Origin of the sequence: Rhodococcus sp. WS1 (genome assembly GCF_003797745.1) — a bacterium.
GTDB lineage: Bacteria > Actinomycetota > Actinomycetes > Mycobacteriales > Mycobacteriaceae > Rhodococcus_F > Rhodococcus_F erythropolis.
This window is the reverse complement of sequence record NZ_RKLZ01000001.1, coordinates 1-57671: the sequence shown is the minus strand read 5'-3', so window position 1 is coordinate 57671 and position 57671 is coordinate 1. Positions and strand designations below refer to the sequence as shown.

Sequence of the window (57671 nt, the reverse complement as noted above, 5' to 3'; positions counted from 1 at the left end):
AGATCGGCTACCTCTTGCCGACGCCTGCCGAGTTCTCGGTCACCACCGCGAACGTCGACACTGAGATCACCTCGACGGCCGGCCCGCAGTTGGTCGTGCCGATCCTCAACGCGCGCTTCGCTCTCAACGCGTCCAACGCCCGCTGGGGTTCGTTGTACGACGCGCTGTACGGCACCAACGCCATCTCGGAGGAGAACGGCGCCGAGAAGGGTTCCGGCTACAACAAGGTCCGCGGCGACAAGGTCATCGCCTGGGCGCGTGAATTCCTCGACGCGGCAGCACCTCTCGCGTCGGGGTCGCATGCAGATTCGACCAAGTACGTGATCGACGGCAGCGAACTGAAGATCACGTTGGCAGACGGTACGGTCACCACCCTCGCCCAGCCGGAGAAGTTCGTCGGCTACCTCGGCGAGAAGGACGCACCGACGAGCATCCTGCTGCTCAACAACGGATTGCACGCCGAGATCCAGATCGACGCGTCCTCCCCGATCGGCAGCACCGACGCCGCCGGTGTCAAGGACGTCGTTCTCGAATCGGCCGTCACCACGATCATGGACTTCGAGGACTCGGTCGCCGCTGTCGACGCCGACGACAAGGTTGTCGGTTACCGGAACTGGTTGGGCCTCAATCGCGGTGATCTGTCCGAGGAGATCAAGAAGGGCGCCAAGTCCTTCACTCGTACGCTCAACGGCGACCGTAAGTACACCGCCGTCGACGGCAGCGAACTCAGCCTGCACGGTCGTTCGCTCCTGTTCGTCCGCAACGTCGGTCACCTCATGACCAATCCCGCGATCCTCGATGCCGACGGCAACGAGGTCCCCGAGGGCATTCTCGACGCTTTGATCACGAGCACCTGTGCAGTGCACGGCCTCTCGATCAGTGACGCCAACGGCCCGCTCGACAACAGCCGCACCGGCTCGATCTACATCGTCAAGCCCAAGCAGCACGGCCCCGAGGAAGTTGCCTTCACCACCGAACTGTTCGGCCGCGTCGAGCAGGTCCTCGGGCTTCCCGAGAACACGCTCAAGGTCGGCATCATGGACGAGGAGCGTCGCACGACAGTCAACCTCGCTGCCTGCATCAAGGAAGCCGTCGACCGCGTCGTGTTCATCAACACCGGCTTCCTCGACCGCACCGGCGACGAGATCCACACCTCCATGGAAGCCGGCGCGATGGTGCGCAAGGCCGAGATGAAGAAGCAGAAGTGGATCGGTGCCTACGAGGACTGGAACGTCGACACCGGACTGGCCTGCGGCCTGCAGGGCAAGGCGCAGATCGGCAAGGGCATGTGGGCCATGACCGAGCTGATGGCAGACATGCTCGAGCAGAAGATCGGCCACCCCAAGGCCGGCGCCAACACCGCGTGGGTTCCTTCGCCGACCGGCGCAACGCTGCACGCGACGCACTACCACCGCGTCGACGTGTTCGCTGTTCAGGACAGCCTGAAGGGCAAGCCGCGTGCGAGCGTCGACGACATCCTGACCATCCCGCTCGCTCCCAGCACCGACTGGACGGACGCGGAGAAGAAGGAAGAGCTCGACAACAACTGCCAGTCCATCCTCGGCTACGTCGTCCGCTGGATCGACGCGGGTGTCGGCTGCTCCAAGGTTCCCGACATCCACGATGTCGCGCTCATGGAGGACCGCGCCACCCTGCGCATCTCGAGCCAGCTGCTCGCCAACTGGCTGCGTCACGGCATCGTCAGCGAGAGCGACGTTGTCAGTGCACTCGAGCGCATGGCCCCGGTTGTCGACCGTCAGAACGAGGGCGACGCCGAGTACCGCAACATGGCACCTGATTTCGATTCCAACATCGCGTTCCAGGCTGCCAAGGAACTCATCCTCGAAGGCGCGAAGCAGCCCAGCGGATACACGGAGCCGATCCTGCATCGCCGCCGCCGCGAGTACAAGGCTGCCAACGCCTGATTTCACCCTCTTCGAACTCGAAGCTGAACCCGAACAGCCTCGGCACCGCTAACCGGTGTCGAGGCTGTTCGCGTAGGCCCCGAAGATTCGTCACTAGACTGGCTGAGGACACAGTCCGTTCAGCAGACATTCTTCGAGTGACCAAGGTAGGGCAAGGTACGTGGGCGAACATCGCGGCGGGTCAGGCGCCAGAGGTATCAGCAAGGGGCCGATTCTCGTCGTCGTGCTGATCGTCTTGATCGTTGCAGGCTTCTTCGGGTGGAAGGCCCTCAGCAACCGGATCGACGATCAGGGCCAGCAGGCAGCAGGTACGTGCGTCGAAGGCAACAAGACACTCGACGTCACCGCGGATCCGTCCATCGCCCCACAGATCGAGGAACTGGCCAAGCGGTACACCCAGACCTCTCCGGTCGTGCGCGATCACTGCATCACCGTCGTGGTGCACGGTGCGCCGTCCGCGTCGGTCTCGACGGCACTCGAAGCCGGTCCGGCGGCATCCTGGGACGACGCAGCATTGGGACCGCGTCCCTCCCTGTGGATCCCGACGAGCTCGTTCGAACTCGCGCCGCTGGCGGGCAAGGCCGTGATCAACGGTGATCCTCGCTCGCTCGCGAGTTCCCCGATCGTTCTGGCAACCGGCCCCGAGACCGCGGCAGCATTGGCCGGCGCAGCATCGAGTTGGAAGTCATTGCCTTCCGATCTGACGGTCGCCCTGCCGGTCGGAAGTACCGAAACCTCGATGGCCGCACAGGCAATCGCTGCCGACGTCGCCGATGCGGGTGCCGGTCCGGTCACGACGGATCAGGCGAAGTCCGCGCAGGTCAACGCTGCGCTCAGTGCGCGGGCATTGCAGTTCCAATCCTTGCCGACTCCCCCGACGTCCACCGCCGAAGCCCTCGGAGCACTGAGCGCCGGAACACCGGATTCGGTGAAAGCCGTTCCGGCCACGGAACAGTCGATAGCGCAGAGCGCGAACGCGGCGATGACGACGTACTCCCCCGCCGGCGCAACGCCAGTCGCGGACTATCCGGCGGTCATCGTCTCGGGCAGCGGGATCGACGAAACTGCCTCGCGCGCAGCGGCGCAGTTTGCCGATTTCATGCGTGAGCCGAATCAGTCACAGTTGTTCGTCGGCGCCGGTTTCCGGGTCGAGGGTCAAGATCTTCCCGATCTCGGTGCGGTGTCTCCGGCCAAGATCTCGTCCACGTTGAAACCGGCTTCGGCCGAAACCGCAGCTGCGCTCGGTGACATCGTCGCCAATCCGGTCTCTCCGCGTAGTGCCACCATCCTGATGGACACGTCGGCGTCGATGGGTACCGACGACGGTGGCACTACCCGCTTGGCGAACGTTGCCGCGGCAGTGAACACGCAATTGGGTCGCAGCCCTGACGCTTCGGACATCGGCCTTCGCGAGTTCAGCACGGGCACCGACGGAAAACCGTCCGAGCGCATCCTGGTTCCGGGCGGTTCACTGTCCGAGCCGAATCGGCGTGCCACCATCACCGATTTCCTCAACGGGCTTCGAGCCGGCGGAAAGACCTCCAAGTACCCGGCGCTTGCCAGTTCGTACAAAGCCGCGGTTGACGGTTTCGACGCGGGACGAGTCAACTCGGTGCTGCTGATCACCTCGAGTACACCTGACGAATCCACCACGACGCGAGCCGAACTGCTCAGCGCGATCGCCGCTGCGGGCAATCCGTCGCGTCCGGTACAGGTCGACGTGATCGTCGTCGGTGCGGGCGACGACGTCTCCACACTCCAAGACGTCTCGGATCGGACCGGCGGAACCTTGGTTCGCGTCGATTCGACGTCCGACCCCGCTCTCGCGGCCGCAGTGACCAAGATGCTGTCCTGATGGGGCGCGTCGCGGTTTTTGCGGTCCTTCTCGCCCTTCTGACCTGGTTCCTGCACCGCCGACTCGTTCGCGCCACCGGCATCCCGAGGCGATGGGCTCGTCTTGCCGACACTGCGCTTGTGGTCTTGGCTGTCTCGACGCTCATCGGGGTCGGCAGCGGCGAAATCTTCCCGACGTCCTGGGCGCGACCGATCGGATTTCTCGGATGGGTCTGGCTGGCTTCGTGGCTGTACCTGATTCCCGGACTGCTCGTGATCGGGCTGTTTGCCGGGATCAGTCGACTACGTGCACGCCGCACGGATACCACGACCGAAGTCGACCCGGCCAAGCGTCGTACGTTGCAGTTGGCTACAGCAGCAGTCACTCTCGCGGCGATCGGCACCGCCGGCTACGGCGTCTACGAGGCGTCGGGCCCCAAGATTTCACGCGTCCGCGTGCCGCTTGCTCGCCTACCTGAGGGCTTCAACGGATACCGGATCGCCTTGATCACCGACCTGCACGTGGGACCGGCCCGCGGGGTCGACTTCACCCGCAAGGTGGTCGAGATCGTGAACTCGCAGAATGTCGATCTGATCGCGATCGGCGGCGATCTCGTGGACGGCACCGTCGCAAAAGTTGCTCCCGATCTTGCTCCGCTCGCCGATCTTCAGGCGCCGGACGGAATCTTCGGAGTCAGCGGAAACCACGAGTTCTACGCGGACGACGGTGGCAAATGGCTCGACGTGTGGGAAACATTGGGGATCACCACACTTCGCAACAGTCGCGCCTCGATCAAGCATGACGGCGACACCATCGACATCGTGGGCATCCACGACTACACGTCGCCGGCCCCGTACGAGCCGAACCTTACTGCCGCGCTCGCAGGTCGCGATCCGAATACTTTCGCCTTGCTTCTCGCGCACGAACCGCGTCAGGCGATCGAGGCGTCCGAGATGGGTATCGATCTGCAGCTGTCCGGGCACACTCACGGCGGTCAGATGTGGCCGCTGAGGTATCTCGTTCCGCTGCAGCAGCCTTCGGTGCAAGGCTTGGACAGGGTCGGAAACACAGTGCTGTACACGACGCGTGGCGCCGGGGCTTGGGGCCCGCCGGTACGCGTCGGCGCAACGCCGGAGATCACCGTTCTCGAACTCGTACGCGAGAGGTGATGATCTCCGGCGGGCACACGCCTTAGTTGCCTGCGAACGCTTCGATCGGCGGGCACGAGCAGACCAGGTTGCGGTCGCCATGTGCACCGTCGATACGACGCACGGACGGCCACACCTTCGGGCGAGCCTTGCCTCGCGGGAAGACGGCGATCTCACGCGAGTACGGGTGATCCCACTGCGCTGCAATGCTTCCGGCAGTGTGGGGAGCACCGCGTAGCGGGTTGTCCTCCACCGTCCACTCGCCGGCGCCGACGCGATCGATTTCGCCGCGAATAGCGATCATCGCCTCGCAGAACTCGTCGATCTCTTCGAGGTTCTCGCTCTCGGTGGGCTCGACCATCAGTGTGCCGACCACGGGGAAGCTCATGGTCGGTGCATGGAAACCGTAGTCGGCCAGACGCTTTGCCACGTCGTCGACGGTGACGCCAGTGTCCTTGGTCAACCCACGGAGGTCGAGGATGCACTCGTGCGCGACCATGCCGTTCTCGCCGGTGTAGAGAACCGGGAAGTACTCGTCGAGTCGACGCGCGATGTAGTTGGCCGACGCGATGGCGGTCAGGCTGGCGCGGCGCAGGCCCTGAGCACCCATCATCCGGATGTAGGTCCAGGTGATGGGCAGAATGGACGCACTGCCGTACGGCGCTGCCGAGATCGTTCCTCTACCACCGAGTTCGGGGGCCATCGGGTGTCCGGGCAAAAACGGCGTCAAGTGTGAGCGCACACCGATCGGGCCGACGCCGGGTCCGCCGCCGCCGTGCGGGATGCAGAAGGTCTTGTGCAGATTCAGGTGGCTGACGTCGCCGCCAAATCGGCCCGGACGGGCAAGGCCGACAAGCGCATTGAGGTTGGCGCCGTCGACGTACACCTGGCCACCGGCGTCGTGTACCGCTGCGCAGATGTCGGAGATCTCATGCTCGTAGACACCGTGTGTTGAAGGGTAGGTGATCATGATCGCGGCGAGACGCTCGGCGTGATCGGCGATCTTCGCGCGCAGATCGTCGACGTCGACGTCACCGTTGGGACGGCAGGCGACTACCTCGACGCGCATCCCGGCCATGACGGCAGACGCCGCGTTGGTGCCGTGAGCACTCGACGGGATGAGGCAGGTGTCGCGGTGGTCGTCGCCCCGGCTGAGGTGGTAGTTGCGGATCGCGAGCAGGCCCGCGTACTCCCCCTGGCTGCCGGCGTTGGGTTGCAGGCTGACGTTGTCATAGCCGGTGACCGCGACCAGCCAGTCTTCGAGATCCTTGATGATCTTCAGCAGACCGGGTGCATCCGACGTGGGCGCGAACGGATGGATCGCGTTGAACGCGGGCCAGGTGATGGATTCCATCTCGGCGGTCGCATTGAGCTTCATGGTGCACGAACCCAGCGGGATCATGCTGCGATCGAGGGCGATGTCCTTGTCGGAGAGCGCGCGCAGGTAGCGAAGCATTGCCGTTTCCGTACGGTAACGGGTGAAGGCTTCGTGCTGCAGGTAGTCGGAGGTGCGCTCCTGAGCAGCCGGAACCGAATTGCCCTCGGCTTCGATGGCGACAACAGCATCCTCGATCCCGAACGCGTCGAGCACGGCAAGGACGTGGTCGGCGGTGGTGGCCTCGTCGCAGGAGATACCGACATGATCGGCATCGACCAGACGCAGGTTGATCCCGGATTCCTTGGCCGCAGCGACAACGCTGGCCGCCTTACCCGGAACCTGAGCCAGCACAGTGTCGAAGAACGAATCGTGGACTACGGCCACGCCGCCCTCGCGCAGGCCGTTTGCCAACGCGTGTGCGCGGGCAGCGACGCGCAACGCAATCGCCTTGAGCCCCTCGGCGCCGTGGTAACTCGCGTACATCGCAGCGAGGATCGCGAGGAGCACCTGCGCGGTACAGATGTTGGACGTCGCCTTCTCACGGCGAATGTGCTGCTCACGTGTCTGCAGCGCGAGGCGGTATGCCTTGTCTCCGTCGGCGTCGATGGAGACGCCGACCAAACGGCCGGGCAGCTGACGCGCGTGCTTGGAGTGCACGGCCAGGTAACCGGCGTGCGGTCCGCCGTACCCCATGGGAACACCGAAGCGCTGGGTGGTGCCGAAGCACGCGTCCGCACCGAGTTCACCCGGCGAGGTGATGAGCGTCATCGCAAGAAGGTCGGCGCCGACGGCAACTAGCGCGCCGCGCTCGTGAGCTTCCGCGATGATCGAGGTGTAGTCCACGACGCGTCCCGAAGCGCCCGGGATCTGGGCGATGACACCGAAGAAATCACCCTCGGGCAGTCCGGCAGTGAGATCTGCGGAGACGATCTCGATGCCGAGCGGCTCGGCGCGTGTCTCGATGACGGCGAGGGTCTGCGGATACAGGTCCGCGTCGACGACAAAGCGTGGGGACTTGCTGCGGTTCGCGCGGCGCAGGAGCGTCATGGCTTCGGCAGCGGCGGTGGCCTCGTCGAGCATCGACGAGTTGGCCAGTTCCATGCCGGAGAGATCGGCGACCATGGTCTGGAAGTTGAGGAGGGCTTCGAGGCGGCCCTGGCTGATCTCCGGCTGATACGGGGTGTACGCGGTGTACCAGGCCGGGTTCTCGATGATGTTGCGCAACAACACCGGCGGCGTCAACGTGTCGAAGTAGCCGACGCCGATCATCGACGTCGCGACAGTGTTCTGGGCTGCGAGTGCAGTCAGTTCGGCAAGTGCCTCGTGCTCTGCGACCGGAAGCGGCAGAGCGTCGAGTCCGGCCGCGATGCCGTTCGGGGCAGCGTCGAGGATGACGGAGGGAACGGCCTTGGTTGCCAGTTCGTCGAGTGAATCGACACCGACGAGTTCGAGGATGCGCGCGAGTTCCGCGGCGTTCGGACCGACATGGCGGTCGGCAAATATACGGCTTGCAGCGTCGATCACGACAACTCCCAGACAGATCGGAGGATCAGGACACACACCGAACTGCGGTGCGTTCCTCCCCCTCTGTCGCATGCTCGATTCCCGAGCGCCTGAGAGATTCGGTAGTGATCCGCCGATAGACGGAAGCCACAGCCTTTCCCCGTCGGCGGGTGGGTTGTCCCACCGCTTTCCAGAGGCGTCGGAGCCCGTACGGTCCTTGGTGCCTGAGAGATTGACGGGGAGGTATTGCTCCTTCGGCGCCCTGATCCCGCTCACGACTGACCTTTGAGACAAAGACTGAAACAAAGACAAGTTCGGTGAATCGGTATCCGAGGCTCTCCCGTACGCCGGCGACGCAGGCCCAGTCTAGTTGACCGAAACGCCTACCTGCACCGTGGCATCCTCCAAAGAGATGTGACGTGCGTTATCCGGTTTTGCGGCTGGCGCGATTCTTGCGTCGCGAAGCCAACTCGTCTTCCGGGTTGGGATCGCTTTCGCCGCCGTCAGCCCGCTCGGCTGGGAAGTCGGCGATCGTTCCGGTGAGTTCACGCATCGCTCCACTGACTGCGATGCCGAATACACCCTGCCCACCCTGGAGGAGGTCGACGACCTCTTCGGGAGACGTGCATTCGTACACGGTGGTGCCGTCGGAGAACAGGGTGATGTTGGCAAGATCGCGGACGCCACGCTTACGGAGGTGATCGACGGCAACGCGGATGTTCTGCAGTGAGATGCCGGTGTCGAGCAGACGCTTCACGATCTTCAGAACGAGGATGTCCTTGAAGGAGTACAGACGTTGGCTACCGGATCCGGCAGCGCCACGGATTGACGGAACAACCAACGACGTCCGTGCCCAGTAGTCGAGTTGGCGGTACGTGATCCCGGCGATCTGGCACGCACTGGGTACTCGATATCCGACGAGGTCGTCGGGGATGGAATCGTCCGGGAACAGGCCTGGCTGCAGCTCTTCGGAAGACATTTCTGCAGTCGGCTCGGCACTATCGGCTATGCCCGTTCCGCGCTCATTCGACTGTTCTTCCACTGCCGTCTCCCTCTCGCTTCGCCATCATGTAACCAACCTGTGCTATCAGCAGTCACGAGAATCCCGTGCCGACCGAACTTTCAGATGTGAATCCAAGGCAGGTAATTCCATGAGTGGACTTACCCAGAGTACGCCTCGATCGACAAGGCGAGAAGATCTCCACCGCACGCAACGGTAAGACCACGAGGGTGCTCGGTCAACGCAACACGCCGACCGAGACTCAACCTCTACTTGAGAGTTGAAGACTAAAGCCTGATTACGGACAAACAGGACTAACCGTCAGTGGCTTTGAAGTCGTCCGGCGAGATGGTGTCAAGGAATTCCTTGAACTTCTCGACCTCGTCTTCGCGCTCGTCAGGAATGACCAGACCGGCCTCGGCGAGAACAGCCTCCGACGCGAAGATCGGAACGCCGATGCGCAGGGCCAATGCAATCGAGTCCGACGGACGTGCCGAGACGGTGGTCTGCTCGTCGAAGACGAGATCCGCGTAGAAAGTGCCCTCTTGCAGGTCCACGATCCGCACTTCCTTGAGGCTCCGACCGAATGATTCGATCAAGATCTTGATCAGGTCGTGAGTCAGCGGCCGCGCCGGCTCGACTCCCTGTTGTTCGAGAACAATCGCGGTAGCTTCGGTTTGCCCGATCCAGATCGGCAGGTACCGATCGCCGTCGGACTCTCGCAGCAACAGGACCGGCTGATTCTGAGGCTGCTCGACACGAACTCCGATCACACGCATTTCGCCCATCGAGCTTGCCTCCAACCTGACGTGATCCAGCCGACCGACTCCGATGCGGTCGTACTGAAATTCTATTCGAGTGTGCCCCGCTGATCGAGGAACTCAGCGATCGAGACTTCCCCGAACCGCCGACTTGACCAGACATGTGTGCAAAGTCAGCGACAGCGCAGCCAGTTCCCGGACCATTTCCTCGGCACGATCACGTGCTCCGGCGTCACGACCCTTGGCAACCGGTCCGGCGATCTGGGTCACGAGTCCCGCTTCACGATCAGCAGCCAACTTGAACGCCCGCAGATGACGAACCTCCAAGCCGTACTCGGACATCGCCTTCGCGGTGCGCGCCAGCGTCACGGCGTCCTCGTCGAAGAAGCCCGCTGCGCCGGGAACGACCAAACCGGTACGGATCAGATCGGTCAGAAACCGATCGTCGATGTCGGCGCGAGCGAGAAGGTCCTGACGACCGACTCGAACTTCGCGATCGACCCGGAAAGCCTCGGGTGAGACATCGCCCGTAGCGATCGACAGGACGCGAGCACGACGAGGCGCAGGAACTTCTGCACTCACCGTCGCTGCGCCGCTGTCGATCGCTTCGAGTTGTTCTTTGATCACTTTGAGCGGCAGGTACTGATCACGTTGAGCGGTCAGCACGAAGCGAAGACGCTCGCAGTCCTCGACAGAGAATCTGCGGTATCCCGACGGTGTCCGTTGTGGGCTGATCAAACCCTCGGACTCGAGGAAACGGATCTTCGAAATCGTCACGTCGGGAAAATCTGGACGCAACCGATCCAGCACGGAACCAATCGACATTCCGGGCTGGCTCTGCTGCCGCACTGCCGTCATTAGCTACCCGCACCTGCTGACGACTCGCCGACCTGCGAACCGCCGGCACGAGGGCCGGTGAGGAACACCAGACGGAACTTGCCGATCTGAACCTCGTCACCGTTCGCGAGAACTGCCGAATCGACAGGCTCACGGTTGACGTAGGTGCCGTTGAGGCTTCCGACGTCGACGACGTGGAAATCCGCATCTTCCTGACGGAACTCGGCGTGACGACGGCTGACGGTCACGTCGTCGAGGAAGATGTCGCTGTCCGGGTGCCGACCTGCCGACGTCGTCGGCTGATCGAGCAAAAAGCGGGATCCTGCATTCGGTCCCCGCTTGACCACCAGAAGGGCGGCTCCGGCGGGAAGGCCTTCCACGCCCGAAACCGGCTGCTCGGCGGCCGGTGCTGCAGAGGAGGTGTTGTCGAGCTCATTGAGGAAGTCCGCACGGAAAACCGAAGTGGTCTCCGCCGGCGACTCCCCATAGCCCGCGTCGTTACCGTTCTCGCTCACTGTTTCTCCTCCTGGGTCAATCATCCAGATCATGAATCACTGGACTACGCAGTGCACTTTCTTCACGAGCATCTTTCACAGTCACGTTCGATACGGCCCTGCGCCCCGACTCGGCACATGCGTACCTAACGACCGTACCCTGCGCAGACCGCCGCGTGCAGCGAGACAGGCCGCGACACAACACGAGTTGGCCGGTCCACGCGCAGGTTTTCTACTCGGACGTGAGTCCCTTGTATGCCTCCGCGTCCAGCGTTGCCGCGAGTGCGGCGTCGAGTGTGGCCTCGTCGACGACCTCGAGCTCGACCAACCAACCCGTGTTGTACGGATCGGTGTTGACGAGGTCAGGCTGTCCGTCCAATTCACCGTTGGCTGCAAGAACTTTCGCAGTGAACGGAGCAAAGATGTCGGAGACGCTCTTGGTCGACTCGACCTCACCGAGCGATTCACCGGCGGTCACGTCTTCGTCGACAGCAGGAAGCTGGACGAACACGACGTCACCGAGCTGCGACTGAGCAAAGTCGGTGATACCGACTCGAACTGAGGTCGGGCCGGTCCGCTTCACCCACTCGTGCTCCGCGGTGTAGCGCAGATCGGTAGGTGTATCGAGCTCACTCACAGTGGCTTCCTTTCACAGGCCGTCCGAAAGTCGGACGCAAAAGATCAATTTCCGGGTTGAGCGTATTGGCGCGGATTCAATTGTCGCAAGACGGAGATCGTGACCTGCTGCGATTGGTCGACTGAGGAAGTTCCGCCGTTGCGTGCGACGTTGTCGAAAACGCCTCCGGGAATGTTCAACGCTGCTGCCAACGTCGGTGGATCCCCGATCGCGGTCACAGTGTACGGCTGCTCGATCCGGGTTCCGTCCAATTCGATCTCGCCGCCGCGCCCACTCACCCACGAGTTCACGCCGATACGAATGGGTTCGCCGTTCGCACCTGCGATCGAGATGGCTTCGGCACCGGCAGCACGTAGTTCCTGGATGAGATCGAGAATCACTTCGGAGCCGACGCCCCCTGCTGGATCCGTCAGGGTCATCGTCACACCCGGTCCGGTAGCAGGAGCGGTCCCCACCTGAATGGAGAGCGAGGTCAGCCGCGCCCGCGCCTCGTCGAGCGCTGCTCCGGTGTTGCCGCCGGCTTCCAAAGTGGCAAGCGATTCCTGAAGATTCGCGACTTCCTGCCTCAGCGCGGCTTCACGCCGATTCAAGTTGTCGAGAACCACCAGGAGGTCGGCAGGGCGCGCGGCGTCGAGTGAATCTCCGGCCACGGTGCTGCGTACCTGTGTGGCAATCGCGACGCCGAGCACACCCAGGAGCACGGCGGCGAGGATCGCGAACACGACGTTCGTGCGATGTTTCGACGGCGAACGCAACTCGTGACGACCTTCACCCGTAGTCGTCACTGGCGGTTCTTCGGGGTCAGTCGTGGCGTGGTCGGACATGGCTCACGCTCCGAACAGTCGTCGTCGCAATGCCGCTGCGTTGCCGAAGATCCGGATACCCAGCACGACGACGATTGCCGTCGAGAGTTGAGTACCCACACCCAACTGATCGCCGAGCCAGACGATCAACGACGCGACGAGCACGTTGAAGACGAAGGAGACCACGAACACCTTTGCGTCGAATATCTCGTCCAGATACGCGCGTAGTCCGCCGAAGACGGCGTCGAGTGCCGCAACGACAGCGATCGGAAGATAGGGCTGGATGACGTCGGGGACCTGCGGGCTGAAAACGACGCCCAAGACGATGCCGACGACCAGTGCTGCGAGTCCGTACAGGGCGGAACCGGCCTTCATCGAACTCCTTCTGTCACTTGGGTTCTGTGGGTTCTGTTGCCACCCGGACCGCACGAGGCGTCGCGGGTGGCAGTGTCAACGAGTCGTCCTCGGCCACTGCGAAACCGACTCCGTACAGTTGCGAGACGCTCGACATTCTCACGTAGGCGTCGCTGACGACGAACTCTCGCTGCAGCGCGCGCGTGTCGCCGATCGCCTCGACGCGGTACGGCGAGAAGACAGGTTGGTTGTCGACGAGCATCGCGCCGCCGGCCTGACGGATGGTCACCGTCGGCCCGATTCGCACGCCGCCGACGGCGATTGCCTCCGCTCCGCCAGCCCACAGGGCGTTGACGACGGTCTGCAGATCGCGATCGAGGACAACTGTCTTACCGCCGACGCTGCGCTGGGACGCATCCGAGAGGTTCGGGCGCCCGGCCGGGTCCGTCAACGTCACCACCAGCCCCTCCCCGTGAACAGCTTCGGCTCCTGCGCCGGATTCGACCGCTCGCAATTGATCGAGGACCGCGCTGCCTCTGGCATCGCCTTCGAGCGCCAAGCCACGGGCGGCGTCGACGTCGCCGCCGAGTGAATCGCGGGACGCGGCCAGCGAATCGATTCGATCCTCCGCGTCACGGACCTTGGCGACCAACTCGCTTCGAACCTCCTCGGTGCCGGTCACCTGCTTGGTGGCCTGAACTGCAGAGACCGTGACGATGAACCCGATCAACAGTGCACCGAGGGCCAGCCACGGCCCCGTCTTCGAGGATCTGTTCGTCGTGTGCTCGTGTTGGCGTTCGAATGCCGTCGCTTCGTAGCCCGGATCGAGATGTTCGGTCATGAGCGACCGAAGCAGCGACGGTACCGGGTTACGACGGACGTCCTCCCCGGTCGACTTCATCGGCGCACGACCTCGTGCGTTCGCGCAACGTCAACGGCTTTGAGCACGTAGATCGCAGCAGTCCACACGTACAGGACGGTTCCCCAGATCAGGAAAGCGAAACCGAAGGCATGGGTGAACGGTCCGATGGCCCAGTCTCCGTGTCCGGCAAGAATCAAGGGCAGAGCGAACATGAGCAGGAAGGTCGCGGCCTTGCCGAGGTAGATGACCTCGGGCGGTGGCAGTCCACGCCGGCGGTAGATCGGCAGCGTCAACGCGAGTAGAAGATCACGGCCGATCAAAATCGCCGCGACCCACCAGGGAATGAAATCGCGGGCAACGAAGGTGACCAGTGTCGTCACGACGTACAGGCGATCGACCAACGGGTCGAGAAGCGCTCCCAGACGCGAGGTCTGCCCGAGCACCCTGGCCAACTTGCCGTCGAGCCAGTCGGTGAACCCGCTGAGCATCAGCAGCGCCAATGCCCAGCCGTCCGAGTGCGTGACGAGCAGCAGGTAGGCGAACAGCGGCAGAGCGAGTAGACGCACGATACTGAGCACGTTGGGAACAGTGAGAATCCGATCCGTGGGGACCAGTTCTTGTTCGCCAGAGTTCACTGCACACACCTCGCGTCTTTCGATTGCCGTGCGGCCAGCTTTCCACAGCACGACGGACTATTCGCCGAGGCGCCGTAGCCCGAACTGTCCCGAGCGTGTCGAGCCGACCTTATCGCCAGGCGAACACCGGCTGCTCGAGGTTGTCGATGCGCGTGTTCCGTCCGTTCAGCACTTCGCGGAACTGATAGATGACGGCTCCGGTCGGCGCATGGATCAGGCTCGTTCGGAAAGGCCATTGGATCACCGGGTTCGGTGATTCCTCGATGGTGACGAATCGCGAGTCCACGTCGAGCTCCTCCGACGTCACGGCATACACCTGGGCCACCTCGTCGGGATTGGGTACCAGTCCCCCGATGTCCTCACCGGACCAGACGACGAACGGTCGGATCACAAATCCCGAACGGGTGACGTAGTCGTCGAGCCGGCCGATGATGTTCGACTCAGGGACGTCGACGCCCAACTCTTCGGACAGCTCCCGAACCGCTGCTTGTTCGGAAGACTCACCCGGGTCGACGCTTCCGCCTGGCAACGCGAACTGACCGGGGTGAGCGCGCATCTTGCTCGGCCGCTTCGTCACCGGGAACACGGGTGTTCCGTCCGCACTCCGCATGACGACGATGACCACCGACGCCGAGCGCCTTCCGTCCAATTCGACCGACCGAGGTTCGAAAGCGGCAAGTGAGGCGACCAGGTGGTCCCGATTCAGTAAATCTCCGTTCACCATGGCTCGACAGTAGCGCCACGAGACTGAGACCCCCAGTCAGTCTGGTCCATTTTGACCGCTTCGCCTGATTATCGGTCTGTATTCCTGTCATGCTGAACAGGCAGAATCCACCGTGCGGTATGGCGAGAAGAGAACCTCGATGGCTGAGCAGTCCCAGACCCCCACCCCGCAGACCGACCAGAGCGCGCCGGGCGCGCCGAACCGGGCCTCTCGCTTTGCCTCCGACGCGCTGAGCGTCCTGCGGCGCGTGCCGTTCACCTCGATCGTCGTGCTCACCATCACCATCGTCGGGATCGCGACCGGCGCCTTGTGGAATCACGTCCGTACCTACTCGTGGTTCGACGACATCGCCTACGGAGTCCCTGCCTTGCAGGAAGGTAAGTGGTGGACCCTCGTCACGGGTTGGTTCTTCGGCTTGACGCCGGGTCAGTATGTTTCGATCATCGTCGTTTTTGCCTTCGCGGTCGGCTGGTGCGAGTGGCGCCTGGGAACCAAGAACGCGGCCATCGTCACGATCAGCGGTCAGTTGGCGGGCGAACTGGGTGCATCGCTCCTCCTCTGGGCGGGCAGCCACACCGATTGGGATTGGGCTCGCAACCTCGCCACCCACCGCGACGTCGGTGTCACCACCGCCATCATCGCCGCACTCGCCGCGACCACCGCAACTCTGCGCTCGCCTTGGCGAATGCGAGTGCGCGCCATCCTGTGCGCGTACATCGCGATCGCCTTTCTCTTCGAAGGTCGCCTCGCCGACGTACAGCACCTCATCGCGGTCGCGATCTTCCTCCCGGTCGGCGAAAAGTTCTTCGGCGACGGAGAGCGCGGCTTCATCCCCCGAACCCGACGCGAGATCCGTCTGCTCGGATTCATCGGCCTGCTCCTGATCGGAGTGGTCGAGATCGCCGTGTGGTTGTTCCCCGGCAGTGGACCCTTCGGGCCGACGGAAGCCGAAACCGGTTCGGGCTGGACCGCATTGGTCGACGTGATCATCGTTGCACTGATCGCGGATCAGTTGCGACGAGGTCGCCGCTGGGCCTGGTGGGTTGCCGTGGTGTTCGGCTCTCTGACGGTCTTGGCCACCGCCCTCGTCCTCGGTTCGGTCATCTTCTTCGACTACGAAAGCGCCGGAGCCGTCACGGTCGGTACCGCGCTGCTCTGGCTTCTCGAACTCATCTTGCTGATCAAGGGCCGTCACGCTTTCCACGTGCCGATGCGGCGCAAGATTCGAGGCGGACCGCTGTCCGGGAACGATCCTCGCGCCGCCGCTCGGGAACTGCTCAAACAGCACGGCGGCGGAACCATGTCGTGGATGACGACGTGGGACGGCAACAGTTACTACTTCGGCGAGTCGGGTGAGAGCGTCGTTGCATTCCAACGGCATGTCGGTGTCGTCGTGGTGCTGGCCGATCCGATAGCGAGCCCCGAGCGACTTGCCGCGGCGGTCGACGAGTTCACGACGATGTCCGAAGCCAACGGCCTCACTCCCTGCTTGTTCTCCGTAGGAAAGGAAACAGCCGATGCCGCCACCCGGCGGGGGTGGCGCACCGTTCAGGTCGCCGAGGACACGATCGTCGACCTGCCGGAATTGCAGTTCACCGGAAAGTCCTGGCAGGACATCCGTTCGGCACTCAACAAGGCCAAGAAGGACGACATCACCTTCCGGATGACAACACTGGCAGACGAACCGTTCTCCGTATTGGCTCAGGTGCGCGCTATATCCGAGGAATGGGTGGGCGACAAGGGACTACCCGAGATGGGGTTCACCCTCGGCAGCGTCGAAGAGGCGCTCGATCGCGACGTCCGGGTCGGTTTGGCCGTCGACCCGACGGGAAGTATTCACGGCGTCACCTCGTGGTTGCCGGTGTACGGCGAAGGCGGCGTTGTCCGGGGTTGGACGCTCGACGTCATGCGTCGACGCCCGGACGGCTTCCGGCCGGTGGTCGAGTTCCTCATCGCATCGTCGGCCCTCGAATTCAAAGAACAAGGTGCCCAATTCGTCTCACTGTCCGGCGCGCCACTGGCCCGCAGCGACGACGGCGCCGACGCCGCATCGATGGACCGCCTGCTCGACATGCTCGGAGCCGCGATGGAACCGCTCTACGGCTTCCGGTCTCTTCACGCGTTCAAGAAGAAGTTCAAGCCGAGATACGAACCCGTTTTCCTGTGTTTCCGCGACGAGGCCGACCTGCCTCGAATCGGAATCGCGCTCACGCGTGCTTACCTTCCGGACGCGACGGCTCCTCAGCTGATCAAGCTCGCCACCAGCAAGAGCTGACGCCGTGCGGTCCTGGTTCGAGCACACGGTCGTCGACACCGGCAGACTCCCGCTGTTCTTCCTTCTGCTCGCCTTTGTCCTGACGTTCCTGTTCATTCGGTTCAGCGTTCGAATGATCCGAGCTGAGGTCTCGTGGTGGCCAGGCAATGTCACGCCCGGTGGAATGCACATCCACCACATGGTTTTCGGTTTGATGATGATGCTCGTGTCCGGCTTTGCCTTCATCGCTCTGGCCGACTATCACACCCCGATCGCCAACTGTGTTCTTGCGTCGGTGTTCGGTATCGGCAGCGCGCTGGTCCTCGACGAGTACGCACTCGTGCTACATCTGCGCGACGTCTACTGGGCCGAGGAGGGGCGCTCGTCCATCGACGCGGTGTTCGTTGCCATCGCGATCTCGTTCCTTTTCCTTCTCGGAGTCCACCCGATCGGGTTCGCGGGAGAGTTCGACCCGTATGAGCAGGACCGTAGCCTGGCGACGTTGATCGGCGTTGTCGTCGCGATCGTGATCCAACTCGGACTCGCCGTGATCACGTTGATGAAGGGCAAACTCTGGACCGGCTTGATCGGACTGTTCTTCACCCCGCTTCTGTTGGTCGGAGCAATTCGGTTGAGTCGCCCGGGTGCGCCGTGGGCGCGTTCGCGTTACCGCGACAAGCCCGCGAAGATGAGCCGGGCAGTCGCCCGTGAGCAGCGGTATCGCGAGCCGATGATCCACGCGAAGATCTACGTTCAGGAAACGGTGTCAGGAAGTTTCGGTTCCACTCCTCCGACCCCACCACCACTCCCCGTCGTCGACACCACGACGCCTACGACGAAAGTCGGACTAACACGGCGGCTTTCGGACAGAATTCGCTGGCGCCGAACTCGCCGACGATTACGAACAGTCCCGGTCTGGCGCCTCCCCGTGATCCTCGTCGTGCTGTCCGTCGTCACCGCGAACATCCTCGTCGGGATCGACGGAGACCTGGTGAGCGACGGCGACGTCGGTACCATTTCCGAGGGCGTGGACGCCGGTGCCACCGCAACGCTGCTCAGCGTCATCGCCGGCGGGATGATCACTCTCACCGGTCTGGTGTTCACCGCCATCACCCTCGCAATGCAGTTCGGCGCATCGCAGATTTCGGTGCGGGTGGTCCCGATGCTTGCGCAACAGCGAGTGATGCGGTGGTCGATCGGCATGTTTCTGGCCACGTTCGTCTTCTCCTTGATCATTGCGCTCGATCTGGCGCTCGATTCGGAGAATTCCTCACCGACCATCTCCACGGCGATCGCACTGCTTCTGGCATTGGCCAGTGCGATCCTGTTCATCGCGTTGGTGGCGAAGGTCGGGTCGATTCTCAATTCCAGTCGGTTGCTGCGTTGGATAGCGGCCCAAGGTCGCAGCGCGACGATTCGTGCCTATCCGCTGTACGAGGACTTACCTTCCGGCGCACCGAAACCCAGTCAGCCGCTCCCACTCCCCCAACCGCGCGAGTCCGAAACCTCCGAGAGCGCCGACGCACTGGTGATTCGCCTGCGCCACCTCTCACCCGACGGCCGGATTCTGCTGGCGATCGATCTCGCACGACTGCAGCGGTTGGCGAGCCGCTGGGACGTCTCGGTCGAGGTCGTCCCCAGCATCGGCGAGTTCGTCGCCCAGAACGCGCCCCTCTTCGAGGTACGCGGACCGTCGCTGAAGGTACGTCCTGACACCTTGATGTCGTGCTTGATCTTCGGTGACACGCACAGCCCGGTCGTCAGCCCCGGTGCAGCGCTTCAGTCGATCGTGGACATCGCGCTCAAGGCGCTGTCACCCGCCATCAACGACCCGGGCCGAGCCGTGCAGGCTCTCGACCACATCGAAGATCTTCTGGTACTTCTCGCCCCGCGGGTCCGCTTCGACACGTCAACCTCGGATCTCACGCTGATCCGAGGGCAGCAACGCACCTGGACCGATTACGTGTCCGTCGCCACCGACGAGATCCGGCACTTCAGTACCAATTCCGCGCAGGTCCAGCGTCGTCTACGCGCGGTATTCGCCACCTTGCTCGAAGCCTGCCCGCCGGACCAGCACCCTCCGCTACTCGAGCGCGTCGACGCACTCGATGCGCAATTGACCCGAGAATGGACCGGCGCACTCGACCTTCGGCTCGCGAGTGTGGCAGATCCGCAGGGATTGGGCTCCGAAGCCGGGGCGACCGGAAGAATTCACCCGCTGATCATCGGGTCTTCGGAACTTCCAGACGAACGTTCATCCGGGCAGGCCGAGTCGCGTTCCCAGCCAACCTAATTGACTCGCCAATCCAGCCGACCACACCTGGAAGCTGTGTCCTCCGTCGACCTCGGCGTACTGGACGTCCATCCCTGCGGCTTTTGCGGCTTCGTAGAGCGTTTGAAGACCTGGGCGGTAGTCGTTGTCCTGTTTGCCGACCACGAACACTCCGGCGCTGTCGGGGAACTTCTTCTCCCGGAGCAGATCCTGCGGATTCACTGCCACGAACGCGGCTTCGTTACCGCCGAACGCTGCATCGACCGTCTGCTTCCGATCACCGAGGGTGGGTTCGATCTGACCGGACAGATCCAGGAACGTCGGATATACCGCGGGGAAGTTCGTTGCCATCTGGAACGCGCAGGTACCGCCGTAGGAAAGTCCCCCGATCGCCCACTTCCTCGGGTCGGGATCCACCTGGAGGTTCCCGCGCACCCAGTCGGGGACATCGCGCGAAAGGTACGTTGCGACGTTCCCGAGTTGGGAATCGACGCAGAGCGGATTCGCCAGTTCCGACCCGGTCCCGTCAGCAACGACGACAACGGGAGCCAAGCCCGAATGCGCAGCGGCGTAGGCATCCATGGTCTGGACGAGACGTCCGCCCTGTAGCCAGTCCTCGGGCGCGCCTGGTTGGCCGGCAAGCAGTACCAACACCGGCAACTCCGGTCGTGGGTTGGTGAAATACGCGGGCGGTAGGTAGATCTCGGCGTCGCGGGCGCTGAATCCGGAGACCGTCCCCGCAATCGTGACCGTGCTGACCTTGCCGGCCGACGGCATGTCCACTGGAGCCTTCCATTGCGAAACCGGTACCGCCCCGTCCTTGCCGTCGTCCAGGTCGGCGAGTGAAACCTTCTCCGCGTCCGAGAGTCCCAGCGCTGTTCCCAACGTCGGATACGACTGGAACTGCAGATTCACGTGAGCCGCGCTCGACACGACCACCAGGAGCACGGAGACCACGGTGAGCACGCGGCCGTCGATCCGCGTCGCCGCAAAGACCCGCGAAACACCCAGCAGCACGCCGAGAATGCCCAACCCGATCCACACGTAGACCGGACGGGCAATCGGATCGGGGAACGGGTGCCACACCTTCTCGATCAGCCAGTACAGCACGAGAGTGATCGCAATTGCCGCGACGATGCAGACCGGAATCGAGATCAGCACGTGACGCCTCGATCTCGAGAAGATCAGCCACAGAAGTGCCAGAATTCCGAGCACCGTCACCACGGGCGGAACCGGGCCCGTGACCAGCGACAGATCCGTGATCGTGTGCACGTCGTCTCCCGTCGCAGCCCTGTTTAGACAATATCCAAGAACAGGACATTTCGGAGCTGATGGCGTCAGATCACTGCGTTCGACGCCTGGGCACGTAGGTCTCGGGCCAGGTGATCCCGACGCTCGAGAACAAGCCTCCGCAGCGACGCGGGCGCCTCCGCATTGGCCTGGATCCAGGAATCGACAGCAGAGGTGTCTTCAGCTGCCGGGAAGAGCCCGTTCACCAACCGTCGCGCGATCTCGATGCTGCGTTCGGACCACCACTCCCCCAGGGACGAGAAGTACTCGACCGCATATCCCTCGATCAACGACGGGTCCGTGCCCGAACGGAATCCGGCGATCGTCGCATCCAGGCGGTCGTTCGAGAGTGAGGCATCGGTGGTCGCCGACGCCCAGGCAGCCGCCTTGGTCTCGGCATCGGGAATCGACGCCGCGGCGCGGACGTACGCCGTTCGACCCGCTGACGTGCTGTCCTTGCTCAGCTCACTGTCAAAGTCGCTTACACTCGCATGCCCGGTCGCGGACAGGGCGATCCACAATGCCCACCGCAGATCAGGATCGAGAGCCAGTCCGACCGGTCCCGGGCACGTGCCGTCGAGTATCGACCGCAGCTCGCCGGCACGAGCATCGTTGACCGCTGCTGCGGCCGACAGAGCCCGTGCCCACGCCAGCTGTCTTCCGGACTCCGGTTCGGCTTCGAACACCGCCTTCCAGGTCGTTTCCAACCAGCCCGCACTGACATTGGGCCGCAAGCTTTTCGGAACGTAGTGAAGAACCGCGTATTGGGCATCGGTCAGGATCGCGCTGAGAATCGCAAGATCTGTCTCTGCGGGAGCGAATCGTTCCACCATGTCGAGGTATCGGAACACCGAGAGCTGCGCATCGCGCACCGAGTTCCACAGCGACGACCAGATCACACCGCGCGCAAGCGGATCGCTCACGCGGTCCAGGGACGCCTCGACCGTGGACAGAGATTCCGCGTCCAATCGCACCTTCGCGTAGGTGAGGTCTTCGTCGTTGAGCAGTGTGAGCGCTCCGGGCGGAAGGTCAACCGACGTGCGGGATTCGGTGATGTCGAGTTCGACGCGTTCGGTGCGAACAAGATCTCCGGACTCGTTGTAGTCGTAGATTCCGACTGCGAGCCGGTGCGGCCTCGGGTCCGTCTGGACCAGGTCTGTTCCGTCGAGCGACAGCGTGGACACTCCGGTGGTCTGCAACCAGATTCGGGCCCATTCGCGCACATCACGTCCAGAAGTCTCCGCGAGCACGTCGAGCAGATCAACAAGCGTGGTGTTCCCGAAGGCGTGGGCCTTGAAGTACCGTCGTGCCGCTTCGAAGAACGCGTCACGGCCGACGAAAGCCACGAGTTGCTTGAGGACACTAGCGCCCTTGGCGTAGGTGATTCCGTCGAAGTTCAGCTTTGCAGCTTCGAGATCGACGATGTCGGCGACGATGGGATGCGTGGTCGGCAGCTGATCTTGGAGGTACGCCCACGCCTTTCGCTTGATGGCAAATGCTACCCAGGCATCGGTGAAGCGAGTGGCTTCGGCGCTGACCAGCGATCCCATGAAGTCGGCGAAGGATTCCTTGAGCCACAAGTCATCCCACCAGACCATGGTCACGAGATCGCCGAACCACATGTGCGCCATTTCGTGCAGGATCGTGTTGGCGCGACGCTGATGCTGCTCGTCGGTTGCGGTGCCGCGGAACACATACGCCTCGGTGAAGGTCACCAGTCCCGGGTTCTCCATGGCGCCGAGGTTGTACTCGGGGACGAAGATCTGGTCGTACTTGCCGAACGGATACGGATAGTCGAAGTGCTCGGCGTAGAAGTCCAGCCCCTGACGGGTGATGTCGAAAACATTGTCCGCATCGAGATGAGGAGCCAAAGACGCCCGGCACAAAGCGCCCAACTCGACAGTGAGTTCGCCGCGACTCCACGACGAGGCCACGCGGTGATACGGCCCGGCCGCGATCGCGGTGATGTAAGTCGAGATCGGCAGCGTCGGCGCGAAAGTGACGCGTTGCGCACCGTCGACGGAGAGAGTCCGTGTCGCGGGCTGATTCGACAGGACTTCCCAGCCGTCAGGTGCTATCACCTCGAATGTGAAGGGCGCCTTGAGGTCCGGTTGCTCGAAGCAGGCGAAAACACGCCTGGCATCGGCGGGCTCGTATTGCGTGTACAGATACGTCTGATCGTCAGCGTCGTCGACAAATCGGTGCAGCCCTTCGCCGGAACGGCTGTAGTGGCCGTGTGCTGCCACCCGAACGACGTTCGATCCGCCGAGTCCGCGCACCACAATCCGGGACCCGTCGTACTCCACCGGAATGGACGCACCGTCGACCTCTACGGAATCGACTGCAGCACCGATGAAGTCGAGCCACGTGGACTCCGCCGACGACTTCAGATCAATTGTCGTGACGGTCGAAAAGGTCTTCGCGGCAGAGTCCGCCGCCGATCGCAGATCCAACTCCACCCGGTACCCGGTGACGTCGATGGTTCTAGATCGTTCGGCGACTTCGCTTCGATTCAGGTTCGCAGTACTCACGCACTCGATCCTGCCAGGCCGCACGCGGCGATGTGAGCCGCAGTGTGCCTATCCCTTGAAAGCGCCCTGCCAGACGGTGTCGAACGGCGTGTGTGCCGAGACGCGGCCTTCGATGCCCGCCGTGACGAACTTCTTGGCCAGAGCGACGGCTTCTCCCACGTCGGCGCCCTTTGCCAGTTCGGCGGTCACCGCGGCGGCCAGCGTGCAACCGGCACCCGAGACGCGCTCTTCGCCGACCTTGGGGGCGGAGAGAACCGTCACGTCGGTGCCGTCGAACAACACGTCGACGGCGTCGCCACCGGCGAGTTCGACACCACCCTTTGCGAGCACGTACTTGGGTCCGAGGTCGTGGATACGACGTGCCGCCTCGATGAGGTCGTCCACGCTTTCGATACTGTCCATTCCGGCGAGGGTGCGTGCCTCGAACAGGTTGGGTGTGACGACGGTGGCGAGCGGGAGGATCGAATCACGAAGTGCTGTATCGGTATCGAGAGCCGCGCCGGGCTCCTGGCCCTTGCAGATCAGGACCGGGTCGAGGACGACGTGGCGCCAGGACTGCCGACGCAGACCCTCTGCCACAACCTCGATCGTGGCGGGAGTGCCCAACATGCCGATCTTGACGACGTCCAGATCGTGAGCCGCAGTGGCAGCCTCGATCTGATCAGCGATCACGTCAGGAGCGATCGGCACGAAGCGATGACCCCAGTTGTTCTTGGGATCGAACGAGACGATGCATGTGGTGGTCGCTACGCCGTAGACGTCCAATGCCTGGAACGTCTTCAGGTCGACCTGCAGGCCGGCACCGCCAGTCGCTTCGGACCCAGCGATGACATAGGCGAGGTCAACCACAGCACAATCTCCTTCTTCGGACTTTCGAAACGTGCGTGGATGGCCACGAACGCGGGGCCCAGTTTATCAACCGTTCCGACGTCTGGTTTTCGGCTATGCGGGCACCGGAGTTCCCCACGCGACGTCGTTGTCCTCGTAACCGAAGGGTGGACCGACGAACTCGCCGCCGCAGGTGATCAGCGCGAGGGTTTCCGGTCCGTCGAGGCTGTTCAATCGCTCGACCGGCAGCTCGCCGTCTTTGCCATAGTGATCGACCGCGTCGATACGGTAGTTCCAGGTCTGTCCCCCGGCGCCCGCCACGGTCACGATCGAGCCGATTTCCAGTGTCGAGAACTTCTTTCCGAAACCGTCACCCTGATAGATGTCGTTGATGTGTCCGGTGATCACCACGGTGCCCGCGCCCGAACCCGGGAATGCCGAATCTGCCCACCATCCGATCTCACTGACATCCTCGGGCGGAATGAGCGAGCCGTCTGTCGTCGTCTTGATCGACAGAACGTCAGCGGTGCTGTCGACTATGCGAAGCGTGGTCGGGACATCCGGACCGTCGACCACAGCGCGAATCTCTGGCCGCAAATCTTGTTGGCCGGTCGCGAGGACGCGGGTCGGCGAGTCACCGTCGTCGGAACATCCGCCGATCAAGAGCATTGTCGCCACTACTGCAGCGGCCCATGTTCGACGGACCGTGGATCCAGGTGCCGCTGTCACGGGCGAGAAGTCGGGCCGGACGGAATCTGGGAAATTGGTACTCGGTTTCCGACGTCACGACCGGGAAGTGCGTCACCGGAATCCCCACCGTTCCCACCGGAACCGTCACCACCGACGTTCCCGCCACCGCTTCCATTCCCGCCGCCGCCGGAGCCCGGGCCGGGGCCGGGGCCGGGGCATTCACCTCCCGGATCGGTGGTGTCGCCTGCCAAGACAATCTTGACTGCCGAGAGGTTGACTGTCTGGTTCTGTGCCACTTGTCCAGGAGTTGTGACGTCGAATGCGAGCTTGGCACGAACCGGAATGACCGAGCCGTCGTCGGCATCGGTGACCGTCGATCCTGAGCGACCGAGGTCTTGGGTCAACGTCATTCTGGAGATCAAATCCTGATCTCCGGTCAAGCCGGCGCCGTCGATCCGAAGGGTCCCTCGGACGGGACTTCCGTGGGCTCTGATCGTCACCGATGCGCGAAACTCGAGGATGTCTCCCGGCACTGTCCGCCAAGCCTCGATCGAGTTGATCTTCGTTCCCGGTGAACCAGTCGAGATGTCGTACCAACCGTCTATCACTGCCGGATCGAGTGACATCGAATTGTCGTTGATCTCGGGAGTGCACGCGTGAGTGAGTGCGACCGGTGCTGCCGACCCCACCGCGGGAAGTGCCGTCGATACAACAGCTGCCAAGACGAAGGCCGTCGCGGAGATGCCCGCGGAACGCCTGCCGAAGATCGTCATTCTCTCGCTACTCTTTTCCGCGGACCGTAGCTTCCGGTCAATTCAGTCAAAATACCAGTACAGCTGGACAAATAGGTCGAATTCCGTGCCGAATTCTTCTTGTTTTCTGTGAACTTCGGTTACGAGCAATTCCTCCGCACACGCGTTCCGGCAAGGGGTACATCGCATCAACAGGGGCCAGAAGTTACATTTCGCCCGTACATCGGAGCAGAACGCACTGATTTCTCACCGAACCGGACCGGCATTTCCGTTTCACGGCAGTCGGCCGGTGGAACAACGATCGGTACAACGTGCCGGGCACGTGTCCGGTCACCCCACCGAATCAAGGGAAACCGCCATGTCGGATACAACGTCAGTCAAGCAGGGTTTCGCGGTAGGAACATCAATCGGGGCAGCAGTCATCCTGGTGACGGTCGGCATCGTGCAGTTCTTTCAAGGACTCGCTGCCGTCGCCGAAAACGAAGTGTTCGTAGTCGGGATCGACTACGTCTATCAATTCGACCTGACGACGTGGGGTTGGATCCATCTCGTGCTGGGCGCGCTCGTCGCTCTCGTCGGTCTCGCACTGTTCACCGGAACGGCGTGGGCACGGGTATCGGCAGTCGTGATCTGTGCGATCTCGATCATCGCGAACTTCTTGTGGCTGCCGTATTACCCCTGGTGGTCGACTCTCATCATCGCGCTGAACATCGTCGTGATCTGGGCTGTGTCGACATGGAAGCCCACCCAGACGACGCACGCCGCTGCGCATGCACCGACAACGCCGACTCAATCTGTTTGAGTTGAAAGCATGTGTAGGTGGATGGCGTATTCGGGAGAGCCGATACTGGCTAATGACTTGCTGTTCAGGCCACAGCACTCGCTGATCGACCAGAGCCTGCATTCTCAACTCGGGGCAACGACGACGAATGGTGACGGCTTCGGAATCGGTTGGTACGGGGAGGGGTCCCAACCAGCAGTGTTCAAGAGCATCGAACCCGCGTGGAACGACTCGAACCTGCGCGAGGTCACCTCTCAACTGCGCACCCCTCTCATGTTCGCCCACGTGCGCGCTTCGACGGGCACTGCGGTGCAGCGCAGCAACTGCCACCCATTTCGGCACGGCAATTGGTTGTGGATGCACAACGGTTCACTACGCGGATTCCACGACATGAAAAGGGAATTGGTGACTGCCATTGATCCGTCGCTCTTTCCGGATCTCGAAGGATCGACGGACTCGGAAACCTTGTTCTTCCTCGCACTGACATTCGGCCTGACCGACGATCCGTTCGAAGGTGTCGCGAGGGCCGTTGGATTTGTCGAGCACACGGCTCGCTCGCAGGGAATCGACAATCCGGTCCAGATGACCGTTGCTACGTCGGATGGCGTCTCCACCTGGATCTTTCGCTATTCGAGCGAGAACCGATCGAGGTCACTGTTCTTCTCCACCGAGATCTCCACGTTGCGCAAGCTCCATCCTGAGGTGGATGCCCTGCACCATCTGAGTGAGGAGACCCGAATCGTCGTATCCGAGCCTCTGCGCGACCTTCCTGGAGCATGGAACGAGGTTCCCGAGTCCGCCGCAGGCGTCATTCGGCCCGGACGGGACGAGATGCGGAACTTCGCGCCGATCCCCGCGGCCTGAATTCCTCACACGGGCAGACGTAGCTATGAAATAGCTTGCGCTCGAGTTGTTTTCACGACCACCTAGCAAGCCAAAACTCGGCGCGCTAGTTACGCGAGAGGATGAGCCGGAACGCCAGGCGAGCCTTCTCAGTGTCCGGAGTGCCACCGGTGAGCAAATCGTTGTAGATGAACGACTCACCCACGCGAACCAGCAGATATGCCATGTCCTCGACGGGCAGGTCAGGCCGAATCTGCTCCGGTATTTCGGCTTCGATCAGCCTCCGCACGGATTCGACCATCGTCCCCTGAATCGGCCCGAGTCCAGTAGTGAGTATGCATAACGCCTTCTGCGGCTCGCGAGTCAAATATGCCCGGAAGAATTCGGTCTCGATCGTCGCCCGCGCATGGTAAGTGAGGACGTCGACAACCCTTGACACCCCGCTTCCGCCGCACTCCGCGAGGCCCATTCGCCACGTTCGACGCGCCAGAGAATCGAGTACGTCCCCGGTAATCGTGTCGCGATTCCCTGCGCGCCGGAACAACGTAGTCCGATCCACGCCCAACTCGGTAGCCAAAGCATTCACATCGAGCGGTTTTCCGGCTGCGAACTGTCGGCGGGCAGCACTCAACGCCTCCGCGCGAACGTCACGTGTCTCGGCCATGCAGTGAATGTATCCCTGACGACGTGCTGGTCGGTAGCCGGAGACAGTGAACGAGAACCATCAACGACAATCGTTGCAACATTCATTGACTTTGTTGCAGGTGAGTGTTTATGGTTCCCCGGTACGTGATTCCAGTCACAACAATTCAGTTGTTTACGGAGGAATGCGATGAACGATCACCAGTGGACGACTCGACGATGAGCCCACTTCTGCAAGTCCGAGATCTCACGGTTGACATTGGGACAGAAACGATTTCGAACAGGCTCCTCGACGGTGTGAGCTTCGAGTTGGGAGCCGGCGAGGTCACCGGCCTCGTGGGCGAGAGTGGGAGCGGAAAGACACTGACCGGACTCGCTCTGCTCGGGCTCTTGCCACGCACGGCGACAGTCAACGGAAGTATCCGCTTCGAGGAACGGGAACTTGTCGGCCTGCCCGCCGCCGAGTTGAGGAAAATACGCGGTCGCGACGTCAGTATGGTGTTCCAGGACCCGAGTTCGGCGCTCAATCCCTCCGTCAGCATCGGTCGCCAGATCGTCGATGTATTGAAGGCCCACCGCGACATCACGAAGGCCGACGCGGAGGACGTAGCTACAGATCTTCTCCACCAGGTCGGTCTGGCAGACCCGAACAGAACCTTGAAGTCGTACGGATACGAGCTTTCCGGTGGGATGTGTCAGCGGGTGATGATCGCGATGGCCCTGGCGTGCGGTCCGAAGTTGCTGATCGCAGACGAACCGACAACAGCGCTCGACGTGACGATCCAAGCTCAGATTGTCGATCTCCTTCGAGAACTGGCCGAACAACGCGATCTTGCCGTGTTGTTGATCAGTCACGACCTAGCGGTTGTCGCCGAGGTCGCGGATCGAGTAGTCACGATGTTTCGCGGCGAAATCGTCGACGTCGCGCCGCGGGACGCGCTGCTTCGCCGGCCCGCGCATCCGTACACGTTCAGCCTTCTCGAAGCGGCACGATCGACCTTCGAAGACATCTCCTACCGATCACCCAAGTTTCGAGGCGATTTCACCACCAGCGCCCGTGCTGACGGCGTGGGTTGCCGATACGTCGCCCGGTGCAACTACTCCGAGGAGCGTTGCGCATCCGATCATCCACTTCTGATCGGATCACCGGAATCGGCAACGAGATGTCATCGCAGTTCCGAACTCCAGTTGCTCGGACTGGTGAGCTGATGCGCAACACCGACATCATCGTCGATGTTCGGAATCTGGCCGTCGAGTACGGACGAGGGCGCAAAACTCTTCGAGCGGTCGACGACGTCAGCTTCTCCGTGCACAGAGGTGAAACCCTGGCGATCATCGGTGAATCAGGGTCGGGAAAATCTTCGACGGCCCACGCTCTGGCCGGCCTGGTCGGTACGGCAGCAGGCTCCATCACGACGAACCTCGACAGCCCGGCTTTCGGCAAGGGCGGATCGTCCCATCTCATCTTTCAAAATCCCACGTCGGCTTTGAACACACGGATGGCCTCTTGGGCTTGCGTGGCCGAGCCGATGGCGCCAGGACGCGTACGCATCCCGCAGTCGTTGCGGCCGAAAGCCGTCGAGCTGTTGCGTCGAGTCGGTCTCGGCGCCGAGCTTGCCGACCGTCTCCCGACCCAGCTCTCCGGCGGCCAACGCCAACGCGTGACCATCGCTCGCGCACTTGCCTCCAAGGCACCCTTGATTCTCTGCGACGAACCTGTTGCTTCCCTCGATGTTTCACTGCAGGAAGAGGTGTTGCAACTTCTTGCCGAGCTCCGGGATGAGCACGACCTCACGTACATCTTCATTTCGCACGATTTGGGTTCGGTGGCACGGATCGCCGATCGCGTCGCGGTGATGTACCTCGGGCGAATCGTCGAGATCGGACCGGTTGCCACGGTCCTGAGGACTCCGTCGCACCCCTACACGCAGGCACTTCTCGCCGCGGCCCCGCACATCGAACTCGAGCGCCGCAGTCGTCGAAAAGCATTGGTGCGCGGGGAGTTACCCGACCCTCGTAATCCACCCTCGGGCTGTCGATTCCGCACCCGCTGTCCGTTTGCGATGGATCGCTGCGCGTCGGAATCGCCGGCACTTCGCGCGGCCTCGAATTCCGCACACAGCTCCGCGTGCCATCTATCGTCCCCGGCCACATCGACCGGCATCTCGAACCTGCCGCAGTAAATGCGTGCCGCGTCAGTCTCCCCATTCCGAGAAGACCAAAGCGAAAGTCCACCATATGAATCCACGTCTGTCTTTGCGATCCCGATATCCGATCACACGCTTCCAGAATCATGGGAAGCGTGGACCCCATGTCCTCGTTGCTGCGTTCGCACTTTCTGCCCTCGTGCTCAGCGGCTGTTCGAGCAGCGCCACCGGTACCGCCGGCGGTACCGGACCTGCTGATCCGAACGCCGAACTGAAGGTCGCGACTTCACACGTCCCAGCTTCGCTCGACCCGTGTGCGGGAAACATCGGATACGACATCGACTACCTACAGTTGATGTATGCACCACTGATCGATGCTGAACCTGCCACCCAGAAACTGCGGCCCGGAATCGCCAGCGAGTGGGGTTTCTCCGGACCGGACAACCTCACGTTCGAGATGACGTTGCAGAACGGCTTGACCTTCCACGACGGAACAACTCTCGATGCAGCAGCAGTCAAGGCAAGCATGGAACACTGCTTGAGTCTCGGAATCGTTTCCGTCCCGACGATCAAGAGCGTCGAAGCAACGTCCCCGGATCAGATAAAGATCTCGTTGAGCGAACCTACCTCCGGCTTACCAGGGTGGCTCAACGGCAGACTGGGAATGATTGTCTCCCCCACTGCACTGACAGCGGCCGGGACGGACTTCGCCAACAAGCCTGTAGGCGCCGGGCCGTACACGTTCACCAGCGCAGTCCCGAACAGTTCGTACACATTCAGTCGATTCGACGACTACAAACCGGCAGGTCCTCCCAACCCCCAGCTCGCCAAGATCCAGATCCAGGTGATCTCCAACCCCACAGCGCTGACAAATGCCCTTACATCGAACGCCGCGGATTTTGCATACGGGCTCACACCGTCGAGTGCTCCGATCCTCGAACGGAATCCCAACCTGAACGTCAGTCACGACCCGAGACTCGGAGTTGCGCTCGTAGTGATCAACAACAAGAACCCCGTGGTTAACGACGTCCGGGTTCGTCTGGCGATGCAGTATGCGCTCGACCGCAAAGCAATTGCGCGAGCTGCACTGGACAGCGCGGAAGGTACTGCGGCCTTCGGTCAATATCCTCCCGGTTCGCAGTTCTACGACGAGGAAACCGAAGATGCATGGCCGTACGACCCGGAGAAGGCCAAATCGCTGCTAGCGGAGGCTGGGTATCCGAACGGGGTCACCGTGCGCGGATTAGCAGGCAATCTACCGCCGTACTCGACCAACGCGGTCCTTGTCGGAGAACAATGGGAGAAGGTCGGCATCAAGGTCGACTTCGTCGAAATGAGTGGACCTCAGGCGATTACGGAGTTCGTCGCACACAACAGCGCGGACGTCTTCAGCGTGGGATGGCCCACGCGAGCATCCGCACCGCTCAATTTCGAAGCCTCGCTGGGTTCGCGGTCGTACTTCCGGCAGAATTCCGTTCCCAACGAGGAGTTGGAGAAGTTGATTGCACTGTTGAACAACACGTATGACGAAACCGCTCAGCTCGACATCGTCAAACAGATCAATCAAGTCGTGATCAAGTCCGCTGAGTACGTACCGTTGTACTTCACTCCCGACGTGGTCGCCTACACGAAGAACGTCCACGGGGCCGTTCCCGCACTGAACGGCTCCCCCAATCTGACGTACCTCTCGAAGCCATGACGACGACCGTTGTATCGCAAGAGAATTCGTTGGCCCCCGAGCCTGAGAGCGTTCCGACCCGAAACCCTCACCGATCGCCGGTGAATCCTTACATACGGATGATCGGCGTCCGGTTCGCACAGATAATTCCTACCGCGATTATCGCTAGTTTCATAACCTTTGCCCTTATCCGGATAATCCCCGGTGGACCAGCCGAGGCACTTCTCGGTCCGAACGGCAGCGATGAAGCGATCGCGGCACTCAACGAGCGCCTCGGATTGAATCAACCTCTGCTGGTCCAGTACTGGAACTGGGTGGTGTCGGCTCTGCACGGAGATCTGGGAACGTCGCTACAGAACAGCGCCCCCGTCGGCCCACAGATCCTTGCGCGCCTGCCGGCGAGCGCCGAGCTCGTTGTACTCGCACTGTTACTGTCCGCCGTCGTCGCCATACCGCTCGGTGTGTGGACCGCGACGCGGCAGGGACGACGCAGCGATGGTCTGACTCGCACGGTTTCGGGGATCGGACTCGCGGTACCGGACTTCTTCCTCGCTATCGTGCTGGTCGATGTCTTCGCCCTCGGTTTGGGAGTTCTACCGGTGCTCGGCTGGGTTCCTCTCGAGAACAGTGTGATCGACAACCTGAGCCATTTGGTCCTACCAGCAACGGCGCTCGCTGCCGGCGCAGCATCGATTGCGGTTCGGCAGACCAGGGCTGCGATGATCGAGACACTGTCAAGTGACTACGTACGAACTGCGCGTGCGATGGGTATCGACGAGCGGAAGATCGTGTGGCGCTACGCGCTACGAAACATCGTTCCCACGATTGTCACTGTCTATGGATTGCTCGCCGTGGCGATGCTGGGTGCGACGGTCATTCTCGAGCAGATCTTCGTGCTGCCGGGCCTCGGGAGCGCTCTCGTCATTGCGATCGACACGCGAGATTATCCGATGCTTCAAGGCATTGTGTTGCTGTTCGTCGTGATCGTGCTTCTCGTGAACATCCTGGTCGACGTCGTCAACAACATGATCAGCCCACAATTAAGGAAGGGAACGATCTCGTGAGCCAACTCGCGCTGACCACCGCAGGCGAGACCCGCTCCAAGTGGGCTCTCCCTCGACTGCACCCCGGATTATGGCTCAGCTACTGCTTTCTCGGAACGCTGATAGCGGCGTCCGTCTTGGCCTCGTTCGTGGCTCCGCACAGTCCGACCGATCAGAACCTGACCAACACGTTCGCCGGTCCGAGTGCACAGCACCTGCTTGGCACTGACGGCTTCGGTCGTGACGTGCTCAGTCGATTGATCTGGGGAGGACGCTCCGCCTTCTTCGGCGTCGCGATCGCTGTCGCCGTCAGTCTGCTGTTGGGAATTCCGTGGGGGTTGATCGCCGGATATTGGCCACGCTGGATCGGCGCGTCACTCCTCCGGGTGGCGGACGCATTGCTGGCATTCCCAGGTTTGGTTCTCGCAGTGGCTATTACCGGAGTTCTGGGGCCGAGCCTGATCACGTCGATGTCCGCGCTCGGAGTCGTCTATGCACCCACAATTGCAAGAATTCTGGCTGCCGGGGTCAGCGAAACGAGGAACCGAGACTTCGTTCTGAGCGCGCGACTCTCAGGATGCCCTCCGCACGTAGTGCTCCTGCGTCATCTTCTTCCGCACGCAATCGGGCCGGTTGTCGTTCAGGTGACCGTGCTCACCGGCCTGACTTTTCTCGCGCAGGCGGCACTCTCATTCCTTGGGTTGGGAATACAGCCCCCCACTCCGAGTTGGGGCGGTGACTTATCCGATGCGTACCTGCACATCTTGAGTGCACCACAACAGATTCTCCCCTCCGGCATTCTGATTTCATTGGTCGTCCTGGCCGTCTACCGAGTGGGTGATGCCGTCCGGGACCGCATGTATGTCAGAGGGAGATAGCGGGCGTAGAACAACCATCCGACTCGACTGTTCGAAGACCACACCACCAGCATGAAGGAATATCGATGACCTCGATCGCACCAGAAACCGCGCGCCGCGTCTTCCGTGGAGCCGAACCGATACACGGCATGATCTACTTCACCCCTTTCGGCGCGGAAGCATATGCCGCACTGGGCTTTACACACCCTCGAATGGGTTACTTCGCTTCGCGGTCTGCGCCCATGGGCGCAGTAGCGGCTGAAGTCACCATCGCTACGTTCTTCAACTTCAACCCAGCACTGGTACACGCGGTGCTGCCGGAAGCCTGGACAATCGCCACCCCCGAACAGATCCTCACCGCTCGACTCGACGCTGTCGACCGTTCGCTGCGCAAGGCCTGGGGAGAACATGTCGACGGCAGCGAAGTTCGCGAAGCTGCCGAACTCGCACGTCGAGCCGCGGAACGCGCCTGCAACAGACCACAAGGGCGCCCCCTGTTCGGTGGGCACGCATCATTGCCGTGGCCTGATGAGCCTCATCTCGTGTTGTGGCATGCCCAATCCTTGCTCCGGGAGTTTCGCGGAGATTCTCATGTCGCACTTCTTCACACCGAAGGACTCAACGGTGTCGAAGCGTTGGTAGTCCACGCCGCAACCGGTGATGTTCCTGCTGCTGCTCTGCAAATGAGCCGGGCATGGGACAACGATCAGTGGGCGGAAGGCGTCGCCAGTGTGCGGGCGCGTGGATGGCTCGAAGACGGTCCCGAGCTTCACCTGAACGAGGTGGGTCGTGATCGCCGGCAGAGGGTTGAGCATCAGACTGATGTGCTGGGGTCGTACCCGTACGAAGCGATCGGTGAAACCGGATGCAGTCGACTCCTCGAAATCTCGGAACGTCTCTCCGGTGAAGTGATCGATGCAGATCTCGGATTCCCGGCAGCTCTGGCAGCGCGTCGCCGATTACGTGCGTGACAGCAAGCGGTGAGTGTCGAACGTGGCTGGTGGTAATACGACGAGGGCATTACCACCAGCCCGTTCACCGGAATTCGACTGAGCCCCGAACCTACGCAGCGGGTCGTCATCCGAATGAGACTGCCGTTGTGCCGAATCCTCGCGCAGGATGGGTCAAGATGGCTTGATGTGGAAACAGGCACTCGGGTTTGCTTTGTTCGGAGCGACCGTTGCCATCGTCACGGCGGCGCTGACACGAGGATCGTCACAGGCGTCGGCCACGATCACCCTCTTTTCGGGTGGCACGACAATCTCGGGCTTCGCGGGTGAATCGCAATGGACCTGGCCCATCGAGGCTGCGGTGACCGGCGCCGGTCTGGGCGCGCTGACCGGGCTCGTACTCCACCTCGCGGGTGTGCGAATCTCCGGAGGTCAGGACAATCGAATGCTTCGAACTGTGGTGGCAGGGCTCGTGGGAGTCACGCTGGGGTTGACGCCCCTGTTGGTCTTGATCAGCATGGCATTCACCAGGTCGGTTGACATCGGATGGTCCCCGCTCCTGGTTTATGCCGTCAGCGGTTTCCTGGCCTACGCCCTGGCGGTCGCCGCCGTGTTCGGAGTTCTTCGCGCTGCCGGGGATCGACTTACTACGCGCACGGCGCAGGCGGTGGCGGCGATACTTCCGGTCGGGGCATTGGCGGCGACGACTGTAGGTGTCGGTACTGCGTGGAGGCTGGGCTTTTCCACCGCCGCTCCCACCTGGATCGCGGTCGTACTGCTGGTGGTTCTCGTATTGGCCATGACGTTCGTTGCGGCCCGGGCGTGGGCTCTACGGATTCAGCCTCGTGACTTACCAGAAGTCGCATAGGCAGTGGGACGATTGATTCGGACGGGTGCGTCGAGATGAGGGGCGAACGAATCTTCGCGGGACTCGTCGTCGGCCTCCTACTGGGGCTGTTCGGCTACCTGCCATTGGTACTCCTGTGGCAACACTTCGCGGATGTCCCCCAGCCGCAGCTGTATCCGAACCGTTCGTTCACGTCGTTCGGCCCTAACCCACCACCGCTCACCTACTGGATAAGTTGGGCGGCGCCTGCCGCCGTGTTCGTCTTGCTCGGACTTATGACTATTCCCAGCCGCACCGGCCGGCAATTCGCGTTGCCATTGGTGTTTGCGTTCCTTCCGGTCGCTGCAATGGTGGCGTGGTTCTGGATCTCGATGGAACTTTTCTTCAGCCCCGACTGAAAAGGCCGCAACGAGGCATGCGCTAGTGGATGTTCGCACTCGAACGACACGTCACGCCGGTCATTCACTACCTGATCCTTCGCTGCCACAACTCCAAAGACGAGGACGAAGTTGTCGACGGTGGTCGCGCGCAGCCCGCGGAGCGCACCCATTACTTTCCGGCGAGCACAAGGGGCGAACGGGAGCAAACGAAGCGTGAGGTGTACCTGAGCTGTGGTGACAACTGGGTCGCCGAGCGCGATTCCGAAGTGGTTAGACTTCTGGGAAGTCCGATTCGGAAATCTGCTGCGCTTCGTTCGTGTCACCCAGCATCCCACAGACTCGGAGTTGGAAGTGCTTTGGTCTGTCATGACGCATGTACTACGAGGCGACACTCGAAGCGACCAAGCATTGACTTGATAAGCGACCGATCATAAATTGATCACACTGCGCCGCATTCGAAACACGCGTTCATCACCGCTCACCGACAGTTGACCAACATCCGCGAGTGCACGTCCAAAGTACTTCAAAGCGTCGCAGTCCGAGTTCGGAGATCGACGGCTTTAGCCTGAGTGGTTTCTGAGCGAGAAACAATACCGACCGTTGCGGCGATAAAGTACTCAACTGAAGCATCAGCCACTCAACGGCATTCAGCCCTTGACGAAGGAACATACTTTGGCACCCCAACACGCCCCCAAGCTGAAGGAAAAAGTTGCCGAGAAGTGGGCGACAAGCATTCGAGGACAACTCTTTCCAGGCGAAGAGATTTGGGCCTTGGCCAAGACGAATCAAGTCAGGCCTACGCTGGAGGGGTTGGCAATTACGAATGCCCGCGTCATGGCTTTCAGCAGCATCGATGTCGCCACAGCCGGACCTCGAGTGTCCGTGGAGGCAGACAACATCGCCCGCTTCGAAATCGTCAAGAAGATGACCGGCAAACACCTTCACGTCACAGATCTCGGACAGCAAACGCTTCAGTTTGGCGCAATCAATGACGCGGACGTCGACTTCGTCTGTCACTATGTCCATCATCTCGCATCGGCGGGTTTTCCTCCCGGAATGCGTGAGATCCTCATAACGCGAAGCATGGCCACAACCGAATCTGCGCGCGCACGTGACGTCGGCCGATCCGAAGTGGAAATCATTGGAGCACCGCTCAAGGATGTCGCGTGGCGAACCATCGACGAACACACAACCCCAGACGAATTGCCCTGGTTCGTAATCAACGCTGGTTCCGCTGGATTCCTTGCTGCGTTCGAAGACCGTCTCATCGTCGCGAAAGTCGGTGGTATGGCCGGCTTTATGACGGGGTCGATGGGTGGTGGTCGAGTTACGTCCTTCCCATACTCCGACATCACCAACATCGAATACAACAGCGGGATGATGACTGGCGTTCTCGAAGTACTGACGCCGAGCTATCAGGGAACTTCGAACCACGACTACTGGAGGTCTGCTGGCGCGGGCCCAAACAAGGCCGGTGCCAGTCCATTCACTCTTTCAAACTGCCTCCCCCTCCCCAAAGCGCAACACAGAATAGCCCTTCCGCGCCTAACCGACCTACAGAAGAAGATCATCGACTACAAGCGTCCTACGATCAATGTGCAGCACACTCCGAGTTCGATCACCACCGCACCGCCAATAGGTCTAGCGGGAGAGCTCCAAAACCTCGCAAACCTCCACCATCAGGGAATACTCGACGAAGCGGAATTCGCCGCAGCGAAACAAGCAACAATTTCGCGCCACTCTACCTAACAACGTATTGCGCATGTGGACTCAGCACCACAGCCTCGTGTCAGAATCAATTGCACTTGAAGGGCACCTCCGCCGACTGAACCCCACCGCGCATAGATCTACCAATGCGGAGTTGAGTGGCGACGGGTGGTAGCGCTCGAGCTTCACGGGAGATGGAGGCGCGGCCACATGTCTTCGCCAACACCTTCCAATATCAAAGAACTCGCTCGAGCAACGCAAAATTCCTGGCCCGCGGACGTTGAATCCCGAGTTCCGACCTATTGCGTCACTCCGCGCCTAGCCTGCACCGAAGCCCGCCCTTGTTGCGCAATGCGATCCCCTGATGCACCGCAGCAAGTACCAATGCCAGCACTGCCGCCGGGAGGCTCCCCACCATCGAGAGCAGAGAAGGCATATCCGAGCTGAAAGCGGTAAAGAAACCCACTACTGCAGCGCAGAGCATTGTCGCCGAGACGATCCAGGAAACTAATGGTCGCGGAATCACGGCTGGAATGACGCACAGAGCCACCGGCAACGCCAGCACCAAGAAGAGCTCCCGCCCGAAATAGTCATGAATCGAGCGGTAGCAATCAGCAGAACTGAGCGGGCCTAGACCTATTTCGCAATCGGTGATCTCGTACAGCGGCCACTGTGCCGTCGCGGATCCTAGGATCCCGGTGGCAACCGCTAGTACAACCCACGCGATCCGAATCCCCGTCATACGAAGAGATCATGCCAGTAGGGAAAATTGTGCGCCGGCGCAGAAATCGGTTGCAACCCAAAATGCACGAAGGAGCGATAACGTCGACGGTAATCGAAGAAGGGACCAACGACGTTGATCGCATTGGGCGCACTGATTCTTGCTACTGCTGCCCATGTCTACGGCGCTCGCCTCGCAGCTCACGGAAACTACGGGTGGAGAATACCTCTCGCGGTGGGACCGTCCTCATCGCGAGCGGCACACCATGTTCGGCGTGCGCAACTCGCAGGTTGGGTTTTGAGCCTGATCGGGACATTCCGCGTCGTTGGCAACTATTGGGAGACAGCACCTCTTTTGAGTGCGGGTATCGCAGTCGCTGTACTCGGAATAGTTAACGGCCTGCCGAGTTTGACTGTCACCCTGATGCACAATCGACGGCCGCAACAGGCTTGAAGTTTTCGAGCATGTTTTGTGGAAGGGTGCTTGCATGGCAACACAACCGCATGGCCAGTCCATAACCCCGGCGTGGAAAGTATTCACGGCCATCGGTTTTGCAGGTATTGTGGGCGCTGCCGTGACGTACTTCCGAGACGGGTCCACTTTGGCGATCATTGGCGGGATGGTCATCCTCGCGATTGGTCTGCCGCTTACTGTCTGGTCCTTCCTGCGAATGCTGCGTGAGAATCGAGGACATCGCCTTCATTGGTGGAGAACACCGCCGGTCAATCCGAGGAACGTCGACCTGTCTCGTGCTGTCGGCATTCCGACTACAATATTCGGTGCACTGGCCATCTGGCTGAATACAGCAGGTTCGGCGCCGTGGTGGTTGGCAGCAATCTTTACCGCCATTCTGATCGCGCTCTTCGGAGCAACCGTTGCCGTCCACAATATTCGCCTCAGTCAGCGAAACTGAGCTAGCCTTCCGCGCATGCCGGTTTCTGCGGATGTTCGCGAGCGCCTTCGGTCTTACTTGGATCCAGATGACGAGATCCGGTACGTATTTCCAGCAGACGTTCTGATGAGCGCGAAACCGAGTGTGTTTGTCGTGGTGAGCCGAAAGGCGATCACCGTGTTCTCCACGAGCTTTCGGTCCAGAAAAGTGCCGCGGACGGTCCTTACACGGTTTCCGAGAATGACCGTTCTCGGCCCGGTCGATACTGCATCCACACCGCACTTCACTGCGGCGGGCATTACGTACGAGATCGACGAAGAATATGTTGCAGTCGTGAATGCTGCCGACGCGGAGCTCACGTCACCGCAGGACTTCCCACGAGATCCGTTGCCGAACCTGTGAGGCACATACAAAAAAGGCAGTTTCTCATTTCTGAGAAACTGCCTTTTTGATCTAACTTCGGTCGGGCTGACAGGATTTGAACCTGCGACCACTTGACCCCCAGTCAAGTGCGCTACCAAGCTGCGCCACAGCCCGTCCCACGCCCTTGTTTCGGGCGCTTGGAAAGATTACATCAGGGACGGGCCGAAGTACCAATCGGCTGGTCAGAGCCTTTTCGGTACCGATCTGGACGCAGAATCAGCGGCCCTTACGGTCACGCTTCTCGCGCACTCGTACGGATACGCGGATCGGGCTGCCGTCGAAGTTGAACTCTTCACGCAGACGCCGCTCGATGAAGCGGCGGTAGCCGGCCTCGAGGAAGCCCGTGGTGAAGAGAACGAATGTCGGCGGGCGGGTGCTTGCCTGAGTCGCGAACATGATGCGAGGCAGGCGACCACCACGCATTGGCGGCGGTGTTGCTGCCACAACTTCCTTGAGCCAGGTGTTCAGGCGACCCGTGGGGATTCGCTTGTCCCAGGACTCCAGAGCCGTGTCGAGCGCAGGCACGAGCTTCGCCACGGCGCGACCGGTGTGGGCGGAGATGTTGACTCGCTGAGCCCACGGAACGCGGACCAGATCGCGGTCCACTTCCTTGTCCAGCATGAGTCGACGGTCCTCGTCCACGAGGTCCCACTTGTTGAATGCGATCACCAATGCACGACCCGTGTCGGCCACCATGCTCAGAACACGGAGGTCCTGCTCGGTGATCGGCTCGTGTGCGTCGATGAGCAGGATCGCGACCTCAGCGGCCTCGATCGCACTCTTCGTACGCAGCGACGCATAGAACTCCGCGCCGCTGGCATGGCTGACACGCTTGCGCAGACCAGCCGTGTCGACGAAACGCCAAGGGCGCCCGCCGAGTTCGACGATGGAGTCGACCGGGTCGACGGTGGTGCCGGCAACGTTGTGCACGACGGACCGCTCATCACCGGACAGCTTGTTGAGCAAGCTGGACTTGCCGACGTTCGGCTTTCCGACGAGAGCAACACGACGCGGACCGCCGCCGGGGATACCTTCACGCGGGGTTTCCGGAAGCTTCTCCAGAACCTCGTCGAGCAGGTCGCCGGTGCCGCGCCCGTGCGTCGCACTCACGGAGTACGGCTGACCAAGACCCAAGGACCACAGCGCTGCAACCTCGGACTCGGTGCGTCCGTCGTCCACCTTGTTGGCAACGAGGATGACCGGAGTCTTCGAGCGGCGAAGCACTCGAGCGACAGCTTCGTCCGTCGTCGTAGCGCCGACAACGGCGTCGACGACCAGGAGAATGGCGTCAGCCGTTCCCATGGCCAATTCGGCCTGGCGGGCAACGGCCTGCTGAAGACCCTTTGCGTCGGGTTCCCATCCGCCGGTGTCCTGGACGAGGAAGCGCCGTCCGGCCCAGTTCGCCTCGTACGAGACGCGGTCACGAGTGACGCCGGGGATGTCCTCGACTACCGCTTCACGACGGCCGATGATGCGGTTGACGAGCGTCGACTTGCCGACGTTCGGTCGACCGACAACAGCCAAGGTCGGGACGGCAATGTGCGCTTCGCCTTCGCCGTCCGCTTCGAGATCGGCGTAATCCCACTCCGATTCCTCGGACCAAGTTCCGTCACCGGCATATTCGGTTACCAGATCGTCGCTCACTGCACTGCTCCAGTTCTGTCGCTGACCACCAACAGCAACTTGGCGATCACATCTTCAATTCCCAATTCGCTCGTATCCACCAGGATGGAATCCTCGGCAGGGCGCAACGGCGACACTGCCCGAGTCGAATCGAGATGGTCACGGCGCTGCACATCAGCCAGCACCGCTTCGTAATTGTCTTCACGGCCTTGGCCGACGTTCTGCGTATTGCGCCGTGCTGCACGGGTTTCCGCCGATGCGGTCAAGAAGATCTTGACGTCTGCATCGGGGAGTACGACGGTTCCGATGTCGCGACCTTCCACGACGATCCGCTCCGCACCGGCCGCCAACTCACGCTGAGTGGCGACCAGCAGGTCGCGAACCTCGGGCACAGCCGAGACCGCGGAGACAGCCTTGGTGACCGCGTCGCCGCGGATCTCCTCGCTGACGTCCGCGCCGTCGAGATGCACCTGTTCGCTGCTTGGATCGGTACCGATGGACCACGGCAATGCCGCAACGGCAGCGGTGATCGCGGCGGAATCAGCCAGATCGATTCCCTGACGAAGCACGTGCAGGGTCGCGATCCGGTAAATGGCTCCGGTGTCGAGGTAGCGAGCACCCAAACGCTGCGCCAACGCGCGAGAGACGCTGGACTTGCCGGTTCCGGACGGTCCGTCCATAGCGACTACCAGCGGCATGGACGAATCGGTCACAGGCCGACCGCCTCGTACAGTCCACCGACCTCGCTACGTCCGAGGACGCGCTGCGTTCCCGGACGCTGATCGCCGAGAGCGACAACTCCGACGTTGGTGCGAACCAGACGGACAACGGGGTGACCGACGGCATCGAGGAGGCGACGCACGATGTGCTTACGGCCCTCGTGCAGTACGAGCTTGACGAGCGTCTTGCCCTCGTTGATCTCGAGCACGGTGAACGCGTCCACCTTTGCCGGACCGTCATCGAGAGTGACACCGTCACGCAGCTGCTTGCCGGTACTGCGCTCGACAACGCCGTGAACCGTGGCGAGGTACGTCTTCGGAACCTCGAACGACGGGTGCATCAGGCGGTGAGCCAAGTCGCCGTCGTTGGTGAAGAGGAGCAAGCCTTCGGTGTCGGCGTCGAGACGGCCGACGTGGAAGAGCCGCTGACCCGATTGAACGCGCTCGGAGACGATGTCACCGACGCACGGACGACCGAGATCGTCGGACATGGTGCACTGCCAGCCACGCGGCTTGTTCATCGCGAGGTAGACGAGGTCCTTCTGCACGACGACGCGGACGCCGTCGACACGAACCACTGCGTTCTCGGGGTCGACACGCAGACCCTGCTCGACCACGATGCGGCCGTCGACCTCGACGCGACCCTGGTCGATCAGTTCTTCAGCTGCACGGCGTGATGCGACGCCGGCCTGAGCCAGTACCTTCTGCAAGCGGACGCCGTCGCCCTTCGGCGGGCCGTCGTGCTTGGTGATCTCGGCGTGCTGATGACGTGCCGGCTTGGCGTTGGACACCAACGGGTTCTGAGAGACGACGCGCTGCGGCTTCTCGGTCTTCGGCTTGCCACGCTTGTTGGTCGCCGGCGGTGTGGGAGCTGCCGGGCGCTTGCGCGGAGGTCCGTCGAACTTGGATCCACGAGGTGCGTTCGACCATGCGCCGCCGCGAGGAGCGTCGGGGCGTGCGCCGCGCTGATCGTCACTACGACGGTCGGCGCCACCGCGCGGTGCCCGACGGGCGTCTACGTGGGGGGTACGGCGGTCATCGCTGCGGGGTCCGCGGCGGTCGTCAGTGCGCGGTCCGCGACGATCGTCGTTGTAGCCACCACGACGGTCGTCCGTACGTGCGGGGCGACGGTCGTCGCTGCGCGGCGGGCGACGGTCATCGCTGCGCGGCGGGCGACGGTCATCATTGAATCCACCGCGACGGTCGTCCGTGCGGGGACGGTCGGATCCGGCGTTGCGGTCGTATCCGGAGGTACTGCGGGAAGTGTTGCTGCGTCCACCACGGGGCGCTTCGCTACGTGCGCCGCGGGGGGCGTCGCTGCGACCACCACGGGGGGCATCGCTGCGTGCGCCGCGGTTGTCGCGGGAGTTGTTACGGTCCGGTGTGCCATCACGGCGAGCGGGATTGTTCACTTTTTTCCTGTCAGTTTTCTACTGTTTCCCGAGCGTGGTCGGGTCTTTCTCGGTGCTGACGACGGCCGGAATTCCGGTCAGTCGTCGACTTCGGTGTCCACTACGTCAGCGGGCACGTCTGCCTTGTTCATTCTCGCAAATCGCGGATCGGATTCCAGGCTTTCGCTGATGTCGTCGATGAGATCGACATCAGGCAAGAGCGGGGCCAACTCCGGGAGCTCGCTGAGCGAGGCCAGCCCGAGCCGTTCGAGGAACAGTTCGGTCGTGGAGTACCGTGTCGCGTTGGTGTCCGGGTCAGGCCCGGCTTCCGCGATCAGTCCGCGGGCAAGGAGGGTGCGTACCACCCCGTCCACGTTGACGCCTCGTACCGCACTGATCCGCGCACGAGTCAACGGTTGACGGTATGCGACTACGGCCAAAGTTTCCAATGCCGCCCTGGTCAATTTGGTGCGTGCGCCGTCCAATAGCAGCTTTTCCACGTACGGGGCAAACTCTTGTCGCGTGTACAGACGCCATCCGTCGCCCGCGTAGCGAAGGTCCATTCCGCTGCCGCGAGCGGTCAATGCGGCCGACATCGACGTCAGGCGTTCTTCGACGCGCTCCGGCGCGGTTCCGGTGACAGATGCGAGTTGGTTCACTTCCGCCGGCGAATCCACGACAAGCAGAAGCGACTCCAGCACTGCGTCGAGTTGATCGTCGTCGAGGTCGAAATCGGGTGCAGACTCTTCGGGCTCCGAGGCGGGGTCGGCAGGCTCGATAATCTCGTCTAGCTGCGAAGACTCTGATTCCGTCGGCTCGGCATTCATCCGTAGTCCTCCTCTGTGACCGGCGCGGCCGGGTCGTCTCCGGTCCAACTCACCATCAGCGGTCCGAGAGCCTCGGGTTGCTCGAACACGATGACCTGCCGGCGATACAGCTCGAGCAATGCGAGAAACCTTGCCACTATCTCGACGGTGATTTCGCACTCGGCGACGAGGTCCCCGAAGGGTGTCCACTCCCCGATGCCTCGCTCGCGCAGCAACTCGAGAATTCGCTCCGCTTGTTCGGGTATCGAGATATTGGACACATGGAGGTGATCGAGGCCCACTGTCGGCACCGGACGCGGTGTGAACACCGTCGCCGCGATCTCCGCAAAACGCTGAGGGTCGACGCCCAACAACACCTCGGGCAGGAGTTCGGTGAACTGATCCTCGACGGCAACCGAGCGCGGATAGCGCCGCAGCGCTGCTTCCTCCAACTCACCGAACAGCGCCGCAACCTGTTTGTACGCCCGGTACTGCAGCAGTCTCGCGAAGAGAAGATCACGTGCTTCGAGAAGCGCCAGATCCTCCGCGTCCTCGACCTGCCCGGCGGGCAACAACCTGGCCGCTTTCAGATCCAGAAGCGTAGCTGCGACGACCAGGAATTCCGTCGTCTGATCAAGGCCCATCGCACTGCCGAGTTCCTTGGTGTACGCGATGAAATCGTCCGTGACGGTGTGAAGGGCGACTTCGGTGACGTCGAGCTGCCGTTGATTGATCAGGTTCAACAGCAGATCGAACGGGCCTTCGAAGTTCCGGAGAGTGACTCGGAAACCGGCAGCCTTGGCTGCGGTCTGAGCGTCGGTCGGCACGTTCGGATCGATCGAATCCGGCTCGACTTCGACCGGACCTTCTTGCGATGCAATCAGTTCCACTAACGACCAGACCGGTGAATGACCTCGCGGGCCAAGGCTCGATATGCCTCGGCGCCAGCCGATTTCGGCGCCCACGTCGTGATCGGCTCACCGGCAACGCTGGTTTCGGGGAATCGAACGGTGCGGTTGATCACCGTGTCGTAGACGACGTCGCCGAACACCTCGACCACTCGCGCCATCACCTCACGAGCGTGCAGGGTCCGGGCGTCGAACATCGTGACGACGATGCCGGCCAACTCGAGCTTCGGATTGAGACGGTCGTGCACCTTTTCGACGGTGTCGTTGAGAAGTGCCAGGCCGCGCAGGCTGAAGTACTCGCATTCCATCGGAATGATGACCGAATCGGCGCACGCCAGCGCATTCACCGTGAGCAGGCCAAGCGACGGCTGGCAGTCGATGAGCACGTAGTCGTACCGATCGAGAACCGGGTGCAGCACGCGCCCCAAAGTCTGCTCACGCCCGACCTCGGTGACCAATTGAATCTCGGCGGCCGAAAGGTCGATGTTGCTGGGGAGCAGGTCCAGACCGTCCACCCGAGTGCGCATCAACACGTCGTCGATGGACACACGCGGTTCGACCAGGAGATTATGGACGGTCAGTTCCAGGTCGTGATGCTGAACGCCCAGACCAGCAGACAACGCTCCTTGGGGATCGAGATCCACCAAGAGCACTCGGCGACCGTATTCGGCCAACGACGCGCCCAGGTTGATGGTCGACGTCGTCTTGCCGACGCCGCCCTTCTGGTTGCACATCGCGATGATCATCGCGGGTCCGTGGTGCGCCAACGGTGTCGGTTGGGGTACCTCGCGGACCGGCCGGCCCGTCGGACCGAGTTCTTCCGTGGAAACAGCAGGGGTTTCCGCAGGTGGAGAGGCTACTGGCGTCGTATCTATTTCGAACATCGCCTCTGGTTCGGAGGGTACAGCTGGTGCTGATTCGTTCACGCGCTCGAAGAGTTGGGCATTGACATGCGGCGGCGCGGACTCCGCCGCTGGTGGCTGCGATGTCGACACGGTCCGATGCTCCCCTACTCTTTCGGCGGTTGCTCTCGGCGCCGGCAAACCCCCGAAACTGCGGTGGAGGCCGCTCGCGCTCCTTGAACGCTACCGCTTACATCACCGAATGGTCTCGCAGACACGCATGAGCCAACCAACGCCTAACGGGCGCGTGGGTGTGCCTGAGCCCACACTTCGCGCAGCGCTGTGACGGTGACCAGTGTGTAGATCTGCGTCGTGGTTACCGAAGCGTGACCGAGAAGTTCCTGCACGACACGTACGTCCGCGCCGCCGTCGAGCAGGTGTGTGGCAAACGAGTGCCTGAGCGTATGGGGTGAGACGTCCGCCTTGATCCCGGCCGACGCGGCCGCGTCCTGAAGAATCTGCCATGCACTCTGACGCGAGAGGCGTCCCCCGCGAGCGTTGAGAAAGAGGGCAGGAACACCACGCGTCGCGAGGCTGGGGCGCCCGCGGACGAGATACGCGTCGACGGCGGCGATCGCCGGCCTGCCGACGGGGACGATCCGCTGCTTGCCGCCCTTGCCCTTGAGCAGCACGGAACGGGTTTCGGTGTCGATGTCGTCGACGTCCAGATCGATCGCCTCGGTGATGCGTGCTCCGGTCGAGTACAGAAGCTCGAGCAGAGCGCGATCCCTCAGGTCGCGGGGCCCGTCACCGGCCGCACCGCCACCCGAAGCGTCGAGTAGGGCGATCACGTCGTCGAGCGGCAGAGCCTTGGGCAGCTTGCGTCCGGGCGTCGGCGGCTTGACCGTTCGAGCCACATCGACACCGACCAGGCCCTCGGCGGCGGAAAACTTGTGGAATCCGCGGACCGCGATCAGGGTCCTCGCTGCCGAACTGGCCGCCAACGGTACGACTCCGGCATCTTTGTCACCCAGGCGCAGATGAGTCACGAATTCGGTGACGTCGTTCTCCGTCACGCCCGCAACGTCGTCGATGCCGCGCCCGTTCAAATACTCCGCGTACCGATTCAGGTCGCGGCGATACGAAAGCAGAGTGTTGCGCGCAGATCCTCGCTCGACCGCTAGATGGTCGAGATACGAGTCCACCTGTCGGGCAAGCACTTCAGGCTCGCGACTTGCGTTCTCCGAATGCGCGAGGACGATCGGGCCACGGTGCGTCGGCGGGGCGTAGCGGCTTTCCCGTCGAGCGTGCGGTAGCGATCGCGAGAATGCCCGATACCGCGGTGGCATTGACGATGTCACCGCGCAGCGCCATGTCGACGGCGTCGGCGAGCGGAACTCGCGAAATCTCGAGATCGGCTTCTTCGTGTTCGGGATCGTCGCGCTCCACCTCGTGCAGCCCCTCGGCGAGGAAGACGCGAACCGCCTCGTCCGTGAACCCGGGTGAGAGAGCTACATCGACCAGCACCGACCATCGATCGGCGCCGAGTCCGGTTTCTTCGCCCAGCTCACGCGCCGCCGCCTCGACCGGGCTCTCCCCCGCAGCGTCGAGCAGACCGGCAGGGATTTCCCACAACCGGTGCGCGAGCGGGTGACGGTACTGGTGAATCAGCACCAGGTTGTCGTGCTCGTCCAGTGCCACGACGGCAACGGCGCCGTGGTGTTCGACGACTTCCCGATCGGCACGCTGACCACCAGGCATCGCAACGGTGTCGACGCGCAACGCGATGATCGCGCCGGTGTAGACCGTCTTGGAGCCGAGGGTGTCGAATTCGTGCCGACCGGGATCGCTCATCTGTGGCTAGACCTTTTCCACGTTCTCGACTGCAGCGTCGAGCGCTGTCTCGGTGGCAGCGGTGTCGATCTTCTCGTCACCGTGGACGTCGACGGGCAGGCGCTCTTCGAGCTTGTACGTCAACGCTGCTTCGACGAAGGCGGCGAACAGCGGGTGCGGGCGCGTCGGGCGGCTCTTGAGCTCCGGGTGTGCCTGGGTGGCAACGAAGAACGGATGCTGCTCACGCGGGTACTCGACGAACTCGACCAGGTGACCGTCCGGCGAGGTTCCGCTGAACTGCAAGCCGGACTTGGCAATCCGGTCGCGGTACGTGTTGTTGACCTCGTAGCGGTGACGGTGACGCTCGGAGACGTCCTCGGTTCCGTAGGCCTGAGCGACGACGGAACCCTTGGTCAGCACGGCCGGGTAAGCACCCAGACGCATTGTGCCACCGAGGTCGGCGTCACCGGCGATGACGTCTTCCTGATCAGCCATCGTGGAGATGACCGGGTGCTTGGTGTCCGGCTCGAACTCGGCCGAGTTGGCATCGTCGAGGCCGACGCTGCGAGCAGCTTCGATGACGACGCACTGCAGACCCAGGCACAGACCCAGCAGCGGCAGCTTGCGTGAACGTGCGAAACGGATCGCGCCGAGCTTGCCCTCGATGCCGCGGATGCCGAAGCCGCCCGGGATCAGAACACCGTCGACGTCACCGAGAGCGGCCTGCGCTCCGGCTTCGGTCTCACAGGCGTCCGACGGAACCCAGGAGATCTCGACCTTCGACCGGTTGGCAAATCCACCGGCGCGCAGCGCCTCGGTGACGGAGAGGTATGCGTCGGGCAGGTCGACGTACTTGCCGACCAACGCGACGCGCACGGTCTCACGCGGCTGGTGAACACGATCGAGGAGGTTGCCCCACACGGTCCAGTCGACGTCGCGGAACGGGAGACCGAGCTGGCGAACGACGTAGGCGTCGAGGCCCTCACGGTGCAGAACCTTCGGGATGTCGTAGATCGAGGGAGCGTCGGGCGTCGAGATGCAGGCGTCGACGTCCACGTCGCACATCAGCGCGATCTTGTTCTTGAGGCCCTGCGGAACGTCACGATCGCAACGAAGGATCAGCGCGTCGGGCTGAATGCCGATGCTGCGCAACGACGCAACCGAGTGCTGCGTGGGCTTGGTCTTGAGTTCTCCGGAGGGGCCGAGGTACGGCACGAGGGAGACGTGCAGGAAGAAGACGTTGTCGCGGCCGACGTCGTGGCGGACCTGGCGAGCGGCTTCGAGGAAGGGCTGCGATTCGATGTCGCCGACGGTTCCACCGATTTCGGTGATCACGACATCCGGGCGGTGTCCCTGCAGATCCGGGCCGCTCATCTCGAGGATGCGACGCTTGATCTCGTCGGTGATGTGCGGGATGACCTGAACGGTGTCACCGAGGTACTCGCCACGACGTTCCTTGGCGATGACCGTCGAGTACACCTGGCCGGTGGTGACGTTCGCCTGACCGGATAGGTCACGGTCGAGGAACCGCTCGTAGTGCCCGACGTCGAGGTCGGTCTCGGCACCGTCTTCGGTGACGAAGACCTCGCCGTGCTGGAAGGGGTTCATGGTGCCCGGATCCACATTGAGATAGGGATCGAGCTTCTGCATGGTCACGCGCATTCCCCGCGCGGTCAACAACTGTCCCAGGCTCGAGGCGGTCAAACCTTTGCCGAGCGAGGAAGCTACACCTCCGCTGACGAAGATGTGCTTGGTGGCGGTACGCGTGTTAGTGCGTGACTGTGGCAAAGGGGCTCCCGTGACGACTGTGCAGGGCTTGGTCTGATGAAGCATGCTGGGGCCTGCCGACCCACGGGATTTCACGGTAACACCTATCGGGGGTCGGTGCCTACAACGCGCCGACTTTCCGCCCCCGATGTGACCGGCGTATCAATACCGGGGTGTTCAGTTGGTGGGTGCGCCGACGGTAACCGCCGCCGCTCCCGGTCCCGTGCCGTAGCGGCCGGCGCCGCCGTTCAACTGTTCCTGAAGTGCCAACGGCGTCGTGATCTTGCCCGACTCCCGATCGATGTTGTCGATGGTCGTCAAGCCCGCTGAAAGCGCCGCGTCCGCACGTGCGACGGCAACCGGACCACTGCCCTCGGCCGAGCCAGGCCGGCCCGCGAGAATCGTTCCTGCGCCGCGTCCGTCGAGAGCACCGGCAAACCGGGCGATGACGGCGCCGCGGTTACCCGTGGCTGCGTCGGATTCACTCTTGTTGTCGCCGGTGAGAACCACGGCGAGCTGAGCCGGCTTGACCGCTCCGTCGTCGTAGCTGATGAAACCGGCGCTACGCAGCGAGTCGAGCGCGAGATTCATCTCGTCCGGAGTGCTCTGCGGTTCGCTGTTCTGCCCGTTGAGAAGCAGAACCGAACCGAGCAGATCACCTGCGAGACTGCCCTGATCGACCGCACCGGTCTTGAGGGTGATCCCCGCAGGGATGACATTGGTGACGACGGTCCGCAAGCGGTCACCACCGGTGGCGTCGACAAACGAATCGGTGAGCGAGACGCGTCCGGTCACGGCACCGCCGGCGGCAGTGACGAGTCGGTTGACACCGTCGAGATCACTGGGATCCGCGTCCGGTGCCGTGATGACGACGACGGTGCGACCAGCGAGACTGTCACGCACGACGCGACCGCCGACAGCGGCATCGAAGCCGTCCGCGGAATTGAGTTGCTGCTGAAGCTGATTGGACTGTTGATTGAGGTCTTCGATCTCGTTCTGCAGGTCCGCCTTGTCGTCACGCAGACCGGACAGCAATCCACTCGACAGCATTCCGGAACCGAGCACCACGCCGATCGCGAGTGCCAGAAAGATTGCCGCTATGGAAATTGCATGTTGACGCATCGAAATCACTTGAAGAGCCCCTGAACCCACAGCGCGAAGCTGTTCCACGTTGCGATTGCCCAGTCGAGAACTTCACTACCGGCATTGGACACGACCAGGGCGACGATCACTGCCACCAGGGCGGCGAGCACCAGGAGCGCGATCGCGCCGCCGGACACTCGACTTCGATACAGCGTTGCCACAGCCTTGGCGTCGACCAGTTTCGGTCCAACCTTGAGCCGTGTCATGAACGCCGACGGATTGCTTTCACGACGCCCACGGTCGAAGAACTCGTCCAAGGACACCACGTTGCCGACCGTCACGATCAGTGAAGCTCCGTGGTGATCGGCAAGCAGCAGGGCAAGGTCGGTCGGTGAGCAGGTCGCCGGGAACGTCATCGCCCCGATACCGAGATCCTGGATTCGGGAAAGCCCCGCCGCATGACCGTCCTGGTCTGCAGGCAGAACAACTTCCGCGCCGGACTTGAGCGTGGAACTGGTGATTTCCTCCGGGTCGCCCACGATCAGATCGGGGCGGTATCCGGCCTTGCTCAACACGTCCGCACCTGCGCCGACACCGATCAAGATCGGCGAATACTCCTTGATGAAGGGCTTGAGGTTCTTCAGATCGGTCTCGCGTTCGGGGCCATCGGAGACGACCACGACATGGCGGTCCTTCAAGTCGATATCGATGTCCGGAACACCGATTCCGTCGATGAGCAACGGGCTTTCGGTGCGGATGAACTCGATGGTGTTACCCGAGAACGCTTCCAAGTGATCGACCAGGCCGGTCTTGGCCTCGATCATCCGGTCGGAGATTTCGGCCTCGGTCTGCTCTTCACCCTTGACGAGGCTCTTCTCGCCGTTGAAGATCTCGCCCTCGTGCAGGCGGATCTTGCTGCCGTCCTTGATGTTCTTGAAGACATCACCGTCGACGGCATCGATCAGAACGATGTCGTTGGCGACGATCACTTCCGGTCCGAGGTTGGGGTACCGCCCCGAAATCGACGGCGACGCGTTGACCACGGCCATGACTCCGGCTTTCACCAGAGCATCGGCGGTCCGGCGATCGATGTCGACTTCGTCGAGGATCACGATGTCTCCAGGACCGACACGGCGCAGAAGCTTCGCCGTGTTCCGATCGGCCCTGGCGATGCCACTGATCCCAGGCAAGGATTCGGTGTTACGTGAGAGCAATCCGGGCATCTTCATGGCTTCGATGATGAACCTGAAACCGCGTTGACCGGTGGAGGCGCGCCGACAACTACCACATCAGTCACACCAACACCACAGAACCTTCAATCTGTGACGCGGGCCGCATTCGCGATCTCGAGCAGTTCTTCGGCGTGCGCACGACCGGTTTCGGTGTCGTCCAGCCCTGCCAACATACGGGCCAATTCGACCACCCGATCCGAATCCGACAAGGTCCGCACGCCACTGCTCACCACTCCGCCTTTGTCGTCGACCTTGTCCACCACGAGGTGGGTGTCGGCAAACGCAGCAACCTGCGGAAGGTGGGTGACAACGATAACCTGATGCGTACGAGCAAGTTTCGCCAATCGGCGGCCGATCTCGACAGCAGCGCGGCCACCGACCCCCGCGTCCACCTCGTCGAAAACCATCGTCGCACCGGTGTCGCTACCAGCGAGAACAACCTCGAGCGCCAGCATGACGCGTGACAGCTCACCACCGGAAGCGCTCTTACTGATCGGAAGTGAGGGCGCCCCACTGTGCGCGGACAGGCGAAATTCCACCTCGTCGACGCCGGCAGACCCGGCATGCAGGTCTACTCCCCCGACACTGAGCGGCGCCGAGTCCTGCGGGCCGGCAGGCTGCGAACGCACAGTCACCTCGAGGCCCGCACGTCCCATCGCCAGACCGGCGAGTTCCGCGCTGACGGCTTTGGCGAGCTTTGCCGCCGCCTTGACTCGCGCGGCGCTCAGCTTGGTAGCGGCTTCCGCGGTCAGGCCAGCCGTCTCCTCGACCTGCTTGGCCAACAGTGACAACGCATCCGAGGACACGTCGAGTTTGGATAGACGAGCGCGAGCAGTATCTGCCCATTCGAGAACACCGTCGACATCGGCGGCGTACTTGCGAGTCAGAGTCTTCAGTTCCGATTGCCGCGACAACAAAGAGTCCAGAGCGCCCGGGTCTGCGGGCAGCCCGGACAGGTAGGTGTTCAGGTCACCGGCAACGTCGGTGACGACGGCAATAGCGTCGGCCAACCGGGAACCGAGGCCGTCCAGATCGGCGTCGGTGACCGACTCGATGCGCGCCCTCGCTTCGGACATCAGGTCTAGCGCCGGCATGACACCGACGTCGCCGCTTGCCATGTCGTCACTACCGGCGAGCGCAGCGTGCGCCCCTTCGGCAGCGGAGCGGAGCGAATCGAGTTCACTGAGTCGACGAACTTCGGCAACGATCGCCGTGTCCTCGCCGGGCTCGGGTGCCACGCCGTCGATTTCGTTGAGCGCGAAGGTCAACTGATCTGCTTCTTGTGCCAGTTCACGAGCCTTCGACGTGCGCTCGATCAACTCCGAACGAGCATCGAGCCATTCACGACGGTGTTTGCGGTACCTCGTCAGTAGCGTTCCGATTGCCTTGTCCCCGAAGCGGTCCAGCGCGTTGCGTTGCTGGTCGGGACGAAGCAATCGCAGCTGATCGTTCTGTCCGTGGACAGTCAGAAGTGGGTCCGTGAATTCGGAGAGAACTCCCGCCGGCACGCTTCGTCCGCCGAGATGAGCCCGTGACCGCCCATCGCTGCCGACTGTCCGGACGGCGATGATGGTCCCGTCCTCGTCGCGCTCGGCGCCGGACGATTCCAGGATTCGGACGATCTCACGCTCGGTGGCCGGTGAGACGTCGTCGGCGATGAATCGTCCTTCGACAACGGCTCGCGACGCGCCCAACCGCACTCGACCGGCATCCGCTCGCGCTCCGCTGAGGAGGTGCAAGCTGGTGACGACCATCGTTTTACCTGCGCCGGTTTCACCGGTCAGGACGGTCAGGCCCTCGTGAAACTGGGCGCTGGCCTCGGAGATCACACCAAGACTGTCGATACGGATCTCTGCGAGCACGATTAAGGCTTCCTTCCTCGCCATCCGGTAACCGGAAGCTCGAACTTGCGAACCATCCGATCAGCGAAAGGCGCAGAGTCCAACCGGACCCACTTGACGGGAGTGGCGCCGCGAACGATCTCGACGCGAGCGCCGGCAGGCAGTTCCAAGGTACGACGGCCGTCGCAGAAGACCAGGCCGTCGTGGCTACCGGCGACGGTCTCCACCGCGATGATCGAATTCGGGCTGGTGACCAACGGCCGCGCGAACAGCGCATGCGCGTTGCTGGGTACGACGAGCAATGCTTCGAGTTCGGGCCACACGACGGGGCCGCCTGCGGAAAATGCATAAGCGGTCGAGCCTGTGGGAGTTGACACGAGAACACCGTCGCAACCGAACGCGGACACCGGTCTGCCATCGACTTCGAGGACAACTTCGAGAACTCCCAGACGCGAACGGTTCTCGATACTGGCCTCGTTGAGCGCCCACCCGCGGTCGATGATCTCGTCGTCCACCCGAATCACGACGTCGAGTGTCATACGGGACTCGACGCGATATTCCTTGCGAACTACCTGTGCGAGAGCCTCGTCGAGATGCTCGGCCTCGGTCTCTGCCAGAAATCCGATCCGTCCGAGGTTGATGCCCAGTACCGGAATGGACGCTTCTTGAGCGAGTTCGGCGGCGCGCAGAAACGTGCCGTCGCCACCGAGAACAAGTACCAACTCGCATCCAACGGCAGCGTCAGGGCCGGGATGAACAACCGTGACGTCGAGACCCGGCGCAGAGAAACCCTCGGGTTCCGTCATTGCTTCGATGCGCGAGCTGTCTGCTTCGTCGACGAGGACTCGCAGTCCGATTCCCGCGCGCTCGAAGATCTTCCCGACCCGCTTGGCAGTTTCCGTGATGTCACGTCGACCAGGGTGCGCGACAAGAAGGATCTCGCGCGACTCGCCGTTCGTGACCGCGTTCACTGGGGCCCTTCCTCTACAGCCTTGCGAATCATGTCCTCCACCGTAGGAACTCCCTCGGTGTTCGTCTCGGTGTCGGTAACCGTCTCTTCATCGCCGGATGTACCCGTCTTTCGAAGCCACAGGAAATACTCGACATTTCCCGACGGACCGGGCAATGGGCTGGCCACGACACCTAACGTCCGCAGACCTACCTTTGCAGCAGCCTCCGACACGTCGAGCACAGCGGAGATTCGCAGTTCCGGATCTCGTACGACGCCACCGGCACCGACGCGGTCCTTGCCCACCTCGAACTGAGGCTTGACCATCGGAACCAGGTCCGCGCCGTCAGCGGTACAGGCGACAAACGCCCCGAGTACCAGTTTGAGAGAGATGAACGACAGGTCCGCGACAACGAGATCGACAGTTCCGCCGATCGTCTCGGCATCGATAGCGCGAACATTGGTTCGGTCGATGACATGCACTCGGTCGTCGGACTGCAGGCGCCACACCAATTGGCCGTAACCGACGTCGACGGCGACAACTTCCTTCGCACCGCGTGTCAGCAGAACGTCCGTGAACCCGCCGGTGGAAGCGCCGGCGTCGAGGCAACGGCGACCTTCGACCGTCAATCCTTCGGTACCGAAGGCGTCAAGGGCACCGATCAGTTTGTGAGCACCGCGCGACGCCCACGAGACTTCCTGCTCCACCTCGACGACCCGAAGCGGCGTTCCGGCTTCGATCGCCGTCGCGGGCTTGGTCGCAACGGCTCCGGAAATGAGAACTCGGCCCGCGGAGATCAGTTCTTGCGCATGATCTCTCGATCGTGCCAGACCGCGACGGACCAATTCGGCGTCCACCCGTGCTCTACGTGCCACGTCAAGCCCTGTCCACAGAGGCGAGTGCCTGGACGAGCACCTCATGTGCCTGTTCCAAAATATGTGCCTTCTGCGGAATCACACCTGCTCCGTGATGATCGTTCGGATCGTGTTCGATGCCGCCGAGGCGTGCCAGCAAACCGTCGACGTCAGAACGTATTCGTTCCGGATCGACGGTAGGGCGTGACCCGGGCAGCGGTGATCCGTTGCTCGAGTTTCCGGGGTGCGGTGTCGGCGTGCTCATCGGGCACAACGTTAGTGCATGACTCTCGGTTGCGCATACACCCGCACCCCCGCGAGTCGAACACATATGCGAGAAATCAGACCAGCCAGGAAGCAAACAGATCCGCCACGCCGGCATCCGACGCTTCCAGCGTCTGGAACGACGGATTAGCCCATGCGACAGGCGCAACCGCACGTAGAAGTGACATTTCGTCCCCGACAACCGGGCCCTCGACGACCAGTGCCGACTCGTTCACCGCGACGGACCACTTGGATTCCGCGCCGACCAGTGACTCGACGGCCGGCTGATTGAGCGAATCCAAAGTTGCTGCAATGTAGGTGGGGCGCTGCTCAATCGGAGCCCGCAACACGTCACCCGGCGTGCTCACACCGGTGAGCACCAACAACGAGTCGATCGAAACAGCATGTGCGCCTTCGATATCAGTGTCCAAGCGATCACCGACGACCAGTGGACGCGAGCACCCACTGCGTGCAAGCGCATCCTCCATCAGCGGTGCAGCAGGCTTGCCTGCCACCAAGGGTTCCTGCCTCGTGGCGGCGCGCAGAGCCGCCACCATCGAGCCGTTGCCGAGCACCAAACCCCGTTCCGACGGCAGTGTGGTGTCCAGGTTCGCAGCCACCCACAGCGCCCCGGCCCTGATCGCCAAGCATGCCTCGGCGAGGATCGACCAGTTGGTCTCCGTCGAATGTCCTTGGACGACTGCAACCGGGGAATCCGCGAATTCGCGCACCGGAAGCAAACCGACGCGCGTCACCTCGTCGGCCAATGCATCGGTACCGACGACGAGTACAGCGGCACCGGGTTCGAGACGCTCAGCCAACAGGCGCACCGCCGTCTGAGAACTGGTGACCACGCGATCGTCTTCGGAATCGAAACCGAGTTCGGTCAGATGCGCGGACACTGCCGAAGGCGAGCGACTCGCATTGTTGGTCACGTAGTACAGAGCCTGCGTACCCTGACCCAACGCGGCCTGGGTACCGGGAATCGCATGAGCTCCGGCGTACAGCGTGCCGTCGAGATCGAGCAAAAGTACGTCGTACTGAGTACGAAGCACGGTCACTGATCTTCTCCGGTCAACTCGGCCACCCGTTCTTCAGCATCCGTGTCACCCTCGAGGTCTGCAGCTGCAGCATTGAGGAACCACTTCAATCCGTCTTCGACACGACCTGCTGCAACGAGGGCATCAGCGTACGCATAGAAAAGCCGAGCCGCCGCTTCACCGGTACGCGCTGCGTCAAGATCCTTGGTCTGCAGTGTGACAACTGCCTGATCGAACTGACCGAGATCCATGCGGGCGCCGGCGACCACGATCCTCAACTCCGAAGCCTCGTCGCCGGAAAGCAGGGCAGCCTCGTCGCTACGACCGAGCTCGATTGCGCGTTCGGGTCGACCCAAACCGCGTTCGCAGTCGGCCATGACAGCGATCAGACCCGGTCCACCAGCCATTCGACGGGCAGCGCGAAGCTCGGAGAGAGCTTCAGCCCATTCACCGGCGTGGTACGCGGTGATTCCAGCAGCTTCACGAACGACCGCAATTCGGCCGGCGCGCTGACGAGCAGCGCGCGCGTGGAGCAGTGCAAGTTCCGGGTCTTCGTCGACAAGCTTGCCTGCCATGACGAGGTGACGCGCAACTGTGTTGGCGTTGTCCTTGTCGAGGCTGAGCAGATCTCGACGCACGGCCGGGTCCAACTCGGTGGGCTCTACGTTGTCGGGCAAATCCGGTTCGTCAGGTCGTGCTTGCTGACGGTTGCGGTCGCCGTCGCGTCCACGAGGGGTGAACCCACCCTCGCCGCCGCGACGCTGTCCGCCGTTGAATCCGCCGCCACGGTTACTGTTTCCAGCACCGCCACGGTTGTTGTCTCCGGCACCACCGCGGCGGTCTCCGCCTGCAGCGCCGCGTGATCCACGCCCGTCGTTGTCACGACGGGGGCCACCTGATCGAGGCGCTCCTCCCCCACGGAAGGACCGACGCTCGTCGCCATTCTCCGACACAGTCATTCCTCTCATACAACGCACGAAAGGGGACCCAATATGTTGGGTCCCCTTTCGGTTAACGGGTGTTCGGCGGTGTCCTACTCTCCCACACCCTGTCGAGTGCAGTACCATCGGCGCTGAAGGGCTTAGCTTCCGGGTT

53 protein-coding genes, 1 tRNA gene and 1 riboswitch (1 of these 55 running past the window's edge) are annotated in these 57671 nt (G+C 62.3%); of the genes, 18 read left to right on the top strand and 36 right to left on the bottom strand.

Going from position 1 to position 57671, the window contains the following annotated elements:
• The 3 genes from EEB12_RS00275 to EEB12_RS00265 all read left to right on the top strand — a co-directional run.
• A protein-coding gene (locus EEB12_RS00275; RefSeq protein WP_019748551.1) for a malate synthase G crosses the window boundary here: on the top strand, positions 1 to 1925 show its 3' portion. Its footprint begins 259 nt before the window's first position; only the last 1925 of its 2184 coding nucleotides appear in the window; its start codon lies off the left edge, out of view; the stop codon is at positions 1923 to 1925.
• A gap of 160 nt (positions 1926 to 2085) precedes the next feature.
• Positions 2086 to 3780 (top strand): VWA domain-containing protein, encoded by a 1695-nt coding sequence (locus tag EEB12_RS00270; RefSeq protein ID WP_021344352.1) that lies wholly within the window; start codon positions 2086 to 2088, stop codon positions 3778 to 3780.
• On the top strand, positions 3780 to 4928 hold the full coding sequence (locus tag EEB12_RS00265) for a metallophosphoesterase (RefSeq protein ID WP_021344353.1): 1149 nt from the start codon (positions 3780 to 3782) through the stop codon (positions 4926 to 4928). Before EEB12_RS00270 ends, EEB12_RS00265 begins: the two co-directional genes overlap by 1 nt.
• A gap of 22 nt (positions 4929 to 4950) precedes the next feature.
• Here the strand turns inward: EEB12_RS00265 and gcvP are convergent, their stop codons facing one another.
• The 11 genes from gcvP to EEB12_RS00210 all read right to left on the bottom strand — a co-directional run bounded on the left by gcvP (position 4951) and on the right by EEB12_RS00210 (position 14895).
• Positions 4951 to 7809 (bottom strand): aminomethyl-transferring glycine dehydrogenase, encoded by a 2859-nt coding sequence (gene gcvP, locus EEB12_RS00260; RefSeq protein ID WP_141487247.1) that lies wholly within the window; start codon positions 7807 to 7809, stop codon positions 4951 to 4953.
• Between the two features lie 53 nt (positions 7810 to 7862).
• Positions 7863 to 7992, bottom strand: a riboswitch (glycine riboswitch).
• Between the two features lie 220 nt (positions 7993 to 8212).
• On the bottom strand, positions 8213 to 8767 hold the full coding sequence (locus tag EEB12_RS00255; protein WP_021344354.1) for a MerR family transcriptional regulator: 555 nt from the start codon (positions 8765 to 8767) through the stop codon (positions 8213 to 8215).
• A 335-nt stretch (positions 8768 to 9102) separates the two neighbouring features.
• Positions 9103 to 9576, bottom strand: a complete 474-nt coding sequence (locus EEB12_RS00250) for a bifunctional nuclease family protein (RefSeq protein WP_003946194.1) — start codon at positions 9574 to 9576, stop codon at positions 9103 to 9105.
• Between the two features lie 93 nt (positions 9577 to 9669).
• Complete coding sequence (locus tag EEB12_RS00245) at positions 9670 to 10407, bottom strand: MerR family transcriptional regulator (RefSeq protein WP_003946161.1); 738 nt, start codon at positions 10405 to 10407, stop codon at positions 9670 to 9672.
• Positions 10407 to 10901 (bottom strand): glycogen accumulation regulator GarA, encoded by a 495-nt coding sequence (gene garA, locus EEB12_RS00240; RefSeq protein ID WP_003946166.1) that lies wholly within the window; start codon positions 10899 to 10901, stop codon positions 10407 to 10409. Before garA ends, EEB12_RS00245 begins: the two co-directional genes overlap by 1 nt.
• 211 nt (positions 10902 to 11112) lie before the next feature.
• Positions 11113 to 11517 carry a glycine cleavage system protein GcvH gene (gene gcvH, locus EEB12_RS00235; RefSeq protein WP_020969688.1) on the bottom strand — a complete coding sequence of 135 codons (405 nt, stop codon included), beginning with the start codon at positions 11515 to 11517 and terminating at the stop codon, positions 11113 to 11115.
• A 44-nt stretch (positions 11518 to 11561) separates the two neighbouring features.
• On the bottom strand, positions 11562 to 12341 hold the full coding sequence (locus EEB12_RS00230; RefSeq protein WP_021344355.1) for a DUF881 domain-containing protein: 780 nt from the start codon (positions 12339 to 12341) through the stop codon (positions 11562 to 11564).
• Positions 12342 to 12344: 3 nt separating this feature from the next.
• Positions 12345 to 12695 (bottom strand): small basic family protein, encoded by a 351-nt coding sequence (locus EEB12_RS00225; protein ID WP_003946178.1) that lies wholly within the window; start codon positions 12693 to 12695, stop codon positions 12345 to 12347.
• A 13-nt stretch (positions 12696 to 12708) separates the two neighbouring features.
• On the bottom strand, positions 12709 to 13575 hold the full coding sequence (locus EEB12_RS00220; RefSeq protein WP_019748559.1) for a DUF881 domain-containing protein: 867 nt from the start codon (positions 13573 to 13575) through the stop codon (positions 12709 to 12711).
• Entirely contained in the window at positions 13572 to 14171 is a 600-nt protein-coding gene (locus tag EEB12_RS00215) for a CDP-alcohol phosphatidyltransferase family protein (RefSeq protein WP_020907837.1), read from the bottom strand. Before EEB12_RS00215 ends, EEB12_RS00220 begins: the two co-directional genes overlap by 4 nt.
• Positions 14172 to 14280: 109 nt before the next feature.
• Positions 14281 to 14895, bottom strand: coding sequence for an NUDIX hydrolase (locus EEB12_RS00210; protein ID WP_019748561.1), 615 nt, complete (start codon positions 14893 to 14895; stop codon positions 14281 to 14283).
• 139 nt (positions 14896 to 15034) lie between these two features.
• On the opposite strand from EEB12_RS00210, the gene EEB12_RS00205 reads away from it, so the two are divergent.
• Both EEB12_RS00205 and EEB12_RS00200 read left to right on the top strand, forming a co-directional pair.
• A complete protein-coding gene (locus EEB12_RS00205) occupies positions 15035 to 17170 on the top strand; it encodes a bifunctional lysylphosphatidylglycerol flippase/synthetase MprF (protein ID WP_141487246.1) in 2136 nt (711 codons plus the stop codon).
• Between the two features lie 4 nt (positions 17171 to 17174).
• Positions 17175 to 19442: a DUF2254 family protein gene (locus EEB12_RS00200; RefSeq protein WP_141487245.1), complete on the top strand. Its 2268-nt coding sequence runs from the start codon at positions 17175 to 17177 to the stop codon at positions 19440 to 19442.
• Here the strand turns inward: EEB12_RS00200 and EEB12_RS00195 are convergent.
• The 5 genes from EEB12_RS00195 to EEB12_RS00175 all read right to left on the bottom strand — a co-directional run bounded on the left by EEB12_RS00195 (position 19404) and on the right by EEB12_RS00175 (position 25533).
• Positions 19404 to 20693: an alpha/beta hydrolase gene (locus EEB12_RS00195; RefSeq protein ID WP_141487244.1), complete on the bottom strand. Its 1290-nt coding sequence runs from the start codon at positions 20691 to 20693 to the stop codon at positions 19404 to 19406. The genes EEB12_RS00200 and EEB12_RS00195 overlap by 39 nt on opposite strands.
• Positions 20694 to 20758: 65 nt before the next feature.
• Positions 20759 to 23242: an aminopeptidase N gene (gene pepN / locus EEB12_RS00190; RefSeq protein ID WP_141487243.1), complete on the bottom strand. Its 2484-nt coding sequence runs from the start codon at positions 23240 to 23242 to the stop codon at positions 20759 to 20761.
• A gap of 48 nt (positions 23243 to 23290) precedes the next feature.
• Positions 23291 to 24091 (bottom strand): bifunctional hydroxymethylpyrimidine kinase/phosphomethylpyrimidine kinase, encoded by an 801-nt coding sequence (gene thiD, locus EEB12_RS00185; protein ID WP_003946192.1) that lies wholly within the window; start codon positions 24089 to 24091, stop codon positions 23291 to 23293.
• Positions 24092 to 24184: 93 nt separating this feature from the next.
• Positions 24185 to 24799, bottom strand: a complete 615-nt coding sequence (locus EEB12_RS00180) for a class F sortase (protein WP_258537308.1) — start codon at positions 24797 to 24799, stop codon at positions 24185 to 24187.
• Positions 24796 to 25533: a hypothetical protein gene (locus EEB12_RS00175; RefSeq protein ID WP_047888131.1), complete on the bottom strand. Its 738-nt coding sequence runs from the start codon at positions 25531 to 25533 to the stop codon at positions 24796 to 24798. Before EEB12_RS00175 ends, EEB12_RS00180 begins: the two co-directional genes overlap by 4 nt.
• A gap of 337 nt (positions 25534 to 25870) precedes the next feature.
• Between EEB12_RS00175 and EEB12_RS00170 the strand changes: the two genes are divergently transcribed.
• Positions 25871 to 26314, top strand: coding sequence for a hypothetical protein (locus EEB12_RS00170; protein ID WP_020969697.1), 444 nt, complete (start codon positions 25871 to 25873; stop codon positions 26312 to 26314).
• Positions 26315 to 26335: 21 nt separating this feature from the next.
• The gene (locus EEB12_RS00165; RefSeq protein ID WP_141487242.1) at positions 26336 to 27157 is read left to right on the top strand and encodes a class II glutamine amidotransferase; all 822 of its coding nucleotides are present in this window, start codon (positions 26336 to 26338) and stop codon (positions 27155 to 27157) included.
• A gap of 85 nt (positions 27158 to 27242) precedes the next feature.
• On the opposite strand, the gene EEB12_RS00160 is transcribed toward EEB12_RS00165, so the two are convergent.
• Positions 27243 to 27800, bottom strand: a complete 558-nt coding sequence (locus EEB12_RS00160; protein ID WP_020907848.1) for a QsdR family transcriptional regulator — start codon at positions 27798 to 27800, stop codon at positions 27243 to 27245.
• Between the two features lie 275 nt (positions 27801 to 28075).
• On the opposite strand from EEB12_RS00160, the gene EEB12_RS00155 reads away from it, so the two are divergent.
• The 9 genes from EEB12_RS00155 to EEB12_RS00115 all read left to right on the top strand — a co-directional run bounded on the left by EEB12_RS00155 (position 28076) and on the right by EEB12_RS00115 (position 37429).
• Entirely contained in the window at positions 28076 to 28987 is a 912-nt protein-coding gene (locus tag EEB12_RS00155) for an ABC transporter ATP-binding protein (RefSeq protein WP_241841158.1), read from the top strand.
• On the top strand, positions 28987 to 29961 hold the full coding sequence (locus tag EEB12_RS00150) for an ABC transporter ATP-binding protein (protein ID WP_020907850.1): 975 nt from the start codon (positions 28987 to 28989) through the stop codon (positions 29959 to 29961). Before EEB12_RS00155 ends, EEB12_RS00150 begins: the two co-directional genes overlap by 1 nt.
• A 55-nt stretch (positions 29962 to 30016) precedes the next feature.
• A complete protein-coding gene (locus tag EEB12_RS00145; RefSeq protein ID WP_141487241.1) occupies positions 30017 to 31624 on the top strand; it encodes an ABC transporter substrate-binding protein in 1608 nt (535 codons plus the stop codon).
• Between the two features lie 80 nt (positions 31625 to 31704).
• Positions 31705 to 32667: an ABC transporter permease gene (locus EEB12_RS00140; protein WP_158510646.1), complete on the top strand. Its 963-nt coding sequence runs from the start codon at positions 31705 to 31707 to the stop codon at positions 32665 to 32667.
• Positions 32664 to 33524 (top strand): ABC transporter permease, encoded by an 861-nt coding sequence (locus EEB12_RS00135; RefSeq protein WP_020969703.1) that lies wholly within the window; start codon positions 32664 to 32666, stop codon positions 33522 to 33524. Before EEB12_RS00140 ends, EEB12_RS00135 begins: the two co-directional genes overlap by 4 nt.
• Before the next feature lie 65 nt (positions 33525 to 33589).
• Complete coding sequence (locus EEB12_RS00130) at positions 33590 to 34474, top strand: SCO6745 family protein (RefSeq protein ID WP_141487240.1); 885 nt, start codon at positions 33590 to 33592, stop codon at positions 34472 to 34474.
• A 166-nt stretch (positions 34475 to 34640) separates the two neighbouring features.
• Complete coding sequence (locus EEB12_RS00125; protein WP_141487239.1) at positions 34641 to 35321, top strand: hypothetical protein; 681 nt, start codon at positions 34641 to 34643, stop codon at positions 35319 to 35321.
• Between the two features lie 35 nt (positions 35322 to 35356).
• Positions 35357 to 35698 carry a hypothetical protein gene (locus EEB12_RS00120; protein WP_047888127.1) on the top strand — a complete coding sequence of 114 codons (342 nt, stop codon included), beginning with the start codon at positions 35357 to 35359 and terminating at the stop codon, positions 35696 to 35698.
• Between the two features lie 654 nt (positions 35699 to 36352).
• On the top strand, positions 36353 to 37429 hold the full coding sequence (locus tag EEB12_RS00115) for an SHOCT domain-containing protein (RefSeq protein ID WP_134999320.1): 1077 nt from the start codon (positions 36353 to 36355) through the stop codon (positions 37427 to 37429).
• A gap of 265 nt (positions 37430 to 37694) precedes the next feature.
• On the opposite strand, the gene EEB12_RS00110 is transcribed toward EEB12_RS00115, so the two are convergent.
• Positions 37695 to 38129 (bottom strand): hypothetical protein, encoded by a 435-nt coding sequence (locus EEB12_RS00110; RefSeq protein WP_141487238.1) that lies wholly within the window; start codon positions 38127 to 38129, stop codon positions 37695 to 37697.
• 466 nt (positions 38130 to 38595) lie between these two features.
• Here EEB12_RS00110 and EEB12_RS00100 point away from each other — a divergent pair, with 466 nt between their 5' ends.
• Together EEB12_RS00100 and EEB12_RS30670 are read left to right on the top strand one after the other, a co-directional pair.
• On the top strand, positions 38596 to 39021 hold the full coding sequence (locus EEB12_RS00100; RefSeq protein ID WP_141487237.1) for a hypothetical protein: 426 nt from the start codon (positions 38596 to 38598) through the stop codon (positions 39019 to 39021).
• Between the two features lie 219 nt (positions 39022 to 39240).
• A complete protein-coding gene (locus EEB12_RS30670) occupies positions 39241 to 39402 on the top strand; it encodes a hypothetical protein (protein WP_198586352.1) in 162 nt (53 codons plus the stop codon).
• Positions 39403 to 39463: 61 nt separating this feature from the next.
• Here EEB12_RS30670 and EEB12_RS00090 read toward each other — a convergent pair.
• The 18 genes from EEB12_RS00090 to EEB12_RS00005 form a co-directional block, all read right to left on the bottom strand.
• Positions 39464 to 39537 (bottom strand) — tRNA-Pro (locus tag EEB12_RS00090).
• Positions 39538 to 39639: 102 nt separating this feature from the next.
• A complete protein-coding gene (gene der, locus EEB12_RS00085) occupies positions 39640 to 41067 on the bottom strand; it encodes a ribosome biogenesis GTPase Der (protein WP_019748583.1) in 1428 nt (475 codons plus the stop codon).
• Positions 41064 to 41744 carry a (d)CMP kinase gene (cmk, locus tag EEB12_RS00080; protein WP_029255443.1) on the bottom strand — a complete coding sequence of 227 codons (681 nt, stop codon included), beginning with the start codon at positions 41742 to 41744 and terminating at the stop codon, positions 41064 to 41066. Before cmk ends, der begins: the two co-directional genes overlap by 4 nt.
• An 11-nt stretch (positions 41745 to 41755) precedes the next feature.
• Positions 41756 to 43177: a pseudouridine synthase gene (locus EEB12_RS31110; RefSeq protein ID WP_019748584.1), complete on the bottom strand. Its 1422-nt coding sequence runs from the start codon at positions 43175 to 43177 to the stop codon at positions 41756 to 41758.
• A gap of 77 nt (positions 43178 to 43254) precedes the next feature.
• Positions 43255 to 43983 (bottom strand): SMC-Scp complex subunit ScpB, encoded by a 729-nt coding sequence (gene scpB / locus EEB12_RS00070; protein WP_141487236.1) that lies wholly within the window; start codon positions 43981 to 43983, stop codon positions 43255 to 43257.
• Positions 43980 to 44801 (bottom strand): segregation and condensation protein A, encoded by an 822-nt coding sequence (locus EEB12_RS00065; protein WP_046379919.1) that lies wholly within the window; start codon positions 44799 to 44801, stop codon positions 43980 to 43982. The genes scpB and EEB12_RS00065 overlap by 4 nt, the downstream gene beginning before the upstream one ends.
• A gap of 50 nt (positions 44802 to 44851) precedes the next feature.
• The gene (locus tag EEB12_RS00060; protein WP_020969711.1) at positions 44852 to 45865 is read right to left on the bottom strand and encodes a ParA family protein; all 1014 of its coding nucleotides are present in this window, start codon (positions 45863 to 45865) and stop codon (positions 44852 to 44854) included.
• Positions 45866 to 46008: 143 nt separating this feature from the next.
• Complete coding sequence (gene xerD / locus EEB12_RS00055; protein WP_019748588.1) at positions 46009 to 46932, bottom strand: site-specific tyrosine recombinase XerD; 924 nt, start codon at positions 46930 to 46932, stop codon at positions 46009 to 46011.
• A 1-nt stretch (position 46933) separates the two neighbouring features.
• Positions 46934 to 47566 carry an NUDIX domain-containing protein gene (locus EEB12_RS00050; protein ID WP_141487234.1) on the bottom strand — a complete coding sequence of 211 codons (633 nt, stop codon included), beginning with the start codon at positions 47564 to 47566 and terminating at the stop codon, positions 46934 to 46936.
• 6 nt (positions 47567 to 47572) lie between these two features.
• Positions 47573 to 49333, bottom strand: a complete 1761-nt coding sequence (locus EEB12_RS00045; protein ID WP_003946139.1) for a CTP synthase — start codon at positions 49331 to 49333, stop codon at positions 47573 to 47575.
• Between the two features lie 156 nt (positions 49334 to 49489).
• Complete coding sequence (locus EEB12_RS00040; RefSeq protein ID WP_019748590.1) at positions 49490 to 50443, bottom strand: copper transporter; 954 nt, start codon at positions 50441 to 50443, stop codon at positions 49490 to 49492.
• Positions 50440 to 51624, bottom strand: a complete 1185-nt coding sequence (steA, locus tag EEB12_RS00035; RefSeq protein WP_020969713.1) for a putative cytokinetic ring protein SteA — start codon at positions 51622 to 51624, stop codon at positions 50440 to 50442. Before steA ends, EEB12_RS00040 begins: the two co-directional genes overlap by 4 nt.
• Positions 51625 to 51710: 86 nt before the next feature.
• Complete coding sequence (recN, locus tag EEB12_RS00030; protein WP_064444633.1) at positions 51711 to 53489, bottom strand: DNA repair protein RecN; 1779 nt, start codon at positions 53487 to 53489, stop codon at positions 51711 to 51713.
• 2 nt (positions 53490 to 53491) lie between these two features.
• On the bottom strand, positions 53492 to 54439 hold the full coding sequence (locus EEB12_RS00025) for an NAD kinase (RefSeq protein WP_019748593.1): 948 nt from the start codon (positions 54437 to 54439) through the stop codon (positions 53492 to 53494).
• Positions 54436 to 55293 carry a TlyA family RNA methyltransferase gene (locus EEB12_RS00020; RefSeq protein ID WP_060939850.1) on the bottom strand — a complete coding sequence of 286 codons (858 nt, stop codon included), beginning with the start codon at positions 55291 to 55293 and terminating at the stop codon, positions 54436 to 54438. Before EEB12_RS00020 ends, EEB12_RS00025 begins: the two co-directional genes overlap by 4 nt.
• A 1-nt stretch (position 55294) precedes the next feature.
• Positions 55295 to 55537, bottom strand: coding sequence for a hypothetical protein (locus EEB12_RS00015; RefSeq protein ID WP_019748595.1), 243 nt, complete (start codon positions 55535 to 55537; stop codon positions 55295 to 55297).
• Positions 55538 to 55613: 76 nt separating this feature from the next.
• Positions 55614 to 56597 carry an HAD-IIA family hydrolase gene (locus EEB12_RS00010; RefSeq protein WP_141487233.1) on the bottom strand — a complete coding sequence of 328 codons (984 nt, stop codon included), beginning with the start codon at positions 56595 to 56597 and terminating at the stop codon, positions 55614 to 55616.
• Positions 56594 to 57535 (bottom strand): hypothetical protein, encoded by a 942-nt coding sequence (locus tag EEB12_RS00005; RefSeq protein WP_073513327.1) that lies wholly within the window; start codon positions 57533 to 57535, stop codon positions 56594 to 56596. The genes EEB12_RS00010 and EEB12_RS00005 overlap by 4 nt, the downstream gene beginning before the upstream one ends.
• Positions 57536 to 57671: the final 136 nt, after the last annotated feature.

Excerpts from the sequence above, each read along its gene's own strand:
- EEB12_RS00265 (WP_021344353.1), top strand. The coding sequence starts at position 3,780 with ATGGGGCGCGTCGCGGTTTTTGCGGTCCTTCTCGCCCTTCTGACCTGG.
- EEB12_RS00255 (WP_021344354.1), bottom strand. The coding sequence starts at position 8,767 with ATGTCTTCCGAAGAGCTGCAGCCAGGCCTGTTCCCGGACGATTCCATC.
- EEB12_RS00250 (WP_003946194.1), bottom strand. The coding sequence starts at position 9,576 with ATGGGCGAAATGCGTGTGATCGGAGTTCGTGTCGAGCAGCCTCAGAAT.
- EEB12_RS00245 (WP_003946161.1), bottom strand. The coding sequence starts at position 10,407 with ATGACGGCAGTGCGGCAGCAGAGCCAGCCCGGAATGTCGATTGGTTCC.
- EEB12_RS00230 (WP_021344355.1), bottom strand. The coding sequence starts at position 12,341 with ATGTCCGACCACGCCACGACTGACCCCGAAGAACCGCCAGTGACGACT.
- EEB12_RS00225 (WP_003946178.1), bottom strand. The coding sequence starts at position 12,695 with ATGAAGGCCGGTTCCGCCCTGTACGGACTCGCAGCACTGGTCGTCGGC.
- EEB12_RS00220 (WP_019748559.1), bottom strand. The coding sequence starts at position 13,575 with ATGAAGTCGACCGGGGAGGACGTCCGTCGTAACCCGGTACCGTCGCTG.
- EEB12_RS00210 (WP_019748561.1), bottom strand. The coding sequence starts at position 14,895 with ATGGTGAACGGAGATTTACTGAATCGGGACCACCTGGTCGCCTCACTT.
- EEB12_RS00205 (WP_141487246.1), top strand. The coding sequence starts at position 15,035 with ATGGCTGAGCAGTCCCAGACCCCCACCCCGCAGACCGACCAGAGCGCG.
- EEB12_RS00175 (WP_047888131.1), bottom strand. The coding sequence starts at position 25,533 with ATGACGATCTTCGGCAGGCGTTCCGCGGGCATCTCCGCGACGGCCTTC.
- EEB12_RS00170 (WP_020969697.1), top strand. The coding sequence starts at position 25,871 with ATGTCGGATACAACGTCAGTCAAGCAGGGTTTCGCGGTAGGAACATCA.
- EEB12_RS00165 (WP_141487242.1), top strand. The coding sequence starts at position 26,336 with ATGGCGTATTCGGGAGAGCCGATACTGGCTAATGACTTGCTGTTCAGG.
- EEB12_RS00160 (WP_020907848.1), bottom strand. The coding sequence starts at position 27,800 with ATGGCCGAGACACGTGACGTTCGCGCGGAGGCGTTGAGTGCTGCCCGC.
- EEB12_RS00150 (WP_020907850.1), top strand. The coding sequence starts at position 28,987 with ATGCGCAACACCGACATCATCGTCGATGTTCGGAATCTGGCCGTCGAG.
- EEB12_RS00145 (WP_141487241.1), top strand. The coding sequence starts at position 30,017 with ATGAATCCACGTCTGTCTTTGCGATCCCGATATCCGATCACACGCTTC.
- EEB12_RS00130 (WP_141487240.1), top strand. The coding sequence starts at position 33,590 with ATGACCTCGATCGCACCAGAAACCGCGCGCCGCGTCTTCCGTGGAGCC.
- EEB12_RS00125 (WP_141487239.1), top strand. The coding sequence starts at position 34,641 with ATGTGGAAACAGGCACTCGGGTTTGCTTTGTTCGGAGCGACCGTTGCC.
- EEB12_RS00120 (WP_047888127.1), top strand. The coding sequence starts at position 35,357 with ATGAGGGGCGAACGAATCTTCGCGGGACTCGTCGTCGGCCTCCTACTG.
- EEB12_RS00110 (WP_141487238.1), bottom strand. The coding sequence starts at position 38,129 with ATGACGGGGATTCGGATCGCGTGGGTTGTACTAGCGGTTGCCACCGGG.
- EEB12_RS00100 (WP_141487237.1), top strand. The coding sequence starts at position 38,596 with ATGGCAACACAACCGCATGGCCAGTCCATAACCCCGGCGTGGAAAGTA.
- EEB12_RS30670 (WP_198586352.1), top strand. The coding sequence starts at position 39,241 with ATGACCGTTCTCGGCCCGGTCGATACTGCATCCACACCGCACTTCACT.
- cmk (WP_029255443.1), bottom strand. The coding sequence starts at position 41,744 with ATGCCGCTGGTAGTCGCTATGGACGGACCGTCCGGAACCGGCAAGTCC.
- scpB (WP_141487236.1), bottom strand. The coding sequence starts at position 43,983 with ATGAATGCCGAGCCGACGGAATCAGAGTCTTCGCAGCTAGACGAGATT.
- EEB12_RS00050 (WP_141487234.1), bottom strand. The coding sequence starts at position 47,566 with ATGAGCGATCCCGGTCGGCACGAATTCGACACCCTCGGCTCCAAGACG.
- steA (WP_020969713.1), bottom strand. The coding sequence starts at position 51,624 with ATGAAGATGCCCGGATTGCTCTCACGTAACACCGAATCCTTGCCTGGG.
- EEB12_RS00015 (WP_019748595.1), bottom strand. The coding sequence starts at position 55,537 with ATGAGCACGCCGACACCGCACCCCGGAAACTCGAGCAACGGATCACCG.
- EEB12_RS00005 (WP_073513327.1), bottom strand. The coding sequence starts at position 57,535 with ATGACTGTGTCGGAGAATGGCGACGAGCGTCGGTCCTTCCGTGGGGGA.